We start from the raw sequence: 57671 nt of genomic DNA, 5'->3' as shown, positions 1-57671 counted from the left end.
GCCCGACGAAGGGTGCCGCAAGGGCGTCGGGTGTGGGTGGCATGGCGGCGAGCATACCCATGGCCGCGAATCGCGCCACTGCCCCGACCGTCGCCCCGATCGTTGCCCCGACCACCGGCCCGGCCTCAGCCCCGACCGTCGCCCCGGCCACCAACCCGGCCTCGCCCCCGACCATCGCCCAGCCACCGTCATCCCTCCCCGCTCGCCGGCCAAGTACCCAGGTCAGCGCGGATGCCCGGGGCCGTGGGCGGAGGCGCGGCGCAGGTCACACTCCCGCCGATGGGCCATCAACCCGTACGATGCTGGCGGGCGCCCCTCGGGGTGTCCGCTGCCAGCGACGGCACAGCGGAGGAAGTCCGGTGCGAATCCGGTGCGGTCCCGCCACTGTGACCGCGGCTCAGTGAGCCGTGGGAGCCAGGAACTCCGGCCGTCCTCCACTGCCCGGGGCGAGGACCCCGAGGAAGGTCCGTGCCATGCGCTGCCGCATGCCCGCATCCTGGCGGGTGCCCCGGATGCCCGTGGGCTCTGTCCCCACCGGGTGGTCCGTCGCGACGTCTGCCGTGCCGCCCATCGGGCCGTTCCTCATCCTCGACCGCACCTGTGCCCCGACGACCGGGCTGTCCGGGTTGTTCGCGTTGTCCGCGTTGTTCGCGTTGTTCGCGTTGTTCGCGCTGTTCGAGACGCCCGGGAGGGCTTTCGCATGATCCTGTTGCTGTCCACGTCGGACACGGACCTGCTGAGTGCCCGGGCGTCGAGCGGGCCGGTGCGCTTCCGTTGGGGCAATCCGGCGCGCCTGGACCCCGCCGAGCTGCCCGCTCTGCTGGAGGGTGTGGAGCTGGTGGTGGTGCGGCTGCTGGGTGGGCGCCGGGCCTGGCAGGAGGGGCTGGACGCGCTGCTCGCGGGGCCGCGTCCGGTGGTGGTGCTGACGGGTGAGCAGGCGCCGGACGCGCAGTTGATGGAGTTGTCGACGGTGCCGGCGGGCATCGCGGCGGAGGCGCACGCGTACCTGGCGCACGGTGGTCCGGCGAACCTGGCGGAGCTGGGTGCGTTCCTGTCGGACACGGTGCTGCTGACCGGTCACGGTTTCGCGCCGCCGGCCTCGGCCCCGTCCTGGGGTCCGTTGGAGCGCACCGCCCGCACGCCGCTGGAGCGCACCGCCGGCACCCCGTTGGAAAGCCCCACCCGCCCGCAGAGCGAAGGCCCTTCCGTCGCGGTGCTGTACTACCGGGCGCACCACATGAGCGGCAACACTGCGTTCGTGGAGACGCTCTGCCGGGCGATCGAGGACGAGGGCGCGCAGGCCCGCGCGTACTTCTGCGCCTCGTTGCGCGGCGCGGAGCCGGAGTTGCTGGCGGAGCTGGGTGCGGCCGATGTGATCGTGACGACGGTGCTGGCGGCGGGCGGCACGCGGCCGGCCGATGCGCAGGCGGGTGGTGACGAAGAGGCTTGGGACGCGGGGGCGTTGGCGGCGTTGGACCGGCCGATCCTGCAGGCGTTGTGCCTGACCTGGTCGCGGGCGCAGTGGGAGGGCAGCGACGACGGGCTGTCGCCGTTGGACACGGCGACGCAGGTGGCGGTCCCGGAGTTCGACGGTCGGCTGATCACTGTTCCGTTCTCGTTCAAGGAGGTCGACGAGGACGGGCTTACGGTGTACGCAGCGGACCCCGAACGTGCGTCGCGGGTGGCCGGGATCGCCGTGCGGCATGCCCGGTTGCGTCACACTCCGGCGTCCGCACGGCGCCTCGCGCTCGTCCTGTCCGCTTATCCGACCAAGCATGCGCGGGTCGGCAACGCGGTCGGTCTGGACACCCCGGCCTCGGCGATCCGGCTGCTGGAGCGGCTGCGTGCGGAGGGCATGGACCTGGGCGACAGCCTCCCGGGCCTGCACACCGACACCGGCCACGGCCACGACGGCGACGCCCTGATCCACGCCCTGATCGAGGCGGGCGGCTACGACCAGGCGTGGCTGACGGAGGACCAGCTCGCCCGCAACCCGATACGCATCCCGGCCGCCGACTACCGGCGCTGGTACGCCGCTCTCCCGGCGGCGCTGCGCGAGCGGGTGGAGGAGCACTGGGGTCCGGCGCCGGGCGAGCTGTACGTGGACCGGTCGCAGAACCCGGACGGCGACATCGTGCTGGCCGCGCTCCGGTCGGGCAATCTGCTGGTCCTGATCCAGCCGCCGCGCGGGTTCGGCGAGAACCCGGTGGCGATCTACCACGACCCGGACCTGCCGCCGAGCCACCACTACCTGGCGGCGTACCGCTGGATCGCGGCGGCGCAGCAGGACGGCGGGTTCGGTGCGCACGCGGTGGTGCACCTGGGCAAGCACGGCAATCTGGAGTGGCTGCCGGGCAAGACGGCGGCGCTGTCCGCGGAGTGCGGTCCGGATGCCGCCCTCGGTGATCTGCCCCTCGTCTACCCGTTCCTGGTGAACGATCCGGGTGAGGGCACGCAGGCGAAGCGCCGGGCGCATGCCACGCTGGTCGATCATCTGGTGCCGCCGATGGCGCGGGCCGATTCGTACGGTGACATCGCGCGTCTTGAGCAACTGCTGGACGAGCACTCGAACATCGCGGCGATGGATCCGGCGAAGCTGCCGGCGATCCGGGCGCAGATCTGGACGTTGATCCAGGCCGCGAAGCTGGACCACGACCTGGGGTTGGCGGAGCGGCCGGAGGACGACGGGTTCGACGACTTCCTGCTGCACGTGGACGGCTGGCTGTGCGAGGTGAAGGACGCGCAGATCCGTGACGGTCTGCACGTGCTCGGCCAGGCTCCGCGTGGCGCGGACCGGGTCAACATCGTCCTGGCCATTCTGCGGGCGCGGCAGATCTGGGGCGGTGTGAGTGCGCTGCCGGGTCTGCGCGAGGCGCTCGGTCTGGACGAGGCGGCGCTGGCGCTGGGGGCGACGGACGCGGCCGAGGCTCAGGCGCGGGCGCTGGTGGAGGCGATGGAGGCCGAGGACTGGAACCCGGCGGCCGTGGAGAAGGTCGCCGCCGGTCTGCCCGCGGCCGTCTCCGAGGTGCTGGCTTTCGCGGCGGCCCAGGTGGTGCCCCGACTCGCGGCCACCACGGACGAGTTGGACGCGGTGCTGCATGCGCTGCAGGGCGGCTTCGTTCCGGCGGGGCCGTCGGGGTCGCCGTTGCGCGGGCTGGTCAACGTGCTGCCGACGGGGCGGAATTTCTACTCGGTGGATCCGAAGGCGGTGCCGAGCCGGCTCGCCTGGGAGACCGGGCAAGCGCTTTCCGCGTCCCTGATCGAGCGTTATCGGGCCGACAACAACGGGGAGTTCCCGTCCTCGGTGGGCCTGTCGCTGTGGGGTACGAGCGCGATGCGCACCGCGGGTGACGACATTGCCGAGGCGCTCGCGCTGCTGGGTGTCCGCCCGGTGTGGGACGACGCTTCGCGCCGGGTGACGGGTCTGGAGGCGATCCCGCTCGAGGAGTTGGGCCGTCCCCGGATCGATGTGACGCTGCGCATCTCCGGGTTCTTCCGGGACGCGTTCCCGCACGTGGTGGCGCTGCTGGACGACGCGGTGCGGTTGGCGGCCCGCCAGGAGGAGCCCGCCGAGCAGAACTTCGTCCGGGCGCACGTGCAGGCGGACCTGGCCGAGCACGGTGACGAACGCCGGGCCACCGTCCGGGTGTTCGGCTCCCGTCCGGGCACGTACGGCGCGGGTCTGTTGCAGCTGATCGACAGCCGGGACTGGCGCACCGACGCGGACCTGGCCGAGGTGTACACGGTGTGGGGCGGGTACGCGTACGGCCGGGGGCTGGACGGGCGGCCGGCCCGGGAGGAAATGGAAAGCGCTTACCGGCGGATCACGGTGGCGGCCAAGAACACCGACACCCGCGAGCACGACATCGCCGATTCCGACGACTACTTCCAGTACCACGGCGGCATGGTGGCCACCGTGCGCGCGCTGACGGGCAGCAGCCCGGCGGCGTACATCGGCGACTCGACCCGCCCGGAGACGGTGCGCACCCGTACGCTCACCGAGGAGGCGGCCCGGGTGTTCCGGGCGCGGGTGGTGAATCCGCGCTGGCTGGAGGCGATGCGCCGACACGGCTACAAGGGTGCTTTCGAGATGGCCGCGACGGTGGACTACCTGTTCGGCTACGACGCTACCACCGGCGTGGTCGCGGACTGGATGTACGAGAAGCTCACCGAGGAGTACGTCCTCGACCCGGTCAACCGCGAGTTCTTCGCCGAGGCCAACCCGTGGGCGCTGCACGGAATTTCGGAGCGCCTGCTGGAGGCCGCCGAGCGCGGCCTGTGGGCGGAGCCGGACCCGGCGCTGCTGGCGGAGCTGCGGCAGGTCTTCCTGGAGACCGAGGGCGACCTGGAGGGCGAGTGAACACGAACCCGGGGCCGTGAACTCCGGACGACACCGGGGCCACACCGGGGCAACGCCCGACGACGCCGGGGCAACGCCGGACGACACCGGGGCGACACTTGACGTTCCGATGATCGAATAGGGGTGCCTTCCACCCCGCCCGGGCGGACAATTTCCACATGAGCCTGCGAATCGCCCTCACCCGCCCGGCGCGCTACGGCGCGCTGGTCGCGGGTGCGCTGCCCGTTCTGACGTTCCCCGGCGCGGGTCTGGCGGTCCTCGCCTGGGTGGCGCTGGTGCCGGGGCTGTTGCTGATGCGCGCGGCGGGCGGGGCGCGCGAGGCGGCGGTGCGCGGCTGGTGGTTCGGGGCGGGGTTCATCCTGACTGCCATGTACTGGCTGATCCCGTCGATCGGCCCGGCGCTGCCGCTGCTGGCGGTGGTGTTCGGGGTGTTGCAGGCGCCGGTGGGCCTGGCCGTGTGGTGGTTGTTGCACGGCAAGTTGACGCTCCGCCGGTCGGCGGCGGCCCTGGTGGTGGTGCCGGCGGTGTGGGTGAGCGCCGAGTTCGCCCGGTCCTGGCATGCGCTGGGCGGGCCGTGGGCGCTGCTGGGCGCGTCGCAGTGGGAGCATCCGGCGGTGCTCGGGCTGGCCTCGATCGGCGGGGTGTGGCTGGTGAGTTGGGCGTTGGTGACGGTCAACACCGCGTTGACGATCGTGGTGCTGGCCCGCGGTGTGCGGCTGCGGCTGCTGGCGGGTGCGACGGCGCTGGCCTCGGTGCTGGCGGGTCCGTTGGCGTTCGCCGCGCAGGCCGCGCCGGCCACTCGCGGTTCGGCGACGGTGGCGCTGGTGCAGGCGGGCCAGACGCCGGACGAGCAGGCCCGGTTGGAGGCGAACGTCCGGATCACCCGGTCGTTGGCGGGCCGCCCGGTGGATCTGGTGGTGTGGGGCGAGAGTTCGACCACCGCCGATCTGGACCGGGACGGCGCGACGCTGGGCCGGCTGACGGCGCTGTCCGCTTCGACGGGCGCGCGGCTGCTGGTCGGCGAGGACGCCCGGAAGGCGGACGGCCGGATCTCCAAGGACGCGGTGCTGGTGGACCCCTCGGGCATCGTGGCGCGCTACCGCAAGATCCGGCTGGTGCCGTTCGGCGAGTACATTCCGCTGCGTCCGCTGCTGGGCTGGATCGCGGGGGTGAGTTCGGCGGCGGGCGAGAACCGGGCCCCGGGCAGCTCGGTGCACCTGCTGCCGGTGGTGGGGCGGGACGGCCGTCCACTGCCGGTCGGTACCCTGATCTGCTTCGAGTCGGCGTTCCCGGACATGTCGCGCGCCGCCTCCCGAGAAGGCGCCGGGCTGATCGTGTACCAGTCGGCGACCTCGACGTTCCAGTCCACCTGGGCCCCGGCGCAGCACGCCTCGCTGGGGGCGATCCGGGCGGCGGAGACCGGCCGCCCGGTGGTGCAGGCGGCGTTGACGGGCGAGTCGGTGGCGTACGACGCGCAGGGCCGCCGGCTGGTGCACCTGACCACGGGCGAGTCGGGCGCGGTGACGGTCCGGGTGGCGCCGGCCGATCCGGCGGCCCGGACGTGGTACGTCCGGCTGGGCGACTGGGTGCCGCTGACGGCACTGGTGGTGACGGCGACGGCCGGGGCGGCGGCTGCGCTGCCCCGGCTGCGTGAGCGTCGCCGCCGGGGCGAGCCGGCCTTGCCGTCGCCGGATCTGCCGTCGGCCAGGGTCTGAACTCCCGTACCCCGCAGCCGAATCACAGCCGTACCGTGACTCGCCCGCCCAGCAGGCGAGTCTGTCGTACCCGCCCCGCTGCGGCCTCAACTCTCCCGGTACGCCACGTGGATGCCGAACACCGCGCCCTGCGGGTCGCGCAGCACGGCGAGGCGCGGGCCGTCGGGGACGTCGGTGGGCGGCAGCGTGACGGTGGCGCCGAGCAGCGCGGCGCGCTCGGCGCTCAGGTCGACGTCGGCGACCGCGAAGTACGGCATCCAGTACGGCGGGACTTCGGCCGGGAACTGGTCGGCCATGTCCATCATGCCGCCGAAGTCCCGTCCCTCCAGGCCGAATTGGGTGTACATCTCGCCGGTGGTGACGCTCCAGCCGAACACCCGGGGGTAGAACTCGGTGGCGCCCTGCGGGTCGCGGGTGGCGAGTTCCACCCAGCCGAGCGCGCCAGGTTCGTTGATCACGTCGCAGCCGCGCAGGGTTCCGGGTTGCCAGCCGCAGAAGACCGCACCGCCGGGGTCGCGGGCGACGGTGAACCGTCCCCAGTCGAAGGCGTCCGTCGGCGGGACGATCAGGCTGCCGCCACCGGCGGTGATCTTCTCTGCGGTGGCGTCGGCGTCGGTGGTGTGGAAGCTGATGTTCCACGCGGTGGGCTGCTCGGCCTTCGCCAACCCGACCAGTCCGGCGGCGAGTTGCTCTCCGGCGTACAGCCGGGTGTAGCCCATCGCCTTCTCCAGCGGGATGGGTTCGGTGCGCCAGCCGAACAGCTCGTGGTAGAAGGTCCTGGCCGCGATGGGGTCCTTGGTGGACAGTTCGACCCAGCAGGGCGCTCCGGGCGTGAACTCGGTGATTTTCACGGGCGGTTCATCTCCAGGATCAGCTTGCCGCGGGCGTGCCCGGACTCGACCTCGGCGATCGCCTCGGCGGCGCGCTCCAGTGGGTACCTGGCGCTGATTTGGGCGTCGAGCGCGCCGTCGGCGACCAGTTCGGCGAGGACGGTGAGCACGGTCGCGGTGCCGTCGCGTCGCACGTACGCGCCGCCGAGTTCCTCGGCGGTGGCGCGGTCGGCGGTGGACACCAGCCGCCCGGGCCGGCGCAGTGCCCCGGCGACGTCGCGGACGGCCGCTCCGCCGACCAGGTCGAGGATCGCGTCCACGCCGTCGGGGGCGGCTTCCCGGAGCCGGGCGGCGACGCCGTCGCCGTAGCGGACGGGTGTTCCGCCGAGGGCGCGGACGTGGTCGGCGCTGGCGGCGCCGGCGGTGCCGAGGACGGTGATGCCGCGGGCGCGGGCGATCTGGGTGGCGGCGCTGCCGACGCCGCCGGAGATGCCGACGATCAGCAGGCTCTCGCCGGCCCGCAGGTCGAGTTGCTGGAGCGCGTCGTACGCGGTGGCGGCGGCGACGGGCAGCGCGGCGGCCTGGTCGAAGCCGACGGCGGCGGGTTTGTGCGCGGTGGCGCGGGCGGACAGCAGTACCTGTTCGGCGAACGCCCCGGCGGGCGCGATGCCGAACACTTCGTCGCCGACGGCGAACCCGTTGGCCTCCTCCCCCACGGCGGTCACCACGCCCGCGGCCTCGCTGCCCATCACCAGGGGCGGTTCGGCGGCCGTTCCGAACCAGCCTTCCCGTTTCTTCCAGTCGGCCGGGTTGACGCCGGCCGCCCTGACCTCGATCCGTACCCCGCCGGGGCCGGGTTCGGGCAGCGGCCGGTCCAGGAACGTCTGCTGCTCCGGCCCGCCGTACGCGACGAACCCGAATGCCTTCACCATCTCGTCCCGCCTCTTCCTGCTCTCCGGTTCAGCCCCGACGCCCTTCAGCTTGCCGGGGTACCGGCCGGTAGCCGTGGACGGGTGGGCCGAACGGGAGCGCCGGCGGGTGGGCCGAACGGGGGCGCCGAAGCGCCGGGCGGGAGCTCAGGAGTCGCCGTCGGCCCGGGGCGCGGGTTCCGGCTCGGTAGTCAACTCCCGTGCGGGGAGGGGACGGTGGTGCACGCTGTCGAGCCGGACGCCGTCCGGGGCGTGCCTGCGGTCGACACCGCCGGGTGCTTCGCCGAGCGCGGCTTCGGCGGCCCGTTCGGGGTCGCCCTCGGCGATCCGGCGGGCGATCTCGGCGGGCCGCACCGGCCGGCCGAAGTGCCAGCCCTGGGCGAGGTCGCAGCCCATCAGCCGCAGCCGTTCGGCGTCGGCGCGGCTCTCCACACCCTCGGCGGTGACGGACAGGCCGAGGGTGTGGGCGAGCGAGACCAGGCCGCTGACGATCCGCCAGCCGAGGTGGGTGTCCTTGGCGGGGTCGTGCAGGTCGCCGACGAACGACCCGGCGATCTTCAGGTTGGAGACCGGCAGGTCGCGCAGGTAGGCGAGGTTGGACCAGCCGGTGCCGAAGTCGTCGACGGCCAGCGAGACGCCCATGTCGACCAGGGCGTGCAGGGCCTTGAGGGCTTCGTCCTCGGGGCCGACCACCGTCGATTCGGTGATCTCCAGCTGCAGCATGGACGGGTCGAGTCCGGTGTTGCGCAGGATCCGGTCGATGTCGGCGACCAGTCCGGCGTTGCGGGCCTGCCGGACGGCCAGGTTGACGCTGAGCTTGGGTGCGCGGTCGCCGAACCTGGCGACCCAGTCGGCGGCCTGTTCGCAGGCCTGTTCCAGCACCCAGCGGCCGAGCGGCATGATCAGGCCGGTCTCCTCGGCGACGCCGACGAACTGCTCGGGGCCGATGACGCCGAGCTCCGGGTCGCGCCAGCGCACCAGCGCCTCGACGCCCGTCATCGCGCCGGTGCCGAGGTCGATCATCGGCTGGTAGTCGATGAAGAACTCGCCGCGGTCGAGCGCGGCGGGCATCCGCACCGATACGGCGTATCGGCTGACGGCGCGCGCGTTCTCCTTCGGGTCGAACAGGGTCCAGCGGCCGCGACCGGCCTCCTTGGCGCGGTACAGCGTGAGGTCGGCGGCGCGGACGGCGGCGCCGGGGGTGGTGCTGGAGATCCGTCGCTCCAGCACCCCGACGCTGGCGCCGACGGCGAGCCGGTGGTCGCCGATCACCACGGGCTTGGTGAGCGCGGCGAGGACGGTCTTGGCGGCGGCGACGGCTTCCTGTTCGCCGCGGCAGTTCTCCAGCAGCACCACGAATTCGTCGCCGCCGAGCCGGGCCACCATGTGCCCGAGCGGGCTGAGCGCGGACTCCAGGCGGCCGGCGACCACGGTCAGCAGTTGGTCGCCCATGTCGTGGCCGAGGCTGTCGTTGACGACCTTGAAGCCGTCCAGATCGACGTAGCACAGGCCGAACCGGGCGTCCGGTTCGGGCGATTCGAAGAGCCGCTCCAGCCGTTCGAAGAACGCGGCCCGGTTGGGCAGGCCGGTCAGCGGGTCGTGGGTGGCCTGGTGGCGCAGGCGTTCCTGGAGCCGGTAGCGGTCGGTGACGTCCTCCAGCATCGCGACCTGGTACAGCGGCGAGCCGTCGTCGTCGCGGATCAGCGAGACCGTCAGGTGCGTCCAGACCACTTCGCCGTCGCGCCGGTAGTACGGCTTGTCGAACTGGAAGTACTCGCGTTTGCCGCTGATCAGTTCCTCGTAGGCCTCCCACACGCCGGGGGTGTCCTCGGGGTGCATGAGGTCGTTGACGCGGACGCCCTGCATGTCCTCGGGTCCGCCGCCGAAGATCTCGCCGAGGGCCCGGTTGACGGCCAGGATGTTGCCGTCGGTGTCGCCGAGACCGATGCCGATCGCCGCGGATTCGAACAGGGCGCGGAAGCGGGCCTCGGAGACCCGCAGCGCCTTCTCGACCTCCTGGCGGGCGGTGTCGGCGGCCAGCCGGATCGCCTCCTGCTCGCGCAGGGTGCGTTCGCGCAGAGCGGCCGCCCAGCCGGCCGCGAACGCGCCGGACAGGGCCGGGCCGCGCTCGTCGGGGACGGGGTGGCTCTGGAGCAACTGGACTGCTTCGGACAGCAGTTGGGGGTCGGTGAAGTGGTTGTCGATCAGCAGCGCGCCGACCTGCCCGGCGAGTTCCGGGCGGAACGGGTGTTCCAGGGCGGCGCGGTGCAGCAGGTCGGCGGTCCGCGCGATCAGCGGGTTGAGGACGCCGGGGCGCACCGCCGCGCCGTGTCCGGTGCGCAGCATGGCGGCCCAGGCGGTACGGAACCCGTTGTCCGGGGCGGCCGCCTCGTTCATGACAGGCGTCCGACGCCGGCCATCCCGGTGATCCGCTCGGGGTGCGGGTCAACAGCGGCGGCGTCGTCGGGGCGCCACTGGGTCAGGTAGACCACGCCGGGTTCGACGAGATCGAAGCCGTCGAAGAAGGAGGTGATCCGTTCGCGGCTGCGCATGGTGAGCGGCGTGGGGGTGGCGCGGTACAGGTCCTGGTGGGCGCCGGCCTGGTCCGGGCGGCCCTCGAGGGCGGCGTGCGAGAGGATCAGGGCGCTGCCGCTGGGGAGGGCTTCGCGGAGTTTGGCGAGGATCTTCTCGGGCTCGTCGTCGTCGGTGACGAAGTGCATGACGGCGTTGAGGATGACGGCGACGGGCTCGCCGGGGGCGAGCAGCTCTTCGACCTCGGGGCGGGAGAGCAGGTCGTCGGTGTTGCGCAGGTCGGCGTCGACGACCTGGCACAGGTCGTCGTCGGCGAGGATGAGGCGGCTGTGGGCGACGGCGACCGGGTCCATGTCGATGTAGACGACGCGGGCGTCGGGCTGGTACTCGCGGGCGACCTCGTGGACGGCACCGAAGGTGGGGATGCCGGAGCCGATGTCGAGGAAGCGGCTGATGCCTTCGGCGGCGACGTACTGGGTGGCGCGGTGCAGGAACGCGCGGTTGGCCCGCATGATCTTGGGCAGGTCCGGCCAGAGTTCCATGGCCTTGCGTGCCATTTGCCGGTCGACCTCGAAGTTGTGGGAACCGCCGAGGTAGTAGTCGTAGACCCGGGCGGCGTTGGGCTTGTCGAGGTCGGTCCCCGCGGGCACCCAGTTCGGACGCGCCATGACGGCACCCCTTCCGGCGGGCAATCGGTCGAAAAATGGCAACAGGACGTAAAGATCTTCCTATACTTCCGATCCCCTCGGCAAGCGGCGCCGTCCGACCGGCCGTACTGGTCACCACGGGGCCGCCGCCCGCCCGCGCGGGTGCGGGTGGGCGGCGGCGGGGTGGGGGCGTCAGCCGGTGGCGGTGCAGGTGAGGGTGGGGGTGGCGTTGGTGCCGGAGTAGGTGGCGCCGAAGCCGAACGCGGTGCTGGCGCCGGCGGCGAGGGTCCGTTGTAGGAGAGGTTGGTCACGGTGACGGCCTGGCCGGACTGGCCGAGCCGGCCGTTCCACAAGTTGGTGATCTGCTGGTTGCCGCCGAAGTTCCAGGTGACCTCCCAGGTCTTGATCGCCGCGCTGCCGGCGGTGACGGTGACGTCGGCGTTGAAGCCCGCGCCCCAGTCGTTGGTGACCTTGTAGGTGGCGGTGCAGCCGGCGCCGGTGCCGCCGGATGCCTGGGTGGTGGCGACGAATGCCGCGGAGGCCGCGGAGACGTTGCCCGCGGCGTCGCGTGCCTGGACGGTGTACGAGTACGCGGTCGAGGCGCTCAGGCCGGTGTCGGTGTAGGAGGTGCCGGAGGTGGAGCCGACCAGCGTGCCGCCGCGGTGGATCTCGTAGCCGGTGACGCCGACGTTGTCGGTGGCGGCGCTCCAGCTCAGCGCGACGCTGCTGGCGGTGGTGGTGGCGGCCAGGCCGGTCGGGGCGGTCGGCGCGGTGGTGTCGCCGGTGGACGGGCCGAGGGCCGGGTAGGCGTTCTTCAGCAGTTCCTGGAACTGCGCGGAGAACCAGTGCCCGGCGAGCGGGGCGTTCGGCAGCGCGCCCGACATGTTGTTGTTGTTGCGCGGGTTGCCGGTGTAGGTGGGGTCGCACATCCGGTCGAAGCCCTTGCCCTCGTCGTTCGGGATCGCCGAGCTCGCGCCGTCCGACTCGCCGGGCGGCTTCACCCACACGTACGCCGCGATGCCGTCCTCGGGTGCGGCCTTGGGGCGTTCGCCGAGGCCCGCGCCGGACTGGTTGCACCAGTTGCCGGTCTGGAAGCGGCGGTCGATGCGGCCGCCGTCCACGTACGCGTCCACCGAGGTCTTCGGGCCCGGGCCGGCGGGACGGCTCGCGCCGCCCCAGCCGTTGCGCGAGGTGTCGATCAGCATGCCGACACCCGCGTCGAAGCCGGACGCGACCGCCTTGGCCCGGAACGCCTTGGCGTAGCTCGCCTCGTCCACGTAGTTGTTCCAGTCCACCCACTTCGACTGGCGCACCGAGGTGCCGTTGACCGAGTCGCCGACGGTGAAGTTGGGCTCGTGCAGCGCCGAGTAGTTGGCGGTGTTGGTGATGAAGCCCTGGACGTTGTTGACGGTCGAGCCGGACGCGGTGGCGGCCTGCTTGATGACGTCGATGGTGGGCTGGAGGTTGGAGTCCCAGCCGAGCCAGCCGTGGTGACCGGCGTCCACGTAGTTGTAGACGTTCGGGATCGCGCCGAGCTTGGCGAGCGCGTAGCCCACGCCGTTGATGTAGTTGCCGTTGGCCTTCATGGTGTCGCAGGCGGGGGTGGCGGTGGCGGTGCCGCCCGCGTTGGTGACCAGGTTCGGCAGCGAGTCGATCTCGACGGTGGTGACGATCCGCAGGTTCGTGTAGGCCGGGTCGGCCAGGATGGCGGCGATCGGGTCGATGAACTCGCTCTTGTAGCGCGGCAGGTCGGTGGGGCCGAGCTCGCCGTTCGAGGCCAGCGCGGAGCAGTCGCGGCCCGGCAGGTCGTAGATGACGACCTGGAACACGTACGGCTTGCCGGCGGCCTGCTGCACGGCGGCGTTCAGGTGGTCGCGCAGGCCCATCACGCCGTTGCCGCCAGCGATGGCCGCGATGCGGTCCATCCAGACGGCGGTGGGCTGGGTGGAGACCGCGGAACCGCCGGGTTCGGCGGCGGCGCGGGCGGACCATTCGGGGTTCACGTAGACCCCGGCGCCGACGAACGGGTTGTCCACGCGGGCGGTCGCGGCGTGGGCGGCGGCGGTCGCGGCGTGGGCGGCGGCGGTCGCGGCGGCGATCGGCAGCACGGTCGCGGCGCTGAGCACCGCGGCCGCTGCCGCCGTCCGAAGACGGCGTGTCAGGTTGGCCGACACAGTGACGGAGTCCTTTCGGCTGGGGGACGGACTCGGCAGAGGGCACCCCCAACCTGTGGGAGCGCTCCCATACTTGGCCCGGACGGGATCGAACTCGGCCCGGCAACAACCGATATGAAGCCATGACCTCCTGGTGCCGTCAAGGAGTCGCGCAGAAACCATGGGAGCGCTCCCGCATGCGCCCGACCGGACCCCGTACCCGGACGCGCAGTTCACCGCCCCGCCGCCGTTCCGGCCGCGCCCCGGGGGCGGGCCGGTCGCCCCGGGGAAACTTCACGCCCGTGCCGCGAACGTGCGGCAGCTGCGCATCGTGGCAGGCTGAGGACGCCCCTGAGTCCGAGGAGGAACGCGTGCCCGCCCGACCGCAGTTCGACGACGACCAGCGCCGCGCCCGGCTGGCCCGGCGGCACCGCCTCGCCCGGGAGGCCAAGGCGAGGCGGGTCGAGCAGGTGGTGGACGATCTGGTCGCCGTGCACGCCACCGATGCCGCCACGCTGTTCCTCGCCGTCTCGGCCCGGCTCGCCGCACCCGGCATCGCCGACACCGAGCGGGCCCTGTACCGGGACGGCACGGTGCTGCGTCAACACGGCATGCGCAGCACGCTGTTCGCCGTCCCCGCCGCGCTCGCCCCGACGGTGTACACCTCCACCACGGCGAAGCTGGTGGCCCGCGAACGCGCCCGCCTGCTCAAGGACTTCGCCGCCTCCGGACGCGATGCCGCCTGGACGGCCGGCGTGGAGGCCGCCGTCCGGTCCGCCCTCGCCGACTCCGAGCTGACTGGCAGTCAACTCAGCAACCTCGTACCGCAGTTGCGCGAGAAGATCGACTACGGGGCGGGCACCTCGTACCACACCGAGCAGCCGATCGGAATGCGTCTGCTGCGACTGCTCGGCATGGAGGGCAGCATCGTTCGCCGTCACCCGGTGGGCAGTTGGACCAGCAGCCAGCACCGCTGGACACTGGGCCCGCCGGCCCCGTCCGCACCGTCGGCCGCCGAACGGGCCGACGCGCAGCGGGAGTTGGCGCGACGCCGGTTGGCCACGTACGGCCCGGCGACCGAGGACGACCTGGTGTGGTGGACCGGCTGGGGTGTCCGCGAGGTGCGCGCGGCGCTGGCCGGGTGCGCGGCCGTCGAGGCGGAACTCGCGGGCGGCGCGGCGGGGTTCGTCCTCCCCGGCGATCTCGATCCGGTCGCGGAGCCGGCCCCGTGGGCGGCACTGCTGCCGGCCCTGGATCCGAGCGCGATGAGCGTGAAGCACCGGGACTGGTACCTGCCCCCCACCCATCGTCCACAACTGATCGACCGCTCGGGCAATCTCGGCCCGACGGTGTGGTGGAACGGCCGGGTCGTCGGAGGCTGGGCCCAACGCCCGGACGGCGAGGTGGTGTTCGACCTCCTGGAGGATGCCGGCCGGGAGGCCTTGGCCACCGTCGAGGCTCAGGCCGGTGTGCTGCGCACGGTGCTCGGCGATGCCCGCGTCACGCCACGCTTCCGCACCCCGCTGGAGCGCCGTCTCACATCCTGATGCACCCGTTCGTGGGTGCGGTCCGGTGGCGGCGGGAAGGTGCCGGGGCACGTCGTCCCTCTGCCGTACGCGCGGGGGGCGCCTCCCCGCCGACAAGGTGCCGGACGCCGCCGCCTGGCCGGCCGCGCTGTACCCGGCCGCCGGCTCCGACCGTTACTGGGGTTCGCTCCAGACTGGGGTTCGCTCCAGCCCGACCGGCTCGCCGAGTACCACGCCTCCCGCACCCTCACCGACGTCGATGCGCTGTCCGCCCTGCTCGCCGCGGTCGTCCCGGCGCAGCAGGCGCAGCTGATCACGCTCTCGCGCGGGCCGCCAACGCGGACTCCAACGCCGGTCGCCCCCGCCGACCGCGACCGGGTGCTGCGGGTCCTGGACGCGGCGCTGGGAGGGGCGCTGGACGGGGCCAGGCTCGGCATCGAGGCTGTCGGGTCGGCGATCGCCGCGCTGCCCGAGCGCTCGCGCGCCACTGCCCGCCTGCAGGTTCGGCTGACTGCGGGCCTGGTCGGCGCTCTGCGTCAACTCATGCCCACTGACCGGGACTTGGTCGAGCCCGACCTCGCGATTTCATTGGCCCGGCTGAGCAGCGCGCTGGCCGAGGTGGGGTGCCGGGCGCCGGCGGCCGGAGCAGTGCCGCCGCCCCCGGGCCCGCATGGTCCGCGCGGTCCGCGCAGTCCGCGTGGTCCGCGTGGTCCGAACGGCAGGTCCGAGGTGCGGCGGCGCGGCCGTTCGGGTCCACTCGTCGATATCGGGGGCGCCACGGATCGTCAACGATTCGTATCGAGAGGATGGCGGACGATGAGGACCGAAGAATTCGAGTTCGACCACAACGCGAAGGACATGCCGACCGATCCCGTCGAACTACGCGGCCGGAATCGTGAGAGCGGAAAGATGGTGGTGCTCGAACGCGCGACGGGGACGATCGATCACACCGAATTCCCTTCCATCCTCGACCATCTCCAGACCGGCGATCTCCTGGTGCTGAACGACAGCTACATGATGTCGAACACGCTGGCATTCCGGCACGGCGGCAAGACGATGGACGTCATCGTCTTCGGCCATGAGCCCGACGGTGCGAACATCGCAAGAATTGACACCGGACTGAATCTCGGACCCGGGGCCACTCTGACCTCGATCGACGATCCAGAATTGCGATGTACCTTGGTCGAGCCGCAGCCCGACCACCTCTGGAAAGTCATGTTCGAGCCCGCCGAGCGATTGGTTCCGGCCCTCGACCGGCACGGGCGGCGCAGCGACGAAACCGTCCCGCTCGATCCGGCGCACTGGCAAGCTGCGCGCGGGGCGTACCGCTCGGTCTACGCCAAGAAGGCGGGTTCGCTGGAGATCCCGTCGGCGGGCCTGCATTTCTCGCGGGAGCTGCTGGAGCGGATTGCCGAAAAGGGTGTCGAGATTGCATACATCACGCTGCACGTGGGCGCCACCGAAATCCTCGCGGTGCGCCACATCAGTGCGGAGGAGGTCGAGAACCACAAGGTGCGGTCCGAGTACTTCGAGGTCGGCGAAAAGGCGGCTGCGCAGATCAATCGGGCGCTGGCCGACGGGCGGCGGATCGTCGCGGTCGGCACAACAGTGATGCGGACGCTCGAATCACTCACGGTTCAGGACGGGCCCCCGGCAGCCGTTCAGGCCCAGAAGGGCTGGACGGATCTCTACATCTACCCGGGATTCCGGTTCAGGATCGTGAAGGGGCTGGTGACCAATCTGCACCGGCCTCGTTCCAGCCACATTGTGCTCACGGCGGCCTTCGGGGGCAAGGATCTCGTCATGCGGTCCTATGCGGAGATCCTCGAAAAGGGCGGGTACGAGTTCGACATGTTCGGTGACTGCATGCTCATTCTTTAGCCCGGAACAGGGCCGACCTTCCGGAAGGAACAGTCGTGGGCGAGGCGTTCTCGCGGGACGGCACGGGGAGTGCGAAGTGGGCGCGGGCCGGGGCGGGGCGGATCGCGATGGGGATCGCGGACATGGATCTGCCGGGGCCGGCGGCGGTGGGCGCGGCGTTGCGGGTGCGGGCGGGGCATCCGGCGTTCGGGTATCCGGTGGCGGAGGAGGCGGACCGGGTGCTGGTGGCCCGCTGGTACCGGCGGCGGCACGGGGTCGAGGTGCCGCCGCAGTGGGTGATGCTGCTGCCGTTCGCACCCGGTACGGCGGTACGGCTGCTACTGGAGGCGGCGCGCCCGCTGTCCGGTCCGGCGGTGTGCGTGACGCCGGAGTGGAACGGGTTCGTGCGGGCATGCCGGGCGGCGGGCGTACCGGTGCGGGAGGTGCCGCTGCTCTCCCCCGGCCAACAGGAAAACGCTTTCCGGTCGGTGCGGGAGGCATCGCTGTCACACTCCCCCGGCCAGCGGGAAAACGCTTTCCGATTGGTGCCGGGGGTGCCGCCGCTACACTCCCCCCACCAGCTGGACAGCGCTTTCCGGTTGGTGCCGGAGGTACCGCCGCTGCACTCCCCCGACCAACAGGAAAACGCTTTCCCTCTGGTGCCGGAGGTACCGCCACTCCGCTCCCCCAACCAACGGGAAAACGCTTTCCGGTCGATGCCGGAGGCACCGCTGGCATCGCCGGCATCGCTGCCGCACTCCCCCGACCAACGGGAAAACGCTTTCCGCCTGCCGCTCCAGGAGATCGCCGCCGCCCGCCCGGGCATGGTGCTGCTGAGCAGTCCGAACAATCCGACGGGCCTGCTCTGGCCGGCCGAGGACATCCGGGCGCTGGCCCGGACCGCGGCGCCGGGGCTGCTGGTGTCGGACGAGGTGCACGGGGATCTGCGGCATCCGGACGCGGGCGTGCCGCATCCGGTGGCGGTGGCGGTGACGGACGGGGCGCCGAATGTGGTGACGCTGAACTCGGTCGGCAAGACCTTCAACGTGTCGGGGGTGCCGAGTTGTCTCGCGCTGGTGCCGGATCCGGCGTTGCGGGCGCGGCTGACGGAGGTGATGGCGGGGTTCGGCCTGTGGGAGGGCGGCCTGCTGGGGGCGCTGGTGCAGCGGGCGGCGCTGGCGGAGGGCGAGGCGTGGCTGGCGGGGTTGCTGGAGCGGTTGGTGACGGCCCGGGAGGCGGCGACGGCGGCGTTGGGCGATGCGGTGCTGGCTCGTCCGCAGGCGTCGTTCCTGCTCTGGCTGGACGGTTCGGGCCTGGGGACCCGGGAGCAGTTGCTTACGCAGCGTCAGGTCGAACTGGCGAACGGTTCCGATTTCGGCCCGGCCGGTTCCGGTTGCCTGCGGCTGAATTTCGCCCTGCCGCCGGACCGGCTCCGCACCGCTCTCACCCGCTTGACCTGCACGACTGCGAGCTGACGGGCGTCGAGGTTTGCCCCGGGGCAGACTGAGCAGGAACAACCGGGCCATAGTCGCGTACCGAGGGATGGTGAGTCCGGTGACATCTGTACGCCCACCGCAGGCCGATCGACCGGCCGATTCGACACAGAGCGTGACCCCACCGACGGAGTTGACCGAGGCGTCGGCCGAACGACACCTGGGCGCCATCTGCTTCAAGATCGGGCCGCCGGCGCTGGTCGGGGTGGAGGCGGAGTGGTTCGTCCATGACGGCCGATGTCCGTCCGCCCCGGTGGATCCCGCCCGGGTGGCGGCCGCGTTGGCGGTGCTGCCCGGCTCGGCCGACGGCCCGGTGTTTCCGGCGGGCTCGCGGCTGACGTACGAACCCGGCGGGCAGGTCGAGCTCAGCTCCCCGCCCGCCGCCGACCCGGCCGCCTGCGCGGCGGGTCTGAGCGCCGACCAGGCGGTGCTGCGGGCGGCGCTGGCCGCCGAGGGCCTGCGGCTGACGGGCAGTGGCACCGATCCGCTGGACCGCGAGCGCCGGATGCTGGCCACCCACCCGCGCTACCGGGCGATGGAACGCCACTTCGGCCGCGGCGGCCCGTGGGGCCGGATCATGATGACGGGCACCGCCTCGGTGCAGGTCTGCGTGGACGCGGGCACCGAGGGAACGTACCTCGACCGCTGGCGTCTGACGCATCTGCTGGGGCCGGTGCTGGTGGGCGCGTTCGCCAACTCGCCGCTGCTGGAGGGCCGTCCGACGGGCTGGAAGTCGACCCGGCAGCTGGTCTGGTCGCGGATGGACCCCTCACGCACCCTGGCCCCGCCGCCGCTCGCCGACCCGCGCGAGGCGTGGACGCGGTACGTGCTGGACGCGACGGTGCTGTGCGTGCGCCGCCCGGACGGGCTGCCGTGGGACGCCCCGGCGGGGCTGACCTTCCGCGACTGGCTGCGCGGCGGTGGCGAACGCGGCGCCGTGCTGGCCGACCTGGACTACCACCGCACCACGCTGTTCCCGCCGGTGCGCCCGCGCGGCCACCTGGAGCTCCGGATGATCGACGCCCAGCCGGGCGAGGGCTGGCGGGTGCCGCTGGCGCTGGTGTCCGCGCTGATGGACGATCCGCTGGCCGCCGAGGAGGCCCGGGCCGCGCTGGAGCGCCTCGGCCACGCGGGCTCGCGCGCGCCCCGCTCGGGTCTGTGGCGGCGCGCCGCCGCGCTCGGCATGGCCGACGCCGAGCTGCGCCGGGCCGCGCTGGCCTGTTTCTCCGCCGCCGAGCGCTCGCTGGCCCGCCGCGACGGCCAACTGCGGCCCGCGCTGCTGGAGTTCGCCGAGCGCTATCCGGCCCGGGGCCGCTGCCCCGCCGACGACCAGTTGGCCGCGCTGCGCACCGGCGCCGCGCCCGCGTTGCAGGAGGACACCCCGTGCTGAACGCCGACCGCACCGACCCCGCCGTGCTGCGCGAGCTGATCGCCACCGAACTGCTGGCCGCCCGGGAGCGCACCGGGCTGCTCACCGGCGCCGTGGAGGACGCCGAACTCGTCGCCCAGCACTCACCGTTGATGTCGCCGCTGGTGTGGGACCTGGCGCACATCGGCAACCAGGAGGAGCTGTGGCTGCTGCGCAACGTCGGCGGCCGCGACCCGATGCACCCGGAGATCGACCCGCTGTACGACGCGTTCGAGCATCCGCGTTCCGAGCGCCCCAGCCTGCCGCTGCTTCCGCCGGACCAGGCCCGCGCGTACGCGTACGAGGTGCGCGGCCGGGTGCTGGACCTGCTGGCCGCCTCGCCGCTGGAGGGGGCGCCGCTGCTGGACGCCGGGTTCGCGTTCGGGATGATCGCGCAGCACGAGCAGCAGCACGACGAGACCATGCTGATCACCCACCAGCTGCGCAAGGGCCCGGCGGTGCTGGACGCGCCGCCGCCGCCCGCCGCGGAGGGCGCGCTCGCTCCCGAAGTGCTGGTCCCCGCCGGGCCGTTCACCATGGGTACCGACACCGAGCCGTGGGCGCTGGACAACGAGCGCCCGGCGCACCTGGTGGACCTGCCGGCGTTCTGGCTGGACAGCGCGCCGGTCTCCAACGCCGCCTACCAGGCGTTCATCGCCGACGGCGGCTACCGCGACCCGCGCTGGTGGACACCGGCCGGCTGGGAGCACCGGATGTCCGCCGACCTGACCGCGCCGCTGTTCTGGACCCAGCAGGGCGGGCAGTGGCTGCGCCGCCGCTTCGGGCACGTCGAGCCGGTTCCGCCGAACGAGCCGGTGCTGCACGTGAGTTGGTACGAGGCGGACGCGTACGCGCGGTGGGCGGGTCGGCGGCTGCCGACCGAGGCGGAGTGGGAGAAGGCGGCCCGGCACGACCCGGCGAGCGGCCGCTCCCGGCGCTTCCCGTGGGGCGACGAGCCGCCCGGGCCGGAGCACGCCAACCTGGGCCAGCGCCACCTGCGCCCGGCCCCGGTCGGCGCCTATCCGCAGGGCGAGTCGCCGTACGGGGCCCGGCAGTTGATCGGTGACGTGTGGGAGTGGACGGCCAGCGACTTCACCGGCTACCCGGGGTTCAGGGCGTGGCCGTACCGGGAGTACTCGGAGGTGTTCTTCGGGCCCGAGTACAAGGTGCTGCGCGGCGGCTCGTTCGCGGTCGCGCCGGTCGCCTGCCGGGGCACCTTCCGCAACTGGGACTATCCGATCCGGCGGCAGATCTTCTCCGGGTTCCGCACCGCCCGCGACACGGAAGGCGATTTCTGATGTGCCGTCACTTCGCTTATCTGGGACGGTCGGTGGCGCTTCGCACGGTGCTGCTGGATCCGCCGTTCGGGCTGCTTCGGCAGTCCTGGGCGCCCCGCTTGCAGCGCTTCGGCAACGTCAATGTGGACGGCTACGGGGTGGGTTGGTACGCCGAGGGCGACGAGCGTCCGGCCCGTTACCGGCGGGAGGGGCCGATCTGGGCGGACGGCGACCTGGCGGACCTGGCCCGGGTGGTGCGCTCGCACGCGATCCTCGGCGCCGTCCGCTCGGCGACCCCGGGCTGTGCACCGGGCCCGCAGGCGGCGGCCCCGTTCGCCGCCGGGCGCTGGCTGTTCAGCCACAACGGGGCGCTGCCGGGCTGGCCGGGTACCTTCGAGCCGCTGGCCGAACTGCTGCCCGCCGCCGAACTGTTGGAGTTGGAGGCGCGCACCGATTCGGCGCTGCTGTGGGCGGTGGTGCTGAACCGGCTGCGCGCGGGCATCGAGTTGGGCAAGGCGCTCGCCGAAGTGTGCGTGGCGGCGTCCGAGTTGGCCGATGCCCGGATCAATCTGCTGGCCACCGACGGCAGTTCGCTGGCCGCGACCGCCTGGGGCGACACGCTGTTCCAGCGCCGCGGCGCGGACGATTCGCTGCTGGTGGCCTCCGAACCCTTCGACGACGGGCCGGGCTGGTCCGAAGTCCCCGACCGTACCTTGCTGGTGGCCGACGCGGCCGGCAGCGCGCTCACCCCGCTGGCCCCGACCGGGCCGCGAAGCCGAGAGGACGCACCGCTGTGACCGGATACCGGCTGACCCGCCTTCTGCCCGCCGACCACCTGCACCACGCCCTGCGCGCGGACGTGCGCAGCGGCCTGACCGGAAAGCCGAAACGGCTGCCGCCGAAGTGGTTCTACGACGCCCGGGGCTCCGAGCTGTTCGAGGAGATCACCCGGCTGCCCGAGTACTACCCGACCCGGGCGGAGCGGGAGATCCTGACGGCGCGGGCCGGGGAGATCGCGGCCGCGACCGGGGCCCGCACCCTGGTCGAACTGGGCTCCGGTTCCTCGGAGAAGACCCGGCTGCTGCTGGACGCGCTGCGCGCGCACGGCACGCTGGAGCGGTACGTGCCGGTCGATGTCAGCGAGAGTGCGCTGGAGTCGGCGGCGAAGGCGCTGATCGCCGAGTACCCGGGGCTCGAAGTCTCGGCGGTGCTCTCGGACTTCACCACCGGCCTCGGTCTGCCCGAGGAGGGCGGCGGCCCCCGGCTGGTGGTGTTCCTCGGCGGCACGCTGGGCAATCTGGTGCCGCAGGAGCGGGCGGATTTCCTGCGCGGCCTGAGGTCCCAACTGCTGCCGGGCGACGCGCTGTTGCTGGGCACGGACCTGGTGAAGGACCCGGCGGTGCTGGTCGCCGCGTACGACGACGCGGCGGGCGTGACGGCGGAGTTCAACCGGAACCTGCTGGCGGTGCTGAACCGCGAGCTGGACGCGGACTTCGACCCGGCGCAGTTCGCGCACGTGGCGCTCTGGGATCCGGAGCAGGAGTGGATCGAGATGCGGCTGCGCTCGCTGCGGACGCAGAGCGTGAAGATCACGGAGCTGGGTATCGGGGTGCACTTCGAGGAGGGCGAGGAGCTGCACACGGAGGTGTCGGCGAAGTTCCGGCGGGAACGGGTGGAGCGTGAACTGTTCGCCGCCGGGCTGCGGTTGAGCGACTGGTGGACGGACTCCGAGGGCCGGTTCGGCCTGTCGCTGTCGCGGCCGATGACGGACGCCGCGGACTGAGCCGTGGCTTCCCGGCCCGCCCGCCGGCGGAAATTCGCTGGCGGGCGGGCCTTCTTGTCCGGACAATGCCGGGGTGCAGAACACTGAACGGCGGACGGTGACCGTCCTGATCGCATGGCAGGGTGAACTCCTCGGCGCGGTGGGGCCTTTCACGGCTTCCGCGCCCTACTGGGCGGAGATCGGGGAGGTGGTGCGGGCGGCGTCGGAGGCGGCCGGGGTGCCGGTGGCGCTGCTGCGGATGCTGTCCGTGGACGGCGGCGAGACCGGCAGTGGCGGCGAGGTGGTGTACCTGGCGCAGGCGCTGGAGCGTCCCTCTCAGCCGCTTACCGCGGCCCCGGCCGTGGAGCTGGACGAGCAGCCGCTGCGGCTGCCGTGGGCCTCGGCGGACGGGCTGGCCGCCGAATGGGCTTGGGCCGATGGCGAGTTGGCCTCCCTGGGCCGTCCGCGGACCGGGCCGGTGGAGCAGGTGCGCAGCTGGAACCTGTCGGCGCTGTCGCGCTTCCCGACCGGCGCGGGTGCGGCCTGGCTGAAGAGCACCCCGCCGTTCGCGGTGGCCGAGGCCGAGGTGATCGCCCGGGTGGCGAAGGCGGATCCCGAGCTGGTGCCGCGGGTACTGGCGGCGGACGGTCGGCGGATGCTGCTGGACGAGGCGCCGGGCGTGGACTGCTGGGGGCTGCCGGAGGACGGCATGCTGAGCATCGTGGACCGGTGGGCGGCCGTGCAGGCGGCCGTCGCCGGGGACGGGCCGGGCGGGTTGACGGACCGCTCGCCGGCGGCGCTGGCCTCGCTGTTCCCCTCGCTGCTGGAGCGGCTGCGCCCCGAGCTCACCGCCGAGGAGTACGACCGGGCTCTCGCCCTGGGTGACCGGCTGCCCGCCCTGGTGGACGAACTCGCGGACTGCGGCCTGCCGTTGACGCTGGTCCACGGCGACTGCCACCCGGGCAACTGGCGCTGGGACGGCGAGCGCGGCGTGGTCCTGGACTTCTCCGACGCGATGTGGAGCCACCCGGCCCTCGACGGCCTGCGCCCGTCGCCGTTCCTCTCTCCCGAGCGCGGCGCCACCGTCCGCGAGCGCTGGGCCGCCGCCTGGCAGGCCCTCGTCCCGGGCAGCGACCCGCTGCGCGCACTGGCGCCGGCTGCGCCGCTGATGCACCTGCACTTCGCGGTGCGCTACCAGGAGTTCCTGGACGGCATCGAGCCGAGCGAGCGCCCTTACCACGCGGGCGACCCGGTGGCCTCGCTGCGCCGCGCGCTGCGGAACGGGGCGGCGCAGTAAGCGAGTTCGAGCCGCTGAGGGGCGGGCCGGGACCTTTACCTGACGCTGGAGCGAATGGCGCCGGACGGCCTGGCGCAGCCGCTGCCGGACGCGGGGCGGCCCGGGCGCTGCCCGCGTATCCGGCGCGGCTGGCCCCGGCGTCCCGGTTCGACACGTTCTGCGCGCTGTCCCCCGACGACCGGGACCGGCTGGAGACGGAGCTGTATGCGCTCAGCCGGGTCGCGGAATCGATGACGCTGGGGTTTCCAGCCCCCGTACGGCGGGCGGGACGGCCGGGACAGGGCGTGGCTGGAGACCGACCGTGAGGGGTACCTCGGGTTCTTCACCCGGCTGGGGATGACGGAGACCGGCGCGGCCGACGGGTTCGACCCGTTTCCTGCACGAGATCGCCGAGCTGGTGCCGGCCGAGGACCCGGACGCGCCGATCGAGCTGCTGGATGTGCTTTGCCGGGTCTGCTCTTCGGTGAGCTGCTGTTCGTCCGCGCGGGAGCGCGGGTACGAGCGGGCGCGCACCTGGCGGAGCCGGGCTGGGCGGACGGTTCACCGATGTACTGGGCGTACCGGCGGCGCAACCGGCGGCCGATCGACCTGTCGCACGGCTGGGGTTCCGGCTCGCAGTGGGGCACCAGCCACCGGATGCGCTTCCGGACGGCGGCGGGCGACCGTGGAACGTCCACCCGCGGCCCGAGCGGGTGTCGGACCACTGCGCCGAGTCCGACCGGCTGACTATCGCCGAGGCGGAGGAGCTCGTCCGGCACCGCTGCCTGCTGCGCCGGCCGGCGGGCCGTGGGGCCTGGTCGCGGATTCGCAGGACGTGATGGACCTGTGGCCGTGGAACTGGCCGCTGCCGGAACCGGCGGAGTGCACGCCGGGGTGTCGCGGCAACGGCGAGCCCGCGAACGGCTGACAACTGCCCGAGCCTGCCGTGATCCGGCTGGCGCGGGGCGGGTCGCTACGGCCAGTTGCCCGGGGTGGGCGGCTCGGTCGGCATCTGGTTGGCGAAGACGGCCATGCCGATGGTGGTGGCGGCGAAGACCAGGCCGAACAGTGTGAAGAACGAACAGATCACCAGGACGATGGTGTGTCCGACGTTCTGGCCGGTTCCGGGGACGTCGGTGGGAATGGCCTCGCGGGGGCGCTCGGGGAGATAGCGGACGGTGACGCGGTCGCCGGCGATCCGCGGGATGCCCGTGGTGTCCTTGAGGCGGATGTCCTGGCCGTCGGCGGTGCGGAAGCCGAGGACGACGTGGCGTCCGGTGCGAATGGTGAGCGAGTCCGCGACGCGGTCCTGCGTCAGGTAGGTCTCCAGCACCGCGGCCTCGGCGACGAGTCCGTGCGTGCGGGTGCGGTTGCGCCGGCGGGAGCGCCGCAGGACGAGGACGATGCCGGTGATGCCGAGGCCCGCGATCAGCAGGCCGATCAGGGCCATCAGGCCCGCGACAAGGCTGAAGACCGTACCGAAAGTGTCCACTGCGTCGTTCATTCGTTCGTTCCCCCCGAGGTCCTGCGAGTGCGCCGAACAATAGGGGTCGCCGGGCCCGCGCGGCAAGAGCCGGCCTCCGGGCCCGCGACGGGGAAGAGGACCAGGTCAGAACCAGGCTTCCGGGTCGGTGGGGCCGGTCGGCGGGCGCGGCGGACGCGACGGGTCGGCCCGGAGCGCGCGGACACCGACCGCGGTGAGGAGGAGGCCGAACCTGGCGAAGAGGACCAGGAAAACGAGCGTGGACCAGGCGCGTTGTCCGGGAAGCAGCGCGGTGCCCGGGCGAACCAGAACGAATCGGGCCGACCGGGGCACCGGGTTTCGGCGGGTTTCGGGTTGCGGCCCGTCGTGACGCCCCCTCACTGCGGCTCCCACGAACGGGTTGATCACGGCAGGCGGGGTGCGCGCGGCGAAGCGCGGGGCGGGGCGGTGGCCACGGCCCGGGGGCGAGCCAGTGCGGCCCGGGGCCAGGCGGGCCAAGTGCGGCCAAGTGCGGCCAAGTGCGGCCAAGTGCGGCCAAGGCCAGGGTGGGCCAGTACGGCCAGAGCCCGGGTGGGCCAGTACAGCCAAGACCGGGGTGACGGGCGGCAGTTGACCCGTAGCGATGTTCCGCGTTGCGGTGGGCGTCGGCGAGGCGCAGCGCGTTGCGGCGCGGTGTGGCGGCCGGGACCGTGGTGGTGGTGGTCCCGGCCGCCGCTCGGCCGGTTTGCCGGGACTACACCCGTGCGTCGGTGGCCAGGGCTTCCGCCGCCGGAAGGTTCGGCTGCGGGTGGGTCAGCAGGTGCATGCCCGCTGCCAGTGCGCCGCCGACCAGCGGGGCGAGCAGGAACAGCCACAGCTGGGTGAGCGCCTCGCCGCCCGCGAACAGTGCCGGGCCGAGGCTGCGCGCCGGGTTGACGGAGGTGCCGGTGAGCGGGATGCCGACCAGGTGGACGACCACCAGGGCGATCCCGATCGGCAGCCCGTCGAAGCCGACCGCGGCCAGTCGGTGGGTGACCGCCAGTACGACGTACACCAGCAGGAAGGTGAGGACGACCTCGGTCAGGAAGGCGCCGCCGGCGTTGATGTGCACCTGGGAGCGCTCGCCCCAGCCGTTGGTGCCGAGCTTGCCGTGGGTCTCCAGCCCCGGTACCTGCCTGGCCAGCAGCAGGACGAGGGCCGCGCCGGCGATGCCGCCGAGCACCTGCGCGATCCAGTACGAGACTGCGGTGCGCCCGTCGATCCGGCGGGCCAGCAGGAAGCCGAGTGTCACCGCCGGGTTCACGTGGCAGCCGGATATCGGTCCGAGCGCGTACGCCAGGGCGAGCAGCACGAAGCCGAAGGCGAGCGCGATGCCGACCGGGCCGATCGCGTCCCCCGCGAGCACCGCGGCGCCCACCGCCAGCAGAACCAGCAGCAGCGTCCCGAGGAACTCGCCGATCACCGCCCGCCTGTCCGTTCCACCCATATGTCTGGTCCTCCTGACCGTCAGGGCAGGCGGACCGGTGCCGCCCCGTCCGGCCAACCCTGGTCGACCGTTCGGGCGAGCGCATGTCGGCCGGACGGCGCAGGCCGTGTTCACGGCGCGTCCGCCTGCCGAATTGCTCCGAACGGATGAAACCGTACGGAAACGGAGAGCTCAATGCAAAACGGAAGTAAAACGGACAGACGCGGACAGGACGGGCGGCGAACAGCTGTCGGAACGTCAACCCGCCGGTCCGGGCGGCCCGGGGCGGCATGCGCGGCACGTTCCGCGGGCGCCGGGTCGGTGCCGGGCGGGTCAGAGCCGCCACTTCGGGACGACGATGGGCGGGCGGGGCGGCAGGTGGGCGAGGGCGGTGACCACTCCGACGAGGCCGCCGAGGATCAGAAGGGCGCCGATCACCACGCAGATGGTGTCCTCGAAGGTGCTGTGGTCGACGGTCACGGCCCGGTCCGGGCGCTCGGGCAGGGCCCTTCCGGAGGTCGACACACCTGCCGGTATCGGTTTCCGGCGGGCCGTCAGACGACCTTCCGGTAGCGGAGTTCGAGCCCGTCGAGCAGTGCTTCGAGACCCGTCTCGAAGGCGCCTTCGTCGATGGTGCGGCGGTGTTCGGCGAGGCGGTGGGCGTCGGCGAGGTGCGGGTACTCGGCAGTGTAGAGGGCGGCGTCCTCGGGGAAGCCGGCGGCGAACGAGCCGAGGGCGGAGCCGGTGATGAAGTAGCGCATCAGGGCGCCGATCCGGGTGGCCTGGCCGCGTGGCCAGCCGGCGTCGACCAGGCAGCCGAAGACGGCGTCGGCGAGGCGCAGCGCGTTGGGGCGGCGGCCGGGGCCCTGGGCGAGGACGGGGACGAGCTGGGGGTGGGAGGCCAGGGCGGCGCGGTAGGAGCGGGCCCAGTCGCGCAGGGCGGTGCGCCAGTGGTCCGGCGAGTCGAACATGGTGAGGTCGACCTCGCCCATCACACTGTCGACCACGGCGTCCAGGAGTTCGTCCTTGGTGGCGAAGTGGTTGTAGAGGGACGGTCCGCTGACGGAGAGTTCGGCGGCCAGGCGGCGGGTGGAGAGGGCGGGCAGGCCCTCGGTGTCGACCAGGGCGAGTGCGGCGGCGACGATCCGGTCCCGGCTGAGCAGGGGGGTGCGCGGTCGGGCGATCGTGGTCTCCTCGGGTCGCGGGCCGTGGGAACCGGCCCATTGTCGCAGGCGCCCCCTTCCGTGCGGGGCGGGGGCGGGCTACAGTCACCGTAAAACTTGCACCGCTAGTTTATTCGGGCCGTCGGAATGTCGAGTCGGGAGGTCGCCGCGTGAACCTGGAGCTGACCGAGGAGCAGGCCGCCGTCCGGGAGTTGGCGGCGGGGTTCACCGACCGGGAGATCGTGCCGTTCGCCGCCGAGTGGGACCGGGCGGAGTCGATCGACCTGGGGATCGTCAAGAAGCTCGGCGAGCTGGGCTTCCTGGGCCTGACTCTGCCCGAGGAGTACGGCGGCAGCGGCGGCGACCACTTGGCGTACTGCCTGGTGCTGGAGGAACTGGGACGCGGCGACTCCTCGGTGCGCGGGGTGGTGTCGGTCTCGCTGGGGCTGGTCGGCAAGTCGATCCACGCGTTCGGCACCGAGGCGCAGAAGCGGCAGTGGCTGCCCCGGCTGTGTTCGGGCGAGGCGCTGGCGTGTTTCGCGCTGACCGAGCCCGGCACCGGTTCGGACGCCGCGAACCTGACGACTCGCGCGGTGCGGGACGGCGACGACTGGCTGATCTCCGGCGCGAAGATGTTCATCACCAACGGGACGTGGGCCGAGGTGGCGCTGGTGTTCGCCCGTACGGGTGAGCCAGGACACCGGGGGGTAAGCGCTTTCCTGGTGCCCACCGACACGCCCGGCCTCACCCGCACGCCGATCCACGGCAAGCTGGGCCTGCGCGGCCAGGCCACCGCCGAGTTGGCCTTCGACGCCGTCCGGGTACCGGACAGTGCCCGGCTCGGTGAGGAGGGCAAGGGCTTCACGGTGGCCATGGCGGCGCTCGCCAAGGGCCGGATGTCGGTGGCGGCGGGCTGCGTCGGCATCGCGCAGGCCGGCCTCGACGCGGCGGTGCGCTACGCCGGCGAGCGCGAGCAGTTCGGGAAGCCCCTCGCGCACCACCAGTTGGTGCAGGAGCTGCTGGCCGACATCGCGGTGGACGTGGCCGCGGCCCGGATGCTGACCTGGCGGGTCGCCGACCTGATCGACCGCGGGCTTCCCTTCGCCACCGAGTCCTCGGTCGCCAAGCTGTTCGCCAGCGAGGCGGCGGTGCGCTGCGCGAACAACGCCCTGCAGGTGTTCGGCGGGTACGGCTTCACCGACGAGTACCCCGTCGGCAAGTACCTGCGCGACGCCCGCGTGATGACGCTGTACGAGGGCACCAGCCAGATCCACAAGCTGCTCATCGGGCGTTCCCTGACCGGGGTCAACGCCTTCTGATCGGGCGTCACGAACGCATCGATCGACCGACCGTCACGAACAGGAGCTCGACGAAGTGCTTCCGGTCTTCATCGCCGCTGCCCGCCGCACCCCGATCGGGCGGCTGCGCGGCGCGCTGTCCGCCGTCCGGCCCGACGATCTGTCGGCAGCAGTGCTGCGCGGACTGCTCGACCAGGTGCCGGGGCTGGACCCGGCGCGGATCGACGACGTGTACTGGGGCGCCGCCAACCAGGCCGGCGAGGACAACCGCAACCTGGCCCGGATGGCGGTGCTGCTGGCGGGGCTGCCCGATTCGGTGCCGGGCGCGACCCTCAACCGGCTGTGCGCGTCCGGAATGGAGGCCGTCACCACGGCGGCCCGGGCGATCGGTTCCGGCGAGGCGGACGTGGTGGTGGCGGGCGGCTGCGAGTCGATGAGCCGCGCCCCGTTCGTGCTGCCCCGCCCGGACGAGGCGCTGCCGCACCGGATGGAGACCTTCGACACCCGGCTCGGCTGGCGGCTCACCAACCCCCGCATGCGCGAGCTGCACGGCGTCCTGTCGATGGGCGAGACCGCCGAGGAGGTGGCCGGCCGCTACGGCATCACCCGCGAGGCGCAGGACGCGTTCGCCCTGCGCAGCCACCAACTGGCCACGCAGGCCCGGGAGTCGGGGCACTTCGACGCCGAACTGCTGGCCGTGCGGCGCCCGGACGGGGTGCTGGTGGAGCGCGACGAATCGATCCGGCCCGACACCACGGCGGAGAAGCTGGCCGCACTGAAGCCGGTGTTCCGGGCGGGCGGGACCGTCACGGCGGGCAACGCCTCGCCGATGAACGACGGCGCGGCAGCACTGCTGCTGGTCAGCGAACGGGCGCTGGCGGAACTGGAGTTGGAGCCGCTGGGCCGGTACGTGGCGGGCGCGTCGATGGGCGTGCACCCGGACGTGATGGGCATCGGGCCGGTCCCGGCGACCCGGCGGGTGCTGGAGCGCGGCGGCTGGAAGCTGCAGGACGTGGAGACCGCCGAGTTCAACGAGGCATTCGCGGCCCAGGCGCTGGCGTCCGTCGGCGAGTTGGGCATCGACCCGGAGCTGGTGAACCCGTCCGGCGGGGCGATCGCGCTGGGCCATCCGCTGGGCTGCTCGGGCGCCCGGATCCTCACCACCCTGCTGCACCGGATGCGCCGCACCGGCGCCCGGCGCGGCCTGGCGACGATGTGCGTGGGCGTCGGCCAGGGCTCGGCCGTCCTGGTCGAGCGGGACTGAAGTTCTCTGATATGACGATGCGTCGGAAAGGTGTGACCGTGGGCAGGTTCGAAGGCAAGGTGGCGGTGGTGACCGGCGCCGCGCAGGGCATCGGGGCGGCGACGGCGCGGCGGCTGGCCGAGGAGGGCGCGGCGGTGGCCGTGGTCGACCTGACGGCGGAGCGCGCCGAATCCACCGTGAAGGAGATCCTCGCGGCGGGCGGCACCGCGCGCGGGTACGGCTGCGACGTGGCCGACTACGAGGCGGTGGAGGCCGTGTTCGCCTCCGTGGTCGAGGAGTTGGGAGGCGTGCACATCCTGGTGAACAACGCCGGGATCACCCGCGACAACCTGTTCTTCAAGATGCCGAAGAGCGACTGGGACACGGTGCTGTCGGTCAACCTGACCAGCGCCTACAACTGTTCGCACGTCGCGCAGCGGTACTTCGTGCAGCAGAAGTGCGGCAAGATCGTGTCGCTGAGTTCGCGTTCGGCGCTGGGCAACCGCGGTCAGGCGAACTATGCGGCGGCGAAGGCCGGCATCCAGGGGCTGACGGCGACGCTGGCGATCGAGTTGGGCCCGTTCAACGTGAATGTGAACGCGGTGGCGCCGGGGTACATCGCGACGTCGATGACGGCGGCGACGGCCGAGCGGGTCGGGGCGACACCGGAGGCGCACCAGGCGGAGGTCGCGCAGCGCACCCCGCTGCGGCGGGTGGGTCTGCCGGAGGAGGTCGCCTCGGTGGTGGCGTTCCTGGCGAGCGAGGACGCGTCGTACGTGAGCGGGCAGACGCTGTACGTCAACGGCGGCGCGCGGTAGTTCGACCCGGGGGCGGGGCCGCTGCGCCCGGCGGTGGCCCCGCCCCGGCTTCGGGCTCGCGCGGGACCCCTGCGGGCTCGCGCGGGTTGCCCCTGCGGGCTCGCGTAGCCCCGCCGCGGGCTCGCGCGGGTGCCCCGGCGGGCTCGCGCGGGCCTTGGGTCAGCCGCGCGTGCCCGGGTCGTTCGGGTGCGGCTCCAGCGGTGTGACCACGGCGGTCATCCAGGGCCACATCGGCAGCGTGCCGAGCACGTCCGCGCGCAGTCGCGCCTCGTCCTCGGCCCGCCAGATCCCGATGCTGCGCTTCTCGCCGATCGGCCGCCACAGTCTGAACAGGCGCCCGGCGTCGGCGAGTTCACCTGCTCGCCGGCGTTCGGCGGCGCGCCGCCGGTCGATCTCCTCGGCGGGGACGTCCGGGGGCACGGCGGTGGTGATCTCGACCAGGAACTCCTTCATGGTCCTGCTCCGTCTCTCGACCGGCGGCGGCACGGGGTCCGGTGCCCCACGGGACGGGGCGGGCGCCGCTCGCCGTCCATCGTCCGGCCCGGGGCCGTCCGTCGCCACCAGCGACACCCGGCCGTCAGCGATCCGCTCCGAGGGCGAGTTCACGGCCCTGCCAGCGGCGGCGCAGCCAGCGGTCGTGGCCGGCCACCACGATCGCGCCCGGGCCTTTGCCGCCCATGGCCTCCTCCAGTTCGTCGCAGAGCAGCGGCGAGAGGTGGTTGGTGGGTTCGTCGAGCAGCAGCAGCTGCGGCGGGCGGGCCACCAACAGGGCGAGGGCGAGGCGGCGGCGCTGGCCGACGGAGAGGTGGCCGACGGGGCGGTCGAGGTCGGCGGCGGCCAGCAGGCCGAGGGAGGCGAGCGGGACGCGCTCGGCCAGGTCGGGGCCGAGGGTCAGGGCGTAGGTGTCGCGGGCCGTGCGGTCGGGCCGGGCGAAGGCGGTGTCCTGGGTGAGCAGGCCCACCGTCAGCCCGGGCCGCCGGTGCACCCGGCCGGTGGTGTCGAGCCGGCCGGCCAGGACGGCGAGCAGGGTGGACTTGCCCGTCCCGTTGGGGCCGGTGATCAGCAGGCGTTCGGCGGCCGTGACTTCCAGTTCGTCGAGTGCGAGCCGTCCTGGGAGGTGGATCCGGTGCAGCGTCACCAGCGGGTCGGGGTTCTGCTCCTGCGGGCCGGTGGCGAGGCTGTGCTGTGGGACGAAGCGCAGCGGGGCGGGTGGTTCGGCGACCTGGCGGCGTTCCAGGTCGGCGAGCCGGCCGGCGGCGTCGCGGACCCGGCGGGAGATCTGCTGCTGTACCCGGCCCGCCCGGTGACCGTAGCCCATCTTCTCGTTGTCGGTGGGGCCGCGGTCCGGGGCGAGCCGGTGCGCGGTGACTTCCGCGGAGCGTCGCAGCTCGGCCAACTCCCGTTGCTCGTCGGCGTACTGGCGTTCCCAGCGGTGCCGGCGGGCGCGTTTGTCGTCCAGGTAGGCGCGGTAGCCGCCGCCGAAGCGGACCGGGCCGTCGGCGGCCGGGTCGAGGTCGAGCAGGTCGGTGCAGACCGCGTCGAGGAACGCCCGGTCGTGGCTGGCGACGACCACCGTGCCGGGCAGGGTGCGGAGTTGGGCCTCCAGGAAGGCGGCGGCGCCGTCGTCGAGGTGGTTGGTGGGCTCGTCGAGCAGGACGGCCGACGGCCGGCGGACCAGCAACGCGGCCAGGGCGAGGCGGCCGCGCTGCCCGCCGGAGAGCGAACCTAGGGTGCGCTGCGGCGCGACGGCGGCCAGGCCGAGACCGTCGAGCAGCAGGGCTGCGCGGCGGTCGGCGTCCCAGGCCTCGCGGTCCTGGGCCTGTTCCAGTCGGGTTCCGTAGGCGGCCAGCACGGCGGGCTGGCGCGGGTCGCCGTCCGGGAGTTCGGCGAGTTCAGCGCCGAGACGGTCGAGTTCGGCGAGGTCGGTGCGGGCTTCGCGCAACGCGTCGTCGAGGACGGCGGCGACGGTGGCGGCGGCGTCGAACGGCATCTCCTGGTGCAGGAATCCGAGGTCGGCGGGCCGGTTGACACTCCCGCCGTCGGGTTCGTCCACGCCGGCCAGCACCCGCAGCAGGGTCGACTTCCCGGAGCCGTTCTCCCCGATCAGGCCGAGACGTCGGCCGGGCGCGGCGGTCAGGGACAGGCCGTCGAGCACCCGGCAACCGCCGATTACGCGAACCAAGTCGTGGGCGAGCAGGGCGGGTTGAGACACGGGAGAACTCCGGTTCGGTCGGTGGTGGGCTGTCCGGGCGCGCGTCTCCCGCCGACGGGCCGGTACGCAGACCAAGTCATGGACGGGCAGCGACGGTTGAGGAACGGCATGGCACCTGTGCGGTGCGTCCTCGGGCGGGACGGCGGTGTGCTCATCCGAAGCGCGAACCACCGGCCGACCGGAGCCCGGTCAAGTCGCGGGCGGACAGGGCAGGTTGGGACAGTCCGATGCATTCGCCCCGGCCCGCCCGGACGTGGTGTCGCGAGCGGGCCGGGGGCGGACGGTGCGTCAGACTGCCGGGGCCGCTGCCTCCCGGAGGGTGCCGGCGGACAGCAGGAGGCGGCGGTCGACACCGATCTCGGCGAGGAACCGTTCGTCGTGGCTGACCACCAGGAACGCGCCCTTGTAGGCGTTCAGTGCGGACTCCAACTGGCCGACGCCGACCAGGTCGAGGTTGTTGGTGGGCTCGTCGAGCAGCAGCAGTTGCGGGGCGGGCTCGGCGCACAGGACGCAGGCCAGGGTGGCGCGCAGCCGCTCGCCGCCGGACAGCACCCCGACGGGGAGGTGTGCGCGCGGGCCGCGGAACAGGAACCGGGCGAGCAGGTTCATCCGCTCCGCCTCCGGGCGCTCGGGCGCGAAGGTGGCGAAGTTCTCGGCGACGGTGCGGTTCTCGTCGAGCAGGTCCAGGCGCTGCGAGAGGTAGGCGATCCGGCCTTCGCCGCGCCGCAGTTCGCCGCCGTCCGGGGTGAGCGCGCCGGTGATCAGCCGCATCAGGGTGGTCTTCCCGGCGCCGTTGGGGCCGGTCAGCGCGATCCGCTCGGGGCCGCGGACCACCAGGTCGAGGCCGCCCGGGGCGAACACCTCGGCGCCGTCGAGCCGGACCTGCAGGCCGCTGCCGTGGAACAACGTCCGGCCGGACGGCACCTGGGTGTCGGGCAGTTCGAGGCTGAGGCGCTGCTCCTCGCGCAGCGCCCGCCCGGCCTCGTCGAGGCGGGCCTTGGCCTCGTCGACCCGGGCGGCGTGCACCTGCCCGGAGCGGCCTGCGGCCTCCTGCGCGCCGCGCTTCATGTTTCCGGCGAAGATCTTCGGCAGGCCGGCGTTCTTCAAGTTCTTCGCGGCGTTGCTGGCCCGCTTGTCGGCGCGCTCGCGGGCCTGCTGGAGCTCGCGCTTCTCCCGCTTCAGGTTCTGCTCGGCGTTGCGCACGTTGCGTTCGGCGACCTCCCGCTCGCCCCGGACGGCCTCCTCGTACGCGGTGAAGTCGCCGCCGTACAGCCGCAGTTCGCCGCTGTCGAGTTCGGCGATCCGCTCCATCCGGTCGAGCAGCGCGCGGTCGTGACTGACCAGAAGCAGGCATCCGTTGAATTCGGACAGCACGTCGTACAGCCGGTGGCGGGCCGCCAGGTCGAGGTTGTTGGTGGGCTCGTCGAGCAGCAGCACGTCGGGGCGGCGCAGCAGTTGGGCGGCGAGGCCGAGGGAGATCACCTGGCCGCCGCTGAGCGTGCTCAGGCTGCGGTCGAGGGCGAGGTGGCCGAGACCGAGGCGGTCGAGCTGGGCGCGGGTGCGCTCCTCGATGTCCCAGTCGTCGCCGATGGTGGCGAAGTGCTCCTCGGCGACGTCGCCGGACTCCACGGCGTCCAGCGCGCGGATCACACCGGCGATGCCGAGCACCTCGGCGACCGTGAGTTTCCCGGTCAGCGGGAGGGTCTGCGGCAGGTACCCGAGAGTGCCGGCGACGGTCACCGAGCCTGCGGTGGGCTTGAGTTCACCGGCGATCAGCCGGAGCAGGGTGGACTTGCCGGACCCGTTCGGGGCGACCAGGCCGGTGCGGCCGGTCGGCACGGTGAACGACAGGTCGTGGAAGACCGGGGTGTCGTCCGGCCAGGAGAAGGACAGGTTGGAGCAGACGACGGCGGCGTCGGACATGGTGAAGAGACCTCGAAGGTGCAAGAGGGCAGGGAACGGCCACGGCGAAGCGGGCCACTGCCCAGGGGGACGGGCGAAAAAAGGGGTCGACGAAACGGACCACTCCGGCAGCGCTCCTGTGCGCCGGCCCGGTGGCCGTCAGATCCGGATCTCACCCGGAGATGTCGTCGTCACCCGCCACGTCTCTGTCCTTCGTCCCACGCGAATTCGCGTACCTACGGTGTCGCGGCGAGTGTAGCGCTTCCGCACGCCGGACGTCGCACCATTTTTCCCGCGGGGCATTTTCGCGGCAGGCACGTCCCGTTGGGCCGGTCGGGGTGTGCGGCGACGACGCCGGGCGGTGCGGCCCGGCCGGGCGCGCTGCGCCGACTACCGTGGCCCCGACCACCGGACGGACCTCAGGGAGCGGGCATGGCTGCGGACGACCGTCGCGAGCGCTTCGAGCGGGGCATGGAGGTCCTCTCGCGCATCGACGGCGAGGCGGGCGAGCGGGTGGTGGCGGCGCTGGCGGACGTCTCCCCCGAACTGGTGCACCAGATCGCCGCCTGGGGCTTCGCCGAGATCTACTCCCGTCCGGCACTGGCACCGCGCGACCGGCAACTCGTCACCCTCGGCATGCTGACCGCGCTCGGCGGCTGCGAGCCCCAGGTCGAGGTCCATGTGAACGCCGCGCTGAACGTCGGCCTGACGCCTCAGCAGATCGTCGAGGCCCTGCTGCACGCCGCCGCGTACTGCGGGTTCCCCCGGGCGATCAACGCCACCCTCGCCGCGAAGCGGGTCTTCGCCGAGCGCGGCCTGTTGCCCGTCCGCGAGGAGTGAAGCCGGAGTTCACGGGTGGCGTGGGCGGCCCGATCGCGTCGCCGCAATCCGTGGCGGGCTCCCCAGGGGAGACCGCCCGATGTCCGAACAGGCCGCCGAGCACTGGGAGTTCACGGACCACGGGTCGTGGACTGCGGGAGCGACGCCGTTGCCGAGCGGATTTCCGAGGGCTGACGTTCCGTCAACTACTTGATCACGCACCGGCCTTGGCGTGGGCGAGTTTCTGGAGGTGGCGTTCGGCGGCGCGCAGCTTGCGGCCGTCGGGGCCGGGCAGGTGGGCGCGGAGCTCTATGATCTCGGGGGCGATGCGGATCGCCTCGGCCGGGTCCTTGACGGCGCGCCAGCACGCCTCGGCGTTGGTGGCGGCGCGCTGGGTCTCGGGGTGGTCGGGGCCCTCGGTCTGCAGCAGTGCGGTGGCCACCTGACGGTACAACTCGGCGGCCAGCACGGGCAGTCCGGCCACCCGGGAGACGTGCGCGCGGACCTGTCGGACTTGGAGCACCGCCGGGGCGAGGCTGCCGTGCGCGGCGACCGCCTTGTTCTCCAGGGCGAGCGCGAGCGCGGCGGCGGTGGCGTGGTCACCGGCCTCGGCGGCCCGGACGATCTGGCCGATCGCCTCCAGGTAGTCGGTGGGCGGGGCCTGCTCAACTGCGGCGGGCGCGGTCGGCGCGGCAGCGGCGGGCGCGGCTTCGGCAACCGGCGCGGGGGTCTTCTGCGCCAGCGGCACCGTCGCCGCCAACGGGTCGTGCTTGACCGCCGGCTGCGGCTTCGCCAGTGGCACGGTGGCCGCCAACGGGTCGTGCTGGACCGGAGGTTGGGGCTTCTCCAGCGGCACCGTCGGGGCCGTCGCCTCAAGGTCGGGCAATGGCAGGGTGCTGGCCAGCGCGCTCCCACCGGGCAGCGGAACGGTCGCCGCGAGCGGGTCGAACCAGGGCCGCTCCCCGGCCGGTTCGGGCAGGGCGGTGGACGCGGCAGCGGGTGCGGGCGCGGCCTTGGCGAACTGCACGGCACGCGGATCGGCCGGTGCGGGCGCGGCGGCGAACGCGGGCTCGGCGGCGGGCGCGGCCTTGGCGAGCTCGACCGGCGGCGTGGTGGCGGCTTCGGCGGGGAGGTCCTTGCCGAGTCGGACGGTGCTCTCGGGCGCAACAGGCAGCTCGGCCCCCTTGCCGAGATCGACCACCGGCGTGTCCGCCGGCACCATCGGCACGCCGCGCACCAGCGAGACGATCATCCGACGCCGCCCGGGCGTCGCGGGGACACCGGCCTTGCGCAGCGAGACCAGCACGCGCGGCGTCCAGCCGGGCGCGAGCCGGGGCCGGGCCGGTTCGGCGGGGCGCACGGCAGCGGAGGCGGGCGGGGCGGCCGGGGCCGGTGGCGCGACGGGCCGGGTGGTGGCGGGGTCGGCGGGGCCGATCTGCCGGGCCGTGTTGCGGAACCACGGCCGCTCGCCGGGGTGCGCGGTGATCACCACGGCGTCGGGGCGCAGCACCGAGTGGACCTGCTGGCGGACGAGTTCGGGGGTGAGCAGCTGGTCGGCGCCGGGGCGGCCGCGGTGCAGGGTCTCGATCAGCGCGCGGGTGAAGGTGCCGAGCTGGTCGGGGTCGTGGTTGACCACGGCCCACAGCGGCACGCCCTCGCTGAGCTGTTGGCCGGCGGCGGAGACCAGTTGTGGCCACAGCACCGGGTCGGCGCTCAGGTCGCCGATCACCAGGGTGTCGAACTCGTTGACGCGGTGCCGCAGTTCGGTGGCGAGGGCGCTCCACGGGAGGCTCTCGGACGCCTTGTTCTCGCGCAGCGACAGGTACATCTGGTCGCCGCGTCGGTCGGTGACCAGGTGGCCGCCGAGGTGGATCAGCAGCGGCCCGGGGTGGCGGGCGGCGGCGCGCAGGTGGGCCAGCACGGTCTGCGGGTCGTTGGCGCCGGGCAGGTGGACGGCGTCGACCTGGTCGGCGGAGAGCAGGATCTGCGGGGCGACGCCGGCCAGTGCGGCGGACAGCACGGAGGCGTGCGCGGTGCCGCCGCGGCCCCAGCGGCGTCCGCCGCCGTAGCCGCCCTCGATCACCAGGATGCGTCCGCGCAGGCCGCGGCCGATACCGCCGGCCGGTGCGGGAGTTGACGTAGTGCCGGGCGCCTGGACGGCGGGGCCGGCGGGAGCGGTCGCGATGGGCGGCGGCGTCTCGGCGGTGATCACCGGGATCATGCTGGTCCAGCCGGTGGTGACCGGCGCGGGCGGCATCGCGGGCGGCGGTGGCACGGGCGTGCCGCCCGCCGGGGTCGGGGTGGGTGCGCCGGTCCGGTTGCCGCCGGGGGTGAGGTCCGGGGGCGTCGTGTTGACCCGCAGGTTGACGGAGGTGGCGAACGGGTCGTTCGCGGGCGGCGGTTCGATGCCCTGCTTCGGGCCCGGAGGCTGGGTCGGCAGCTTGAAGGTCTCCTCCAGGTCGGCCGCCGCCGGCCCGTCCCCCGTCGTCGATGCCACATCAGCCACCGTCAGGTCACCGCCCCCGTCCGCCGCCTGCGCGACGTCGTGCCCGCTTGCCATGGTGCCCTGCACCACATTTCCGATCCCGGACACGATACGTGCTCGGCGGGTGGCCGGGCCAGGGCGGGTGGCGCGGCCCGCCGCGACCCGCGCTGGTCGGCGCGGGTGCCGGGCGCGGGCCGCTGGGGTGCTCAGTAGGTGACGGTGATGCGGCGGGCGGGTCCGTCGACCCGGATCAGGCCGCCGTAGGGGACCACTTGCTGCGGCTGGGTGTGGCCGAGATCGACGTCGAACACGGCCATGGTGTCCGGCGCGTACACGTCGAGGGCGCGCAGCACGGCGTCCCGCTGCTCGGCGCGGTACTGGGCGCGCTGCTCGGCGTTGTTGGGCTGCTCGAAGGACCAGGCCATGGCGCGGCCGAACAGCAGGGCGGGGAACTGGCGCAGCAGTCCGCGTTCGCCGAGGTTGCGCAGGATGCGGTGGACCTCGGTGCCGGACGGCATCTCCTCGGAGGTCTCCAGCACCAGCACGCAGCCCGCGTACGCCTCGGCGGGCAGCAGGCGGTCGGCGGCGGCCATCCAGTGCAGGATCTCCAGGTTGCCGCCCCAGCTGACGCCCTCGACCACGCGGTCGGCGCGGTGCCAGTGGGTGGCGGTGGCGGGTTCGCCGGCGGGCAGCTGCTCGAAGGTCGCCGGGTCCTCCCAGCGGCCGAGTTCGGTGCTGACGTCCTCGGCTTCGCGCAGCTCGAACTCGCCGCGCTCGAACAGTGCGGCGCGCAGCGAGGCCTCGGTGAGGGGGTGCAGTTCGCCGGGCCGGCCGAACTCGGTCATCACGGCGCCGCCGTGGTAGGAGACCACCCCGTGCCGCCACAGGAAGTCCAGCAGGTTGGTGTTGTCGCTGTACCCGAAGAACGGCTTGGCGTGGGCCCGGAGCAACTCCCCGTCCAGGTAAGGGATGAGCCTGAGCTGCTCCTCGCCGCCGATGGTGGCGATCACGGCGGTGATGCTCGGGTCGGTGAACGCGGCGTGCAGGTCGGCGGCCCGCTCCTCGGGGCTCGCGCCGAGCTTGCGGGTGGTCGGGTACTCGACCGGCTCCAGTCCGAACTGCTCGCGCAGGCGGCGCAGTCCGAGCTCGTGGGGCAGCGGGAACATGCCCGGCCCGGCGAAGGACGGCGAGAGGACGGCGACCTTGTCACCGGGGCGGGGCTTGGGAGGGTACATCGGCTGGTCTGACATGGCGTGATGCTAGCCAAGGCCGTCCGTCGTGCACGAGCCGATTTCCGGCGACGGCCTACCGTTCCATGCTCGGACGCCAAGGCCACTGAAGCAGCAGGGAATTGACGGGCCGTCAGTTGCGTTCCTGGACACAGCGGGCAGCAATGTCAGATGTCCAGCAGGGTCTTGCCGAGGGTGGCCCGCGACTCGATGGCCCGGTGTGCGTCCGCGGCCTGCGCCAGGGGGAAGCGGCGGCCGATGACGGGGCGCAGCCGGTGGGCGGCGGCTTCGGCGAGGACGTGGGCGGTGGCGGCGCGGATGGCCTCCGGGGTGGGGCGCAGGCCGAGGACGGTGATGCGGCGGGCCTCGATCTCCTCGGCCGAAAGGTCGGTCCAACTTCCGCCCGCCAGGCCGTAGTTGAGCAGGCTTCCGCCGGGGCGGAGCAGGGTGGTGGCGGTGCGGCCGAGGGTGCCGCCGACGCCGTCGAGGACGAGGTCGACGGGGGCGGTTCCGGCGGTCCAGTCGGGGCGCAGGTAGTCGAGGGTTTCGGCGGCGCCGAGTTCGGCGGCCAGCGCGAGTTTGGCGGGGCCGCCGGCTGCGGCGAGCACGTGCAGGCCGGCGTTGGCGGCGAGTTGGACCAGCAGGGTGCCGACGCCGCCGGCGGCCGCCAGGACCAGGACGCGGGCGCCGGGGGCGGGTGCGGCGGTCTCCAGCAGCAGGCGGGCGGTGCGGCCGTCGGCAAGCAGTGCGGTCGCGGCGTCCAGGGCGAGCCCGTCGGGGACGAGGTGGAGTCCGGCGGCGGGGACGGTGGCGCGTTCCGCGTAGCCGCCGCTGCCGCCGGTGGTGGAGATGACGCGCCGTCCCAGCAGTTCGGGATCGACGCGGGGTCCGACGGCGGCGACGGTGCCGCCGACGCCATTGCCGGGGATCATCGGCAGCGCACCGGTGAACGGCCCGAACCCGGTGGCGCGGAACTGGGTCTCCACGAACGTCAGGTTGGCGTGCGCGACGTCGATCAGGACCTGCCCCTCCCCCGCCACCGGGTCCGGCGCCGCGCCCGGCACCAGGACCTCCGGCCCGCCGAACTCCCGCAGCCACACCGCCCGCATCGCGCCTCCGCCCTTCGTCCGGCCGGGCGTTCCGGCCGCCCGCCCATCGTGCAGGTTCAAGCGCCCTTGAGGTCAAGGCCGCCTGCGGGCCTGTCCTCGCGGTGTGCGAGCATGCCGGGCATGGACGTGAACACCTTCTGGGACCTGGTGGAGTCGACCCGGACCACCTCGCCCTGCGACCGCGCCGAGCTGCTGACCGAACGGCTGGCGCAACTGTCGCTGGACGAGGTGCGGGAGTTCCAGCTGCGCCTGGACGAGGTGCGGGCCCCGCTGGACACCGTGGCCACGGTCGCGCTGGCGAAGCTGATCGGGCCGGGCTTCCTCAGCGACGACACCCTGTGGTACTTCCACGCCTGGCTGATCGGCCTCGGCCGGGAGGCCCACCGGCTGGCCGTCCATGACCCGGACGCGCTCGCCGACCTCCCCGAGTTCCGCACCCTGGCCGCCCAGGACGAGCGCTTCGTCCCCGACTGGGAGGAGCTCGACTACTGCGCCGCCGGTGCCTGGGAGGAACTGACGGGCGAGGAGGACGGCCTGGAGGAGGCGCTGCTCGCCGACGGCCACGAGAGCCCGCTGAACGCGGGACCCGTGGGCGAACTCTGGACGGCCGAACAGACCACGGCCCGCCTGCCGGGGCTCACCGCCCTGTTCGCCCGCTGACGCCCCGTCAACTCCGTCCGAACGTCCGCCTATTGTCAATCCTCGTGACCAATATCGACGATCCCGCGTGGCGCGACAACCCCCGCTTGAACGACTGGCTGACCGCCGCGCGGGAAGCATTCCCCACCTGGTCCGAACTCACCGGCGGGGGCTGGGACTTCGGAACGGACTCGCTGCCCCGGCTGGAGCGGGCGATCCGGGAGCGCTACCCGGACCGGGAGCAGGCGGCCGCGAACTGGGACGGGCCCTTCCTGACGGCGGCGGCGTGGTATCTCGGCGAGGTGCATGTCCGCAACTACGGTGCGCTGTGGCACTGTTCGCCCGAACCGCGCCCTTTCCTGGGCCGGGAGGTCCATCCGCTCCTTCGACTGCCGCTGGAGGCGCTGGACGATGAGGAGGCCGAAGAGCTGGCCGAGGCGGAGGAGTTGTGCGAGGACGACTTCCCGCTGTGCGGCCCGATCGACGCGGTGATCGCGGCGGCCGGCCCGGATGCGACCGACCGGCTGACGGAGACCCTGGAGGGGTACGCGTTCTGGGAACCGGCCGTCGAACGGGCGCTGGAGCTGGCCCGCACCCGGCCCGCGCAGAATCCGGGCAGCCGGCCCCGGCCCGACGCGCCCGGAGTGCTCGACCCCGGCCGGCCCGGCCAGGACCTCGCGCGCTGGCTGGCGGTGCGCGAGGAGGCGTTCCCGCTGTGGGCGCGGGCCACCGGCCGGGAGGGTGAACTCGACTTCTCCGAACGCTCGTTGGAGGTGCTGGAGGAGGTGCTGCGGCAGCGCGTCCGCGCCCTCGCCCTGGACGACAAGCTGGACGTCATGGAGGCGGTGGAGCGCCACGGACTCGGCCATCTGCCCGACGTCCTTCGCCTGTTCGACGACCCGGTCTTCGACTGCGCGCTCTGGTACCTCGGCGAGACCGGCTGCCGCGCCCGGGGCGCCCGGTGGCTCCCGCTGCGCGCGAACCTGGACGTCGCCCCCCTCACCTGGCGCCGGCTGGCGGTGGCCCGGATCGACCGCCGGATCGGCCCGCGACTGGAGCTGACCACCGCCGTGCACCGCTGCCTGCGCGAGCGCACCGACCCGGACGACGGCTACCGGCCACTGCACCACGCACTGTCCGACCTCGGCTGAACTCCCGTCACTCCAGCGCCCGTTCGATCGCGTGCCGGGTGAACAGCCGGGCCTGCTCGGCGCGTTGGGCGCGCCGCTCGGCGGTGAGCGGCAGCGGTGTGCCGTAGCGCCGGGCGACGATGTCCGCGACCAGCTCCAACGGGGCGCCGAGGGACGGGAGTCGGGCGATCGCCTCGCGCTTGGTGACCAGGCGGCTCTCGCGCAGCGCGATGGTGGCGCGGGCGGCGATGACCGGACCGAAGTCCACCCAGATGTCGCGCTGCCAGGGGGCGGGGCGGGCAGTGACCGGGTACCAGTAGCCGCGCAGGTCGGCGCGGAGGTGGGCGTGCAGCTCCGGATCGCCGACCGGGGGCAGCAGCGCGTCCGGGGCCACACCCGCCAACCGCAGCCCGCCGTCCAGGAGTTCGCGCCGGGTGACGGGGGGGACCGGCCGGTCCATCGGCTCGCCCTGGGCGAAGGTGAAGTGGTCGGCGGCCGGGTCGGCGAGCGCGTCCTGTGGGAGGTACGTGCAGTGCAGCTTCTCCGCGCCTGGCCGCCCGGCGATCAACTCCTGGTGCAGCACCGACAGTTCGGTGCGCAGCCGGGCGTCGGGCGCGGTCGTCAGGACGGCGATCAGGTCGAGGTCGCTACGGCCGTGCCGGTAGTCGCCGAGCGCCAGCGAACCGTGCACCCACAGCGCGGTGACGGCGGTGACGGAGCGCAGGCGGGCGGTGAACTCCGCCAGCAGCGGGGCGGCGAGGGCACGTTGGGCCGGGTCGGACGCGGCCTGTTCGGCGGCGGTGGGCAGGGCGGCGACGGGATCCGGAAGCGTCATGGCCCCGACTCTTCCACGCCGCCCACCCGCTCGTCCCGCTCTCCCGCCCCGCGACGCCGGCGTGGCGCTGCACCGGCGCGGCGCACCGCTGGCGCACCGCTGGCGCGGCGCACCGACGCCGTGACGCCGCCGACGCCGTGGCACGCCGCCGCCGTGGCGCGCCGCCCGGGTTCGCCGGGCCTGCGGGGCTAGCGTCGGGCGCACAAGGCCCTGACCAGCGACGAAAGGTGTTCCCCGATGGCGGAGAAGATCAGCACGTTCCTGTGGTTCGACAACCAGGCCGAGCAGGCTGCCGAGTTCTACGTGTCGGTGTTCCGCGATGCCCGGGTGACCGGGGTGAAGCGGTACTCGGAGGCCGGTCCGGGCCCGGCGGGCAGCGTGATGCTGGTGTCGTTCGAACTGTTCGGGCGGGAGTACCGGGCGTTGAACGGCGGGCCGATGTTCACCTTCAACGAGGCGATCTCGCTCCAGGTGGACTGCGACGACCAGGCCGAGGTGGACCGGTACTGGGAGCTGCTGACGGCGAACGGCGGGCAGCCCGGCCAGTGCGGGTGGCTGAAGGACCGCTACGGCCTGTCCTGGCAGATCGTGCCGCGCCGACTGATCGAGCTGCTGGACGACCCCGACCCGCAGCGGGCGCAGCGGACGATGACCGCGATGCTCGACATGACCAAGCTCGACCTCGCCGCCCTGGAGGCCGCGGCCGACGCGGGCCGCTGATCCTACGCAACCGGCGGCTGATCCGACGCAACGGGCGGCGGCGCGTCCGAACAGGTGCCGACCAGTCCGACGCCGTGGGACGCAGCACCACGGGCCGCGGGCGCCAAGGACGCCAAGGACCGTCCTGTCCTTGGCGCCCGTCAACGGCCCGAGCGAAGCTACCCCACGCCGACCGTCCGCTCAGCCTCCGGTGAGGAGGTCGCGGAGGAGGGCGACGGTGTCGGGGTCGAGGTCGCGGCCGGTGCGGCGGCTCAGCGCGTCCAGGCGGTTGACGGCGCGGACGAGCTGGTCGCGGGCGCCGGCCGAGGCGTACGCGTAGAACAGGTCGCGGTGCAGGAGTTCGACGTCCGGGGCGACGGCGAGGGCGCGGAAGATCGCGGCCTCGGCGGTGCGGTGGTCGCCGTACTGGAGGCGGCGGGCGGCGAGTTCGTGGGCGGTGTCGACGATCGCCGCCAGCATGTCCTGCCGTTCGGTCTCCGCCCAGCCGAACGTCCCGGCCGGGGACTCGGCGAACGGGGCGCCACGGACCAGGGCGAGGGCGTGGGCGAGTGCCGCGTCCGCGGTGGTGGAGGTGGAGCGCATGCCGCGCCGGTACAGGCTGCGGAACTCGTCCCAGTCGCAGCCGACCGTCGGCGCCAGCGTGTACGTCTCGGCGGGCTCGGCGGCCAGGTAGTCGCGACCGTCCGGGGAGGTGCCCAACCAGGCGGCCAGGGCGGCGAGTTTGACCGGCAGCGGTTCGGCGAGCCGCTCCACGGTGGCCTTCGGGTCGAGGTGGGCGGCACCGGGGTGGATGTCCCGGTCGATCACCGAGTGCTCGGAGCCCGGGCGCAGCGCCAGGTACGCGGCGAGCTCGGTCAGCCGGGGACGGCCCGCCGGGTCGATGCTGCCCGCCACCCCGAGGACGTCCACCGGGCCGAGCAGCCGGATCCGCGGCGCGGAGCGCAGGTGGTGCGCCTCCGGGGACCGCAGGATCGCCAACAGGTCGTCACTGTCGGTCCGGGCGGCGGTGCTTCCGGGCCGCGCGGACGGCCGGGCGGCGGCGCTCGCGGCGTGCGGGCCGGGTGCCTCGGCCTGGTCGTGGATCGGCGCGGGCTCGGGCACGGCCGGTACCACGGCCGGGGCGGGGATCGGCACGGCGGGCGCAGGGGCGGGGGCCGGGGCAGGGGCCGGAGCGGTCTCCACCGGCGGGAGCTCGAAGTACTGCGTGCTGTCCACGATCGGTTCCGCGACAGGTTCCGGGGCGCTCTCCGGCGGCGGCAGCTCGAAGTACTGGGTGCCGTCCGCGACCGGCTCCACCACCGCTTCCGGCTCCACCACCGGTTCCACGGGCGGGAGTTCGGCGGTGTCGGCCGCGTCCGGTTCGGGCTCGACGGGGCTGCCGACCGGGCTGCCGACCGAGCCGCCGACGGAGCTGTCCACCGGCGCCGGGTACCCCCCGAGGCGCGGATCGACCACGGTGCCGTGCGGCGGAGTGGTCGCCTTGCGGGCCTGGCCGTTGGCGGCGTGCCGGGGCTCGGCGGGCGCGACGGGGGTGACCGGGGTGACGGCGTACGGGTTGGTGGGCGCGGTGGGGACGAGCCCGGCGAACGGGCTGCTGCCGGTGGGCACGACCCGGGCCAGCAGGCGCGGTCCGGCCGCGTCGCCCTCGGTGGAGGCAGTGGCGGGCTTGGCCAGTGAGAGCGGTGCCGGCGCGTCCCCGGCGTGCTGCTGCGCGCCGCCGGGGCCGCCGAGCAGGGCGATCAGCCGGGCGTCGAGCGAGGTGTCGGCGCGTTCCGGCGCGGCACCGTCCGACTCGAAGCCGAGCGGCCCGGGGTGGGCGGCGATCGCGGCGCCGACGGTGGCCAGCGCGGGGACGGCGGGGAGCGGGATCTCGGCCTCGTCCTCGGGGCCGTTGTGCGGGCCGTCGAGGGTCCAGTCGGGGGCGGGGTGCTGGGTGAAGTCGCCCGAGGCGCGGACGAGTTCGCCGAGCTGGTCGTACTGTTCGCGGCTCAGGCGCTGGAGTTCGACGCTCAGGTGCAGGCCCGGCAACGTGGTCTGGCCGGTGGCGGGCAGCGTCCAGCGGGCGACCGGTCCGGCGCCGCGTTCGGGCGCGCGGGTGAGGACGGCCAGGCAGGTGCGCGGGCGGCCGTCGAGCAGGCGGCCGAGCTCGGCGGGGATGCCACCGGCGGGCGGCTGCGCGGAGAGCACGATCTCCGGCACCCAGGCCTCGTCGGCGCTGCCCCGGCTGCGGGCCTCGCGGGGGCTGCCGGCCTCGGCGGCGACCAGGGTGGCGCGGGCCTTGGCGGTGCGCGGGCCGAGGGCGGCGAGCGCGGCCTCCAGGGTGGCGTGGTGGTGCACCCGGTCGGTGGCGGGTCCGGCGGCGGGCAGGTCGGTGGCGATGCCGACCAGGTGCAGGTGGAGGCGGTCGGCGAGCGGGCTGTGGGCGAGTTCGACGGCGAGGGTGCGCAGCACGTCGTCGGCGTCGTCGGGGTGCCCGGAGAGGTGGACCAGGCGGACGGTCTCCAGGTCGGCGAGGACGGTGGAGCCGTCGGGGCTGTTGCCGAGGGTGACCAGCGCCGGGTAGGGGGCGCTGTACTTGGCGGCCTGCCCGGCGGACAGCAACTCGTTGGAGTCGTCCGGGCACCACCACACGTTGGGGGCGTGCGCGGCCCGGAACGGGGCGATCGGCACGGCGGGTGCGGCGAGGTGCAGTTCGACGGTGCCGGCGGTGGTGATCCGGGCGGCGACCAGGGCGGGCAGCCGCTTGTCGCCGCGGACGGTGTTGCGGCCGAGGGTGCGCAGCGCGCGGTTGAGCAGTTCCAGGCCGCTGTCGTTCTGGCGGGCCTTCAGCTCGGCCTCGAAGCGGCCGGCGGGGGCGGACGGCAGGGCGATCCGGTGCCGGGGGCGGCGGGCCCGCTGCTGGTCGGTGCGGCGGCGGGCGACCAGGCTGATCAGCGCGGCGGCCATCAGCACGCCGACGGTGGAGACCGCCAGCGGCACGGTGTAGTCGTCGCCGTGGCGGGCCTGCTGGTCGCGGACGGCGGGCAGGTTGGCGGCAGGCGCGCTGTCCTGCGGCGCGGGCGTCTCGGCACCGGCGGACGGCGCGGGCGTCTGCTCGGCCGGGTTCTGCGCCGCCGGGCTCTGCGCTGCGGGGTTCTGCGCGGCCGGGCTCTCGGCCACAGGGCTCTGCGCGGCCGGGCTCTCGGCCGCAGGGCTCTGCGCAGCCGGGCTCTGCGCAGCGGGCGCCGAGGGCTGGACGACGGGCACCTCGTCGCGCTCGGGCCGCTCGGGCGCGTGGCTGCGCGGCACCGCCGGGGCCTGCGACGCGGGCGGCGGACCGGCCGACGGTTGACCGGCCGACGGTTGACCGGCCGACGGCTGACCGGCGGGCTGCCCCGCCGCAGGCGGCTGCGCGGCCGGAGCCCCGGGCATGCTGAGCACCATCCCGGGCGCCAGCACGTCCGGGTCGGTGAGCTTCTCGCCGTCGGGCGCGGTGACGCCCTTGTTGGCCTCGAACAGCTCGGGCCAGCGGTCCCCGTCGCCCAGCTCCCGCTGCGCGATACCGGACAGCGAGTCCCCGGAGTGCACGGTGACGGTGGCGTGCGCGGGCGCGCTCAGCCCGGGCGGCGTGACGGCGGCACTCTGCGTGCCCCCACCGGCGGTGGCGTTCCCGCCGCCCGCCGTGCCACCCGCCGCGTCGCCGCCACCGTGCCCGCCGCCCGCCGCGTCGGGCTTGGCGTCGGCGGGCATCAGCAGCCGCCAACCGGGCTGGATCGGCCGGTCGGCGTCGAAGCGGGTGCCGGATTCGTCCATCGGGCGGCCCGCGTTGAGCTTGGCGATCTCGGTCCAGCGTTCGCCGGAGCCGAGTTGGCGTTCGGCGATGGTCCACAGGCTGTCGGCGGGCCGGGTGTCGCGCACCGTGTACGTGGGCTGCTGGGGGTCGGCGGTGGGCGTGGTGGCGGGGGCGGCGGCGGGCAGTGCGGCGAGCGCCGGGGAGGCCGTCAACTGGGCGACGGCGGCGGGGCGTTCGGGGAGTTCGGGGGTGGCGGCGAAGGCCGAGCCGGCCACCGGGAGGAGGGCGAGCACGGAGCCGACCAGGCCGGCGGCGATCCGCTGGCTCCAGCCGAAGGCGGGGATCCGGCGGGCCACCCGGCCGCGCAGCTGGGCGGGGATCTCGATCAGCACGGAGATCAGGAAGCACAGCCAGCCGAGCCAGCCGACGGCGACCAGCAGCCACAGGAACAGGCTGCCGTCGTCGGGGCTGGTGAGGGCCTCCACCAGGCCGCGGCTCAGCGGGTTGCCCATCGCGGCGACGGTGGCGGTGCCGTAGCCGAGCAGGGCGGGCACGCCGATCAGCAGCGCGGCCAGTGCCAGCAGCGAGCCGAGCGCGGCGAGTACCGAGCCGCCGGCGCCGCGCCGCCGGGCGGGGCGCCCGAGCTGCGCGGCGGGGCGCCCGGGCTGCGCGGGCGGGGTGCCGCCGGGGTGCGGTCGCCGCCCCTGGCGGCCCTTGCGGTGCTGGTCGTCGGCTCCGCGCGCGGCCATCAGCCGGTCGTCCCTTCCGTGATGCCGTGCACCAGGGTGGCCTTGCCGTGGCCCTGCACGGGGAGTGTGGTGATGCCGACCAGGCCGAGCAGCGCGGTCGGGTAGTCCGTTTCGACGGTGACGCTGAACGTCTGGAGGTCGTTCGGGTTCGGGAAGCCGATGGCGCCCTTGATGCCGTGGCTGCGCAGGTAGGCGGTGGCGGCCCGTTCGGCGGCGGCCCGGTCGAAGCGGTAGCCCTGGCCGGCCCGCAGCGCGTCGATGTCGAGCTGCTGGCCGCCGGCCCGGGCGGCTTCCTGGGCGAGCGCGTCGGTCCGTTCGACGGCACGCAGCCGGCCGCCGCAGTCGAGTACCAGGCCGACCACGGCCACCAGGCTGACGGCGGTGACGGCGACCATGACCGAAATGCTGCCCCGGTCACGGCAGTTCACGCCTCGTTCGTTCACGGTCCCTCCCCCTGACGTGTGATCAGTTTCCCCGGTAGCGGTCCACCACGGAGGTGAATGTACCGGTGAGCGTCTTGTGGCCGGGCAGGCCGTCCAGTTCCATCAGGTCGCCGAACGCGACGGTGCAGGAAACCCGGACGGTGATGGTGGTGAGCGGTTCGCCGTCGGTGTTCAGGATGCCGTACTCGGGCTCCCCCACGGGCTCGGTCGCGCAACTCACGCCGCGGTCGTCGAGGGCTTGTCTCACCGCGTCCGCGGCGGCCTGCCGGGCGCCCTCGGGGGTGCGGGCCAGCGACGCGGCGCGCGCGCCGGAGCGGGCGGCGGCGTCCACGATCGCGCCGGTGCTCTGGACGCGCCCGGCGGCGACCGCCATCAGCGCGAAGGCGAGCACCACGGGCACCACGATGGCGGCCTCGACCGCGAACGACCCCCGGTCGCCTCTCATCCGTCGGCCCGTCACGGCTGCCCCTGCGGAACGAACTTCTCCCGGGGCGCGCTGGCGGTCTTGGTGAGCGTCAGCCGGTCGAAGAACGGCAGCACGGACGCCGGGTGGACGGTGACGGACAGCCGGTACAGCTCGGGGTCGCCGCCGTCGGTGTCGATGCGCTCCAGCCGGGCGAGGTTGCCGAGCCGGTCGGTGAAGTCCTGGGCCCGCCTCGGCCCGTCGTCCGCGCGCGCGCCGTTGACGCGTCCGGCGTCCACGCCCTCCCGGGCGGCGGTCAGCGCGGCCTGGTCGGCGTACCACCAGAGTCCGGCCTGCACCACCAGGAGGATGACGAACAGCACGGCGGGGAAGACGATGGCGAGGCTGATCGCCATCGCTCCCGCGTCGAGCGTGCGTCCGCGGAACTTCCGGGCCGTCAGCGCGGGTCGGGCGACGGACCGGGGCGGGCGGGAGGTCACGGTGCCTGGCCCCCGTCCGGCACGTTCTGCGGGATCTTGTTCTTCACGTTGGTGCCGAGCTGGGTGATCGCGTAGACCACGGCGCCGGCGATGGCGACCAGCACGATGACGGCGAGGGCCAGTTCGATGCTGATCGCGCCGCGGTCACCGGAGGCCCGGGCGGCGCGCAGCTTGACCAGGCGGAACTCGAGGACGGGGCGCAGCAGGTGGACGGGGAACAGCAGCGGCAGCAGAACTGCCGTGGCCAGGGCGCGGATTCGGGTCATGGTGTGTTCTCCGGTGCAAGGTGGCGGGGGGTGGTGGTGAGGGTCATTGGACGGTCAGCATCTGATAGAGCGCGGGGAAGACGATCAGGACCGTCATCAGCAGGGTGAGCGCGGAGCCGGGGGCGACCATCCGTTCGCTGTCGGTGTTGGCCTTGGCGAGTTCCTCGGAGAGCAGTTCGCCGCGCAGGCTCTTGGCGCGGGCCCGCAGGGTGTCGTAGACGGCGGCGCCGTCCACGCCGGAGATCCGCATGATGTCGGCGACGTCCTGGAGCGGGGTGAGGCCCAGTTCCTGGGCGAGGGTGTCGAGTCCGTCCCAGGGCGGGAGCCGGTCGGTGGCGGCGCGTTCCAGGGCGTCGCGGATCCGCCGGAAGACGGTGCCTCGGCCGGCGGCGGCGGCGCGGCGGAGGGCTTCGGCGGGTCCGCAGTCGGCGGCGCGTTCCAGGGCGACGAGTTCCAGGTAGGCGGCGATGCCGTGCAGGTACTCGGTGCGGGCCTCCTTGGCCTCGCCGGACACGATGCCGTCGGGGACGAACCAGAGCAGCGCGCCGAGCAGCGGTCCGACCAGCAGGGGGACGGCGATCGGCAGTCCGTCGCCGAGCAGCGCGGCCAGTGCGGCGAACCAGCCGGGCAGGGCGAGGCCGAGGACGGCGAACAGCACCTTGTGTGCCATGAATCGGGCGGGGCTGCGGCCGATCAGTGCGAGTTCCTGCTGGGGGATGCGGATCCCGGGCAGGTGGAGGGTGCGGGTGCCGACCCGGTCGTACCAGGGGTCGGCGGCGTCGTCGGCCGCGTCCCGGCGCGGTTCGGGGGTGCGGTGCAGCCGGTCCAGGGCCTGGCCCAGGTCGGGTGGGGCGGGCCGGAGTTCGGCGAGCAGCAGGGCGAGGCCGCCGGCCGCGGCGGCGCCGGCCAGGACGGCCCAGGGGGAGATCATCGGGCCCCCTTGACCAGCGGGTCGGTGTCGTCGCCGGTGCTCTCGGCGGTGTTCTCCTCGCCGGTGCGCTGTCCGGGCATCCGGCCGGCCTTGGAGCGCCGGTCCTGTTCGAGGATCCGCGGCAGCGGGGTGTAGGAGGCGAGGTTGCGCATCCAGGCGATCACCAGTACGAAGGCCACCGCGACGACGGCGAGGACGAGTTGGCCGATGCCGGTGGTGTAGGGCTGGGTGTAGGTGGAGTTGAAGGAGCCGAGCACGATCACCAGCAGGATGATGCCGACCATCCAGCGGATGGTGGTGCGGTGCTTGGCGCGGTCGGCTTCGATGGTGCGGCGCTGGCGGACTTCCTCGCGCACCGATTCGGCCATGTCGGCGAGGGCGCGGGCCAGGCCGGGGCCGCTGTCGCCGGCCCGCAGCAGCAGTGCGGCGAGTACCTTGTCGGCGGTGGCGTCGGCGAGTTGGTCGGCGAAGGCACGCAGCGCGTCCTCGGGGCGCCAGCGGGCCTGCAGGCGGGCGGCGAGGTCGGTGATCTCGGTCTCCAGGGCGGCGGGTGCGGTGCGGCGGCTGGTCACGATGGCCTGGTTGAGGCCGACGCCGAGCAGCAGGACGTCGGCGAGGCGCTGGGTCCACTCGGCGAGGGCTTCCAGGCGTTCGATCCGGCGGGTGTCGGAGCGGGTGGCGTCGAACAGCCAGGGCAGGCCGAAGACGGCGGCGGGCACCAGCAGGGCGACCAGCGGGATGCCGGTGAACAGCCAGCCGGCCGGGCCGCCGAGCAGGGCCAGTGCGAGCTGGATGCGGCGCAGCCGGGCGACGCCGGGCGAGGCGGTGCCGGGTGCGCCGTACCAGAGGGTGTGCAGCCGTCCTTCCAGCGGGTTGGCCCGCTCCTCGGGGTCGGCCCGCCGTCCGGTCAGTCCGGTGACCAGGGCCACCAGTCCGCCGGCGGTGAGCAGTCCGCACAGCACGTACAGGAGCATCAGCGCATCCCCCCGATCCGCAGGTTCAGCGGCGCGCCCCAGGTCCCGTAGGGGGAGGCGAGCAGTCCCGCGTCGAAGCCGGCCCGGCGCAGGTCGTCCAGGCAGTGCGGCGGGGTGACGGGGACGGCCCGTACCTCGCCGAGTTCCGGGCGCGGCCCGAAGACGGTGTTCATGGCGGGCCGTCCGGACTCGCCGAGGCCGGCCACTTCCAGGACGTGCGAGACGAACCGGTGCCGGCGGCCGCCGACGGCGGTCTCGTCGACCATGGTGACGTGCACGATGAAGTCGATGGCGTTGGCGGTGAGCCGGTACGCCAGGCTGTCGGTCATGTGGGAGCCGTACTCGAGGCAGAGTTCGGCGATCCGGTCGACCACCATGTGCGGGCCGCGGGCGTGCAGGGTGCACATCGAGCCGCCCTCGCCGTTGGTCATCACCCGCAGCATCGGCACCACTTCGCCGGAGCGGACCTCGCCGACGATGATCCGGGAGAGTGTCATCCGCAGTGCGGCGGGGATGAGTTCACCGATCGTCAGCTCTCCGGCGAGGCGGCCGTCCACCCGTTCGCCGTTGCCTTCGCGGGCTTCCATCGGGACGACCTGGCGCAGGTGGCCGAGGGTGTGCAGCCACAGTTCGAACTCGGACTCCAGGGTGCCGATCCGCTCGTCCGGCGGGATCTCGGCGGCCATCGCGCGCAGCAGGCTGGTCTTGCCGACGCCCTGGGTGCCGGTGATCATCACGTTCTTCCGGGCCCGGATGGCGGCGGCCAGGAACGCGGCCAAGGTGGTGTCCACGGTGCCGAGTTGGACCAGGTCGCGGAGGTTGGCGCTGGCCACCCGGTGGCGGCGGATCGCCACGTAGGGGCGCGGGGTGACCTCGGTCATCGCCTGCAGGCGCATGCCGCCCTCCAGGCGCAGCGCGAGCATCGGGCTGGCGGTGGACAGGCTGCGCTCGCCGCCGCCGTGCTGGCGGGCCAGGTCCTGGAGCAGCTCGATCAGTTCCTCGTCGGTGTCGGCGACCGGGGGGACCTGCCGCAGCGGCTGGTGCACCCGGGAGACCCACACGTCGTCGCAGCCGTTGATCAGGATGTTCTCGATCTCCGGGTCGTCCAGGTAGGGCTGGAGCCGCCCGGCGCGGAACAGCAGGTCGTAGACGGCCTCGGCGAGCGCCCGGTCCTGCTCGCGGGTGGGCGGGATGCCGTGGGTCTGCGCGTAGGCGTCGGACCAGCGGGCCACCGCCTCCTCGATCAGGGCCCGTCCGCGCTGGCGCCGGGTGGCCCGGTCGGCCTCGCTGCCGGACGCCTCGTGCAGCCGGGACAGCTGCTGGTGCAGCTCGGCCGCGACCTGCCGCTTCAACTCCCGTGCGACCTGCGGGTCCACGGCGGGCACCGCCCCGGCCGGGGCGAGCGCGGGCACGGCGGCGGGCACGGCCGCCACCGGGCCGGTCGGGGGCACGGGTGCGGCGGGCATCGGCGCGGGGACAGCGGGGGTGGCCCACGGCAGCCCGGCGGCGTTCGGCGAACCGCCGTACACCACCTGCCCGTTGACGGGCTGCCCGACCTGGTGGGGCGGCGGCCCCTGGTAGGGGTTAGCGCGCACGGTGCACCTCCCCCCGCCCGTCCTCGGGCCCGTCGTCCTGCCCGGGGAACGGCGCGGGCGCGGGCGGCTGCGGCACCACGGGCGGCGCGATGTACGGCGCGGTGTAGGAGATCTGCGGCTGGCTCTCCACCCGGATCGGCCATTCCCCGGTGAACTGCCCGCTCCCCTGCGGCCGCTGCGGCTGCACCGGCTGGGGCTGCACGGGCTGCGGCTGGACGGGCGGTGGCAGGAACGGCTGGGCCTGGGCCGGGTACTGCTGCTGCGGGTACGGCTGCTGAGCCGGTGGCTGGTGGGCCTGCGGCGGGTACGGCTGGGCCGGGCGTCCGCCCACCGGCCCGGCGGCGAACGGCGGCTGCGTGAACGGCTGCTGCGCGAACGGGGCTGCGGGGGGCGCCGCCTGTGGGGGCGTCATCTGTTGCTGCGTCATCTGCTGCGAGGGTACGGCCTGCTGGTGAACGGGCGGCTGCGGGGCCGGTACCTGGTACGTCAGCGACTGCGGCTGGGGCGGCGGCTGGACGGGCTGCGCCTGCGGCCTCGGGAGCTGCTGCGGCGGAACCTGCTGCTGTCCCTGCGGCCCGAGACGTCGCCGGCGCCCCTCCGCGTGGTGCTGGATCCGGTCGGCGGTGGTCCGCGCGGTGCGCATCAGCTCGGAGCGGATGAACCGCCGGTCGGTGGTGTCGCCGCCGTCGGACAGCACCCGGGCGGTGCGCGGTGCGTGCGTGAGGGTGCCGAGGACGGGCAGCTGGAACTGCCGCGACACCTCGTGGTCGGGGTAGGGGCCTTCGGCGACCAGCAGCAGTCCGAGGCTGTCCGAGCCGGTGCCGTGGGTGTCGAGGTCCTCGCGCAGCGCGGCCAGCCGGGGCCGGGCGGCGGACAGCCCGCGCAGGGTGGTGCGGACGGTCGCGGCCACCACGTCGGCGCGCCGGGCGAGGACCGCCATCGGGCCGTTGGCGCCGGAGCGGCCGAGGTCGAGGATCACGTCGTAGCCCTCGGGTTCGAGCGCGCGCAGCGCCTCCACCAGGGGTTCCCAGGTGTAGGCGAGGCCGGGGGCCTGGGCGGGGTCGGTGAGTCCGGGCAGCAGCAGGCGCTCGCCGGAGCCCTGCGGGGAGACGTCCAGCAGTTGTTCCCACAGGGTCTGGGCGAGCAGTCCGCGCCGGTCGGCGACCGCGAGGTTGCGCAGCCCGTACACCGCCTCGACGCGGCCTTCCAGGGCGCCGGCCAGGATCGCGCCGCCGTCGGGGTCGCACTCGGCGAGCAGCACCCGGCGGCCCGGGCGCAGCGGCCAGGACAGCAGCAGGGCGAGGGCGCTGCTGGTGGCCCCGGGCGCCCCCGGCCCGCCGAGGACGGCCACCACGGTCATCAGGAGCCCCCGGCGTTTCGGGGTGCGAGGATCACCTGGAACTTGCCGCCGGCCACCCAGGAGGCGAGTCGGGGTCCGTCGGCGGGACCGATGGCGACGTCGATGACGGTGGTGCCGTCGGGGTCGGCGCGGCCGACGGCGGAGACGGTGGCGGTCATGGTGTCGGGGGTGCGGGTGCTGCCGTCGGTCTTGGTGCTGTCGGGGGTGTAGACGATCAGGACCTGGAGTCCGGGTTGCAGCCGGGTGGCGGGCAGTTGGGAGCGTTTGGCGGCGACGCCGACGATCTGCTGGCCGGGCTGGGTGGCGGGGTCGCTGGTCAGGTCGGACTTGACCAGCAGGGCGCCGCGCTTGAGGTCGGTGGTGGCGCGCAGTCCGACGGTGCGTGGCAGGTCGCGGGCGTCCAGCGGGTGCAGTGCGGGGTCGCCGGCGATGTGCGCGACCACCAGGTCGTCGTTGCCGATGACCTGGCCCATCGGAACGTCGCGGGCCAGCGCCAGGACGGCGATCCGCTGGCCGCTGCTGTTGTACAGCACCGCGCCGCCCAGGCCGCCGGCCGCGATCAGGGCGGTCGCCATCGCCAGCACGGCGGGCCGGCGGCGGCGGACGCCGAGGCGGCGCGGCGGGGTCGGCATGCTTCGGTTCTCCACCGCTTCGCGGCCTCTCACTCGTGATGGAACGTCAATGCTGGTCCGGCCCGGGGCTGTCGGCCCGGTCAGTTCAGTACCTGGACCTCGTTGACCGGGATCTGCAGCGTCAGGCCGGGGAATTCGCTGCGCCAGGTGAAGTCCGCCATGTCGATGTCGGCGTTGTTCGAGGTCTTGGCGGTGACCCGCCACAGCAGCGCGACCCGCAGGGTGTAGACGTGGTCCTTCATGCCGGCCGAGCTGCTCGCGAAGATGTGGCTGCAGCTGGGGCTCTGCCCGGCGGCGAACGGGGTTCCGGGGTCGGCGCAGGTGAACTCGCGGGAGCGGGCGCCGGCGGGGCCGTCGTCGACCGACCAGACGACCTGCTTGAGGGTCACCGTGGTGGTCACGTCGTAACCGGGCCCGGCGATGGTGTGGCTGATCGGGCCGGCGGACTGCGGCGTGGCGTCGAACCAGAACCACACCGGGGAGCCGACCACGGCGTCGGTCTTCGGGGCGGCGTGCAGCACGGGGCGGGCGACCTTGATCTGGTCGAGCGCGTCGAAGGCGAGCTGCCGGGGCGTCGGGGGCTTCATCGGGCCGGGGGGCTGGGCGAGGAAGACCTGGCCGGGCCCTTCGATGCCGAGGCAGGACCGGTCGTAGATCGCGCCGTCCTTGCTGGTCTTGCCGTCCCAGACGTCCTCGTTCTCCAGCGGCTGCGGCTTCGCCGGCCGGTAGTAGCAGCCGTCCGAGAACCAGCCCAGGTCGTCGAGCCAGCACGGCACCTTTTCGCCGTTCCAGCTGCACGTGTCCGACCCGGAGTCCCCTCCGCCGCCGCCCGACCCGCCGCCGGAGCCGCCCGTGCTGCCGGGCTCGTGGACGCCCGTGCAGATGATGTCGTCGGCGCAGGGCGTCACGTCGGCGCTCGCCGACGGGACGAACGCGACCGTCAGTCCGATTCCGGTCAGTGCACAAATTGCGGCGCGCCAGGCGGAGTTCAGCATGTCTTGGTCACCTCACGGGTGAAGTCGGCGATCAGCCAGCGGTTTCCGTATCTCTTCAGGACAGCGGTCGCGGGGTAGCGGGTCAGCCGCTGTTGCGGATCCTTGATCTGCTTGGTGCCGGCGTCCGCCTGGTGCCAGCCGCTGACGTCGAGGCAGTCCTCGATCGTCGCGGTGGGCGGACTCGCCTGCAGGTCCATGCTTCTGACGACAGGCGAGGTCCTGGGCCGGCCGGTCATGACGAGCTTGGCGTCGTGGAGTTGGGTGAGTGAGAGCAGCGCCTCGCTGAGCGCCGGCCCGGTGGCGTACTGGCCGAGCGCCGTTCCGTCCGAATTCGATCGTTCGAACACCGCGATCCGGACGTCCCACCAGGCCTGATAGGCCGTCACCGCGCTGTGTGCCTCCAGCCCTTGGTCGCCCTGGTCGGGTACGGGGCTGCGGCTGGGGTCGGCTTGGGCGGTGGCGGAGCTGGTGGCGCGGGGAAGGCCGGAGGCGGGGGTGCCGAGGCGGTCGGCGGAGCCCTTTTCGGTGGCGCCGCACGCCGTGACGGCCGTCAGCAGGAATGGCAGAAGCAGCCCGCTGATCCCAACTCCCATAGGGCGCACCGGAATTCCGCGCTGCCGCATAGCCCCACCTTGTCGCGGCCGAACTGTGGTGGGTCCGGGCCGCCGATCTCGTCTGCCGTCCCCTGTGGTGATTCCGGGTGGCTCGGAGGTCGATTCTTCGCCAACCCACCCCGGCACGGCAACACCCGGGG

46 protein-coding genes, 1 pseudogene and 1 riboswitch (1 of these 48 cut by a window edge) are annotated in these 57671 nt (G+C 73.6%); of the genes and pseudogenes, 18 read left to right on the top strand and 29 right to left on the bottom strand.

The window, feature by feature from the left end:
• Window positions 1-43, bottom strand: the 5' portion of a protein-coding gene (locus ACFV18_RS17390; RefSeq protein WP_380483982.1) for a hypothetical protein. The gene continues 1526 nt to the left of window position 1, outside the view; the window shows 43 of its 1569 coding nt (coding positions 1-43); it begins with the start codon at window positions 41-43; its stop codon lies beyond the left edge, outside the window.
• Window positions 44-348: 305 nt separating this feature from the next.
• Window positions 349-424: riboswitch (cobalamin riboswitch) on the top strand.
• 276 nt (window positions 425-700) lie between these two features.
• On the opposite strand from ACFV18_RS17390, the gene cobN reads away from it, so the two are divergent.
• Window positions 701-4360: a cobaltochelatase subunit CobN gene (cobN, locus tag ACFV18_RS17385; protein WP_380483981.1), complete on the top strand. Its 3660-nt coding sequence runs from the start codon at window positions 701-703 to the stop codon at window positions 4358-4360.
• 158 nt (window positions 4361-4518) lie between these two features.
• Entirely contained in the window at window positions 4519-6075 is a 1557-nt protein-coding gene (gene lnt / locus ACFV18_RS17380; RefSeq protein ID WP_380483979.1) for an apolipoprotein N-acyltransferase, read from the top strand.
• An 86-nt stretch (window positions 6076-6161) separates the two neighbouring features.
• On the opposite strand, the gene ACFV18_RS17375 is transcribed toward lnt, so the two are convergent.
• The 5 genes and pseudogenes from ACFV18_RS17375 to ACFV18_RS17355 form a co-directional block, all read right to left on the bottom strand.
• On the bottom strand, window positions 6162-6926 hold the full coding sequence (locus ACFV18_RS17375; RefSeq protein ID WP_380483977.1) for a VOC family protein: 765 nt from the start codon (window positions 6924-6926) through the stop codon (window positions 6162-6164).
• Window positions 6923-7837 (bottom strand): NADP-dependent oxidoreductase, encoded by a 915-nt coding sequence (locus ACFV18_RS17370; protein WP_380483975.1) that lies wholly within the window; start codon window positions 7835-7837, stop codon window positions 6923-6925. The genes ACFV18_RS17375 and ACFV18_RS17370 overlap by 4 nt, the downstream gene beginning before the upstream one ends.
• Before the next feature lie 144 nt (window positions 7838-7981).
• Window positions 7982-10231 (bottom strand): putative bifunctional diguanylate cyclase/phosphodiesterase, encoded by a 2250-nt coding sequence (locus tag ACFV18_RS17365; RefSeq protein ID WP_380483974.1) that lies wholly within the window; start codon window positions 10229-10231, stop codon window positions 7982-7984.
• Window positions 10228-11034 carry an SAM-dependent methyltransferase gene (locus ACFV18_RS17360; RefSeq protein WP_380483972.1) on the bottom strand — a complete coding sequence of 269 codons (807 nt, stop codon included), beginning with the start codon at window positions 11032-11034 and terminating at the stop codon, window positions 10228-10230. The genes ACFV18_RS17365 and ACFV18_RS17360 overlap by 4 nt, the downstream gene beginning before the upstream one ends.
• A 323-nt stretch (window positions 11035-11357) precedes the next feature.
• A pseudogene (locus tag ACFV18_RS17355) lies at window positions 11358-13121 on the bottom strand (glycoside hydrolase family 6 protein); the annotation flags it as partial.
• A gap of 416 nt (window positions 13122-13537) precedes the next feature.
• Between ACFV18_RS17355 and ACFV18_RS17350 the strand changes: the two are divergent.
• From ACFV18_RS17350 to ACFV18_RS17310, 9 genes are all read left to right on the top strand, one after another.
• Window positions 13538-14713: a winged helix DNA-binding domain-containing protein gene (locus tag ACFV18_RS17350; protein ID WP_380483970.1), complete on the top strand. Its 1176-nt coding sequence runs from the start codon at window positions 13538-13540 to the stop codon at window positions 14711-14713.
• A 39-nt stretch (window positions 14714-14752) separates the two neighbouring features.
• Entirely contained in the window at window positions 14753-16573 is a 1821-nt protein-coding gene (locus ACFV18_RS17345) for an S-adenosylmethionine:tRNA ribosyltransferase-isomerase (protein WP_380483968.1), read from the top strand.
• Window positions 16574-16608: 35 nt separating this feature from the next.
• Entirely contained in the window at window positions 16609-18027 is a 1419-nt protein-coding gene (locus ACFV18_RS17340; RefSeq protein WP_380483966.1) for an aminotransferase class I/II-fold pyridoxal phosphate-dependent enzyme, read from the top strand.
• Window positions 18028-18094: 67 nt separating this feature from the next.
• Window positions 18095-19435, top strand: coding sequence for an ergothioneine biosynthesis glutamate--cysteine ligase EgtA (gene egtA / locus ACFV18_RS17335; RefSeq protein WP_380483964.1), 1341 nt, complete (start codon window positions 18095-18097; stop codon window positions 19433-19435).
• Window positions 19429-20751 carry an ergothioneine biosynthesis protein EgtB gene (egtB, locus tag ACFV18_RS17330; protein WP_380483962.1) on the top strand — a complete coding sequence of 441 codons (1323 nt, stop codon included), beginning with the start codon at window positions 19429-19431 and terminating at the stop codon, window positions 20749-20751. The genes egtA and egtB overlap by 7 nt, the downstream gene beginning before the upstream one ends.
• On the top strand, window positions 20751-21527 hold the full coding sequence (egtC, locus tag ACFV18_RS17325; protein WP_380483960.1) for an ergothioneine biosynthesis protein EgtC: 777 nt from the start codon (window positions 20751-20753) through the stop codon (window positions 21525-21527). The genes egtB and egtC overlap by 1 nt, the downstream gene beginning before the upstream one ends.
• Complete coding sequence (gene egtD, locus ACFV18_RS17320) at window positions 21524-22513, top strand: L-histidine N(alpha)-methyltransferase (protein ID WP_380483958.1); 990 nt, start codon at window positions 21524-21526, stop codon at window positions 22511-22513. The genes egtC and egtD overlap by 4 nt, the downstream gene beginning before the upstream one ends.
• Before the next feature lie 73 nt (window positions 22514-22586).
• A complete protein-coding gene (locus tag ACFV18_RS17315) occupies window positions 22587-23789 on the top strand; it encodes a phosphotransferase (protein WP_380483956.1) in 1203 nt (400 codons plus the stop codon).
• A gap of 444 nt (window positions 23790-24233) precedes the next feature.
• Entirely contained in the window at window positions 24234-24515 is a 282-nt protein-coding gene (locus ACFV18_RS17310; RefSeq protein ID WP_380483954.1) for a hypothetical protein, read from the top strand.
• A gap of 226 nt (window positions 24516-24741) precedes the next feature.
• Here ACFV18_RS17310 and ACFV18_RS17305 read toward each other — a convergent pair whose 3' ends face one another.
• The 4 genes from ACFV18_RS17305 to ACFV18_RS17290 form a co-directional block, all read right to left on the bottom strand.
• Window positions 24742-25272: a DUF3592 domain-containing protein gene (locus ACFV18_RS17305; protein ID WP_380483952.1), complete on the bottom strand. Its 531-nt coding sequence runs from the start codon at window positions 25270-25272 to the stop codon at window positions 24742-24744.
• Between the two features lie 712 nt (window positions 25273-25984).
• Window positions 25985-26716, bottom strand: a complete 732-nt coding sequence (locus tag ACFV18_RS17300; RefSeq protein ID WP_380483950.1) for an MIP family channel protein — start codon at window positions 26714-26716, stop codon at window positions 25985-25987.
• 312 nt (window positions 26717-27028) lie between these two features.
• Window positions 27029-27220, bottom strand: a complete 192-nt coding sequence (locus ACFV18_RS17295; RefSeq protein WP_380483948.1) for a hypothetical protein — start codon at window positions 27218-27220, stop codon at window positions 27029-27031.
• A 29-nt stretch (window positions 27221-27249) separates the two neighbouring features.
• Complete coding sequence (locus tag ACFV18_RS17290; RefSeq protein ID WP_380484135.1) at window positions 27250-27879, bottom strand: TetR/AcrR family transcriptional regulator; 630 nt, start codon at window positions 27877-27879, stop codon at window positions 27250-27252.
• A 149-nt stretch (window positions 27880-28028) separates the two neighbouring features.
• Here ACFV18_RS17290 and ACFV18_RS17285 point away from each other — a divergent pair, with 149 nt between their 5' ends.
• The 3 genes from ACFV18_RS17285 to fabG are packed head-to-tail and all read left to right on the top strand — an operon-like array spanning window position 28029 to window position 31217.
• The gene (locus ACFV18_RS17285; protein ID WP_380483946.1) at window positions 28029-29177 is read left to right on the top strand and encodes an acyl-CoA dehydrogenase family protein; all 1149 of its coding nucleotides are present in this window, start codon (window positions 28029-28031) and stop codon (window positions 29175-29177) included.
• A gap of 55 nt (window positions 29178-29232) precedes the next feature.
• A complete protein-coding gene (locus ACFV18_RS17280) occupies window positions 29233-30420 on the top strand; it encodes a thiolase family protein (RefSeq protein WP_380483944.1) in 1188 nt (395 codons plus the stop codon).
• A 38-nt stretch (window positions 30421-30458) separates the two neighbouring features.
• Window positions 30459-31217 (top strand): 3-oxoacyl-ACP reductase FabG, encoded by a 759-nt coding sequence (fabG, locus tag ACFV18_RS17275; RefSeq protein WP_380483943.1) that lies wholly within the window; start codon window positions 30459-30461, stop codon window positions 31215-31217.
• 159 nt (window positions 31218-31376) lie between these two features.
• On the opposite strand, the gene ACFV18_RS17270 is transcribed toward fabG, so the two are convergent.
• From ACFV18_RS17270 to ACFV18_RS17260, 3 genes are all read right to left on the bottom strand, one after another.
• Entirely contained in the window at window positions 31377-31670 is a 294-nt protein-coding gene (locus ACFV18_RS17270) for a muconolactone Delta-isomerase family protein (protein WP_380483942.1), read from the bottom strand.
• A gap of 124 nt (window positions 31671-31794) precedes the next feature.
• A complete protein-coding gene (locus tag ACFV18_RS17265; protein WP_380483940.1) occupies window positions 31795-33429 on the bottom strand; it encodes an ABC-F family ATP-binding cassette domain-containing protein in 1635 nt (544 codons plus the stop codon).
• A gap of 288 nt (window positions 33430-33717) precedes the next feature.
• Window positions 33718-35352 carry an ABC-F family ATP-binding cassette domain-containing protein gene (locus ACFV18_RS17260; RefSeq protein ID WP_380483938.1) on the bottom strand — a complete coding sequence of 545 codons (1635 nt, stop codon included), beginning with the start codon at window positions 35350-35352 and terminating at the stop codon, window positions 33718-33720.
• Window positions 35353-35763: 411 nt separating this feature from the next.
• Here ACFV18_RS17260 and ACFV18_RS17255 point away from each other — a divergent pair, with 411 nt between their 5' ends.
• Entirely contained in the window at window positions 35764-36171 is a 408-nt protein-coding gene (locus ACFV18_RS17255) for a carboxymuconolactone decarboxylase family protein (RefSeq protein WP_380483936.1), read from the top strand.
• 193 nt (window positions 36172-36364) lie between these two features.
• Here ACFV18_RS17255 and ACFV18_RS17250 read toward each other — a convergent pair whose 3' ends face one another.
• From ACFV18_RS17250 to ACFV18_RS17240, 3 genes are all read right to left on the bottom strand, one after another.
• A complete protein-coding gene (locus tag ACFV18_RS17250) occupies window positions 36365-38710 on the bottom strand; it encodes a hypothetical protein (RefSeq protein ID WP_380483934.1) in 2346 nt (781 codons plus the stop codon).
• A 131-nt stretch (window positions 38711-38841) separates the two neighbouring features.
• Window positions 38842-39885, bottom strand: coding sequence for a S66 peptidase family protein (locus ACFV18_RS17245; protein WP_380483932.1), 1044 nt, complete (start codon window positions 39883-39885; stop codon window positions 38842-38844).
• A gap of 146 nt (window positions 39886-40031) precedes the next feature.
• Entirely contained in the window at window positions 40032-41033 is a 1002-nt protein-coding gene (locus tag ACFV18_RS17240; RefSeq protein WP_380483930.1) for a zinc-binding dehydrogenase, read from the bottom strand.
• 60 nt (window positions 41034-41093) lie between these two features.
• Here ACFV18_RS17240 and ACFV18_RS17235 point away from each other — a divergent pair, with 60 nt between their 5' ends.
• Window positions 41094-41633, top strand: coding sequence for a DUF4240 domain-containing protein (locus tag ACFV18_RS17235; protein WP_380483928.1), 540 nt, complete (start codon window positions 41094-41096; stop codon window positions 41631-41633).
• A gap of 44 nt (window positions 41634-41677) precedes the next feature.
• Window positions 41678-42763: a hypothetical protein gene (locus tag ACFV18_RS17230; RefSeq protein ID WP_380483927.1), complete on the top strand. Its 1086-nt coding sequence runs from the start codon at window positions 41678-41680 to the stop codon at window positions 42761-42763.
• A gap of 7 nt (window positions 42764-42770) precedes the next feature.
• On the opposite strand, the gene ACFV18_RS17225 is transcribed toward ACFV18_RS17230, so the two are convergent.
• Complete coding sequence (locus ACFV18_RS17225) at window positions 42771-43577, bottom strand: nucleotidyltransferase (protein WP_380483925.1); 807 nt, start codon at window positions 43575-43577, stop codon at window positions 42771-42773.
• A 237-nt stretch (window positions 43578-43814) separates the two neighbouring features.
• On the opposite strand from ACFV18_RS17225, the gene ACFV18_RS17220 reads away from it, so the two are divergent.
• Window positions 43815-44297: a VOC family protein gene (locus ACFV18_RS17220; protein WP_380483923.1), complete on the top strand. Its 483-nt coding sequence runs from the start codon at window positions 43815-43817 to the stop codon at window positions 44295-44297.
• Between the two features lie 180 nt (window positions 44298-44477).
• On the opposite strand, the gene ACFV18_RS17215 is transcribed toward ACFV18_RS17220, so the two are convergent.
• From ACFV18_RS17215 to ACFV18_RS17160, 12 genes are all read right to left on the bottom strand, one after another.
• Entirely contained in the window at window positions 44478-48818 is a 4341-nt protein-coding gene (locus ACFV18_RS17215) for a BTAD domain-containing putative transcriptional regulator (RefSeq protein ID WP_380483921.1), read from the bottom strand.
• Window positions 48818-49213: a hypothetical protein gene (locus tag ACFV18_RS17210; protein ID WP_380483918.1), complete on the bottom strand. Its 396-nt coding sequence runs from the start codon at window positions 49211-49213 to the stop codon at window positions 48818-48820. The genes ACFV18_RS17215 and ACFV18_RS17210 overlap by 1 nt, the downstream gene beginning before the upstream one ends.
• 70 nt (window positions 49214-49283) lie before the next feature.
• Window positions 49284-49706: a TadE/TadG family type IV pilus assembly protein gene (locus ACFV18_RS17205; protein ID WP_380483916.1), complete on the bottom strand. Its 423-nt coding sequence runs from the start codon at window positions 49704-49706 to the stop codon at window positions 49284-49286.
• A gap of 11 nt (window positions 49707-49717) precedes the next feature.
• Window positions 49718-50080, bottom strand: a complete 363-nt coding sequence (locus tag ACFV18_RS17200) for a TadE family protein (RefSeq protein WP_380483914.1) — start codon at window positions 50078-50080, stop codon at window positions 49718-49720.
• An 80-nt stretch (window positions 50081-50160) separates the two neighbouring features.
• Entirely contained in the window at window positions 50161-50430 is a 270-nt protein-coding gene (locus ACFV18_RS17195; protein WP_035868447.1) for a hypothetical protein, read from the bottom strand.
• 43 nt (window positions 50431-50473) lie between these two features.
• Window positions 50474-51361 carry a hypothetical protein gene (locus ACFV18_RS17190; protein WP_380483912.1) on the bottom strand — a complete coding sequence of 296 codons (888 nt, stop codon included), beginning with the start codon at window positions 51359-51361 and terminating at the stop codon, window positions 50474-50476.
• On the bottom strand, window positions 51358-52335 hold the full coding sequence (locus ACFV18_RS17185; RefSeq protein ID WP_380483910.1) for a type II secretion system F family protein: 978 nt from the start codon (window positions 52333-52335) through the stop codon (window positions 51358-51360). Before ACFV18_RS17185 ends, ACFV18_RS17190 begins: the two co-directional genes overlap by 4 nt.
• Window positions 52335-53930 carry a CpaF family protein gene (locus tag ACFV18_RS17180; RefSeq protein WP_380483908.1) on the bottom strand — a complete coding sequence of 532 codons (1596 nt, stop codon included), beginning with the start codon at window positions 53928-53930 and terminating at the stop codon, window positions 52335-52337. Before ACFV18_RS17180 ends, ACFV18_RS17185 begins: the two co-directional genes overlap by 1 nt.
• A complete protein-coding gene (locus ACFV18_RS17175; protein WP_380483906.1) occupies window positions 53920-55290 on the bottom strand; it encodes a hypothetical protein in 1371 nt (456 codons plus the stop codon). The genes ACFV18_RS17180 and ACFV18_RS17175 overlap by 11 nt, the downstream gene beginning before the upstream one ends.
• Window positions 55290-55922 carry an SAF domain-containing protein gene (locus ACFV18_RS17170; RefSeq protein ID WP_380483904.1) on the bottom strand — a complete coding sequence of 211 codons (633 nt, stop codon included), beginning with the start codon at window positions 55920-55922 and terminating at the stop codon, window positions 55290-55292. Before ACFV18_RS17170 ends, ACFV18_RS17175 begins: the two co-directional genes overlap by 1 nt.
• Window positions 55923-56002: 80 nt before the next feature.
• Window positions 56003-56917, bottom strand: a complete 915-nt coding sequence (locus ACFV18_RS17165) for a hypothetical protein (protein WP_380483902.1) — start codon at window positions 56915-56917, stop codon at window positions 56003-56005.
• On the bottom strand, window positions 56911-57510 hold the full coding sequence (locus ACFV18_RS17160) for a hypothetical protein (RefSeq protein WP_380483900.1): 600 nt from the start codon (window positions 57508-57510) through the stop codon (window positions 56911-56913). The genes ACFV18_RS17165 and ACFV18_RS17160 overlap by 7 nt, the downstream gene beginning before the upstream one ends.
• Window positions 57511-57671 lie beyond the last annotated feature (161 nt).

The organism is Kitasatospora sp. NPDC059673 (assembly GCF_042734215.1).
In the GTDB taxonomy this organism is placed as follows: domain Bacteria; phylum Actinomycetota; class Actinomycetes; order Streptomycetales; family Streptomycetaceae; genus Kitasatospora.
Note: the sequence above shows the minus strand (reverse complement) of the source record. Positions and strands in the feature narration are given on the sequence as shown.

Coding starts and splice junctions, on each gene's coding strand:
- cobN (WP_380483981.1), top strand. CDS start 701: ATGATCCTGTTGCTGTCCACGTCGGACACGGACCTGCTGAGTGCCCGG.
- lnt (WP_380483979.1), top strand. CDS start 4,519: ATGAGCCTGCGAATCGCCCTCACCCGCCCGGCGCGCTACGGCGCGCTG.
- ACFV18_RS17370 (WP_380483975.1), bottom strand. CDS start 7,837: ATGGTGAAGGCATTCGGGTTCGTCGCGTACGGCGGGCCGGAGCAGCAG.
- ACFV18_RS17365 (WP_380483974.1), bottom strand. CDS start 10,231: ATGAACGAGGCGGCCGCCCCGGACAACGGGTTCCGTACCGCCTGGGCC.
- ACFV18_RS17360 (WP_380483972.1), bottom strand. CDS start 11,034: ATGGCGCGTCCGAACTGGGTGCCCGCGGGGACCGACCTCGACAAGCCC.
- egtA (WP_380483964.1), top strand. CDS start 18,095: ATGGTGAGTCCGGTGACATCTGTACGCCCACCGCAGGCCGATCGACCG.
- egtC (WP_380483960.1), top strand. CDS start 20,751: ATGTGCCGTCACTTCGCTTATCTGGGACGGTCGGTGGCGCTTCGCACG.
- ACFV18_RS17305 (WP_380483952.1), bottom strand. CDS start 25,272: ATGAACGACGCAGTGGACACTTTCGGTACGGTCTTCAGCCTTGTCGCG.
- ACFV18_RS17300 (WP_380483950.1), bottom strand. CDS start 26,716: ATGGGTGGAACGGACAGGCGGGCGGTGATCGGCGAGTTCCTCGGGACG.
- ACFV18_RS17270 (WP_380483942.1), bottom strand. CDS start 31,670: ATGAAGGAGTTCCTGGTCGAGATCACCACCGCCGTGCCCCCGGACGTC.
- ACFV18_RS17260 (WP_380483938.1), bottom strand. CDS start 35,352: ATGTCCGACGCCGCCGTCGTCTGCTCCAACCTGTCCTTCTCCTGGCCG.
- ACFV18_RS17255 (WP_380483936.1), top strand. CDS start 35,764: ATGGCTGCGGACGACCGTCGCGAGCGCTTCGAGCGGGGCATGGAGGTC.
- ACFV18_RS17250 (WP_380483934.1), bottom strand. CDS start 38,710: ATGGCAAGCGGGCACGACGTCGCGCAGGCGGCGGACGGGGGCGGTGAC.
- ACFV18_RS17245 (WP_380483932.1), bottom strand. CDS start 39,885: ATGTCAGACCAGCCGATGTACCCTCCCAAGCCCCGCCCCGGTGACAAG.
- ACFV18_RS17235 (WP_380483928.1), top strand. CDS start 41,094: ATGGACGTGAACACCTTCTGGGACCTGGTGGAGTCGACCCGGACCACC.
- ACFV18_RS17225 (WP_380483925.1), bottom strand. CDS start 43,577: ATGACGCTTCCGGATCCCGTCGCCGCCCTGCCCACCGCCGCCGAACAG.
- ACFV18_RS17220 (WP_380483923.1), top strand. CDS start 43,815: ATGGCGGAGAAGATCAGCACGTTCCTGTGGTTCGACAACCAGGCCGAG.
- ACFV18_RS17215 (WP_380483921.1), bottom strand. CDS start 48,818: ATGGCCGCGCGCGGAGCCGACGACCAGCACCGCAAGGGCCGCCAGGGG.
- ACFV18_RS17210 (WP_380483918.1), bottom strand. CDS start 49,213: ATGGTCGCCGTCACCGCCGTCAGCCTGGTGGCCGTGGTCGGCCTGGTA.
- ACFV18_RS17205 (WP_380483916.1), bottom strand. CDS start 49,706: ATGAGAGGCGACCGGGGGTCGTTCGCGGTCGAGGCCGCCATCGTGGTG.
- ACFV18_RS17200 (WP_380483914.1), bottom strand. CDS start 50,080: ATGGCGATCAGCCTCGCCATCGTCTTCCCCGCCGTGCTGTTCGTCATC.
- ACFV18_RS17195 (WP_035868447.1), bottom strand. CDS start 50,430: ATGACCCGAATCCGCGCCCTGGCCACGGCAGTTCTGCTGCCGCTGCTG.
- ACFV18_RS17190 (WP_380483912.1), bottom strand. CDS start 51,361: ATGATCTCCCCCTGGGCCGTCCTGGCCGGCGCCGCCGCGGCCGGCGGC.
- ACFV18_RS17185 (WP_380483910.1), bottom strand. CDS start 52,335: ATGCTCCTGTACGTGCTGTGCGGACTGCTCACCGCCGGCGGACTGGTG.
- ACFV18_RS17175 (WP_380483906.1), bottom strand. CDS start 55,290: ATGACCGTGGTGGCCGTCCTCGGCGGGCCGGGGGCGCCCGGGGCCACC.
- ACFV18_RS17170 (WP_380483904.1), bottom strand. CDS start 55,922: ATGCCGACCCCGCCGCGCCGCCTCGGCGTCCGCCGCCGCCGGCCCGCC.
- ACFV18_RS17165 (WP_380483902.1), bottom strand. CDS start 56,917: ATGCTGAACTCCGCCTGGCGCGCCGCAATTTGTGCACTGACCGGAATC.
- ACFV18_RS17160 (WP_380483900.1), bottom strand. CDS start 57,510: ATGGGAGTTGGGATCAGCGGGCTGCTTCTGCCATTCCTGCTGACGGCC.